48 protein-coding genes (2 of these 48 cut by a window edge) are annotated in these 57,017 nt (G+C 68.5%); 18 read left to right on the forward strand and 30 right to left on the reverse strand.

Annotated elements, in window-relative coordinates; translation table 11 throughout:
• From HCU76_RS15195 to HCU76_RS15220, 6 genes are all read right to left on the reverse strand, one after another.
• A protein-coding gene (locus tag HCU76_RS15195; protein ID WP_218509842.1) for an ABC transporter ATP-binding protein crosses the window boundary here: on the reverse strand, positions 1–478 show its 5' portion. 371 nt of this gene lie to the left of the window's left edge; the window shows 478 of its 849 coding nt (coding positions 1–478); it begins with the start codon at positions 476–478; its stop codon lies beyond the left edge, outside the window.
• Positions 475–1,488 (reverse strand): ABC transporter substrate-binding protein, encoded by a 1,014-nt coding sequence (locus tag HCU76_RS15200; RefSeq protein WP_218509843.1) that lies wholly within the window; start codon positions 1,486–1,488, stop codon positions 475–477. The genes HCU76_RS15195 and HCU76_RS15200 overlap by 4 nt, the downstream gene beginning before the upstream one ends.
• Positions 1,489–1,548: 60 nt before the next feature.
• Positions 1,549–2,721: a nitrilase-related carbon-nitrogen hydrolase gene (locus HCU76_RS15205; RefSeq protein WP_218509844.1), complete on the reverse strand. Its 1,173-nt coding sequence runs from the start codon at positions 2,719–2,721 to the stop codon at positions 1,549–1,551.
• A gap of 28 nt (positions 2,722–2,749) precedes the next feature.
• A complete protein-coding gene (locus HCU76_RS15210; RefSeq protein ID WP_213954392.1) occupies positions 2,750–3,241 on the reverse strand; it encodes an aconitase X swivel domain-containing protein in 492 nt (163 codons plus the stop codon).
• Positions 3,238–4,467 carry an aconitase X catalytic domain-containing protein gene (locus tag HCU76_RS15215; protein WP_213954393.1) on the reverse strand — a complete coding sequence of 410 codons (1,230 nt, stop codon included), beginning with the start codon at positions 4,465–4,467 and terminating at the stop codon, positions 3,238–3,240. The genes HCU76_RS15210 and HCU76_RS15215 overlap by 4 nt, the downstream gene beginning before the upstream one ends.
• 82 nt (positions 4,468–4,549) lie before the next feature.
• Complete coding sequence (locus HCU76_RS15220; protein WP_218509845.1) at positions 4,550–5,371, reverse strand: GntR family transcriptional regulator; 822 nt, start codon at positions 5,369–5,371, stop codon at positions 4,550–4,552.
• A 253-nt stretch (positions 5,372–5,624) separates the two neighbouring features.
• Here HCU76_RS15220 and HCU76_RS15225 point away from each other — a divergent pair, with 253 nt between their 5' ends.
• The 4 genes from HCU76_RS15225 to HCU76_RS15240 all read left to right on the forward strand — a co-directional run bounded on the left by HCU76_RS15225 (position 5,625) and on the right by HCU76_RS15240 (position 12,926).
• On the forward strand, positions 5,625–5,792 hold the full coding sequence (locus HCU76_RS15225) for a hypothetical protein (protein WP_218509846.1): 168 nt from the start codon (positions 5,625–5,627) through the stop codon (positions 5,790–5,792).
• 667 nt (positions 5,793–6,459) lie between these two features.
• Positions 6,460–7,380, forward strand: coding sequence for a DUF6502 family protein (locus HCU76_RS15230; RefSeq protein WP_218509847.1), 921 nt, complete (start codon positions 6,460–6,462; stop codon positions 7,378–7,380).
• A gap of 8 nt (positions 7,381–7,388) precedes the next feature.
• Positions 7,389–8,921 (forward strand): DUF5666 domain-containing protein, encoded by a 1,533-nt coding sequence (locus tag HCU76_RS15235; protein WP_218509848.1) that lies wholly within the window; start codon positions 7,389–7,391, stop codon positions 8,919–8,921.
• Positions 8,922–9,191: 270 nt separating this feature from the next.
• The gene (locus HCU76_RS15240; RefSeq protein ID WP_218509849.1) at positions 9,192–12,926 is read left to right on the forward strand and encodes a Dyp-type peroxidase domain-containing protein; all 3,735 of its coding nucleotides are present in this window, start codon (positions 9,192–9,194) and stop codon (positions 12,924–12,926) included.
• Here the strand turns inward: HCU76_RS15240 and HCU76_RS15245 are convergent, their stop codons facing one another.
• The 14 genes from HCU76_RS15245 to atzF all read right to left on the reverse strand — a co-directional run bounded on the left by HCU76_RS15245 (position 12,927) and on the right by atzF (position 30,410).
• The gene (locus HCU76_RS15245) at positions 12,927–15,902 is read right to left on the reverse strand and encodes an AAA family ATPase (RefSeq protein WP_213954398.1); all 2,976 of its coding nucleotides are present in this window, start codon (positions 15,900–15,902) and stop codon (positions 12,927–12,929) included. It lies immediately after the preceding gene.
• Between the two features lie 233 nt (positions 15,903–16,135).
• On the reverse strand, positions 16,136–16,852 hold the full coding sequence (locus HCU76_RS15250) for a GntR family transcriptional regulator (protein ID WP_213954399.1): 717 nt from the start codon (positions 16,850–16,852) through the stop codon (positions 16,136–16,138).
• A gap of 9 nt (positions 16,853–16,861) precedes the next feature.
• Positions 16,862–17,530, reverse strand: coding sequence for a cysteine hydrolase (locus tag HCU76_RS15255; protein ID WP_218509850.1), 669 nt, complete (start codon positions 17,528–17,530; stop codon positions 16,862–16,864).
• Between the two features lie 268 nt (positions 17,531–17,798).
• The gene (locus tag HCU76_RS15260) at positions 17,799–19,595 is read right to left on the reverse strand and encodes an ABC transporter ATP-binding protein (protein ID WP_218509851.1); all 1,797 of its coding nucleotides are present in this window, start codon (positions 19,593–19,595) and stop codon (positions 17,799–17,801) included.
• Positions 19,596–19,613: 18 nt separating this feature from the next.
• The gene (locus tag HCU76_RS15265) at positions 19,614–20,327 is read right to left on the reverse strand and encodes a cysteine hydrolase family protein (protein WP_218509852.1); all 714 of its coding nucleotides are present in this window, start codon (positions 20,325–20,327) and stop codon (positions 19,614–19,616) included.
• A 468-nt stretch (positions 20,328–20,795) separates the two neighbouring features.
• Positions 20,796–21,716, reverse strand: a complete 921-nt coding sequence (locus HCU76_RS15270) for an ABC transporter permease (protein ID WP_213954403.1) — start codon at positions 21,714–21,716, stop codon at positions 20,796–20,798.
• Entirely contained in the window at positions 21,713–22,798 is a 1,086-nt protein-coding gene (locus HCU76_RS15275) for an ABC transporter permease (protein ID WP_218509853.1), read from the reverse strand. Before HCU76_RS15275 ends, HCU76_RS15270 begins: the two co-directional genes overlap by 4 nt.
• A 13-nt stretch (positions 22,799–22,811) precedes the next feature.
• The gene (locus tag HCU76_RS15280; protein WP_213954405.1) at positions 22,812–23,918 is read right to left on the reverse strand and encodes a BMP family ABC transporter substrate-binding protein; all 1,107 of its coding nucleotides are present in this window, start codon (positions 23,916–23,918) and stop codon (positions 22,812–22,814) included.
• An 80-nt stretch (positions 23,919–23,998) separates the two neighbouring features.
• Positions 23,999–25,462, reverse strand: a complete 1,464-nt coding sequence (locus tag HCU76_RS15285) for an AtzE family amidohydrolase (RefSeq protein ID WP_218509854.1) — start codon at positions 25,460–25,462, stop codon at positions 23,999–24,001.
• Positions 25,459–25,665 (reverse strand): DUF4089 domain-containing protein, encoded by a 207-nt coding sequence (locus HCU76_RS15290; protein WP_213954407.1) that lies wholly within the window; start codon positions 25,663–25,665, stop codon positions 25,459–25,461. The genes HCU76_RS15285 and HCU76_RS15290 overlap by 4 nt, the downstream gene beginning before the upstream one ends.
• A 312-nt stretch (positions 25,666–25,977) precedes the next feature.
• The gene (locus HCU76_RS15295) at positions 25,978–26,811 is read right to left on the reverse strand and encodes an ABC transporter ATP-binding protein (protein ID WP_218509855.1); all 834 of its coding nucleotides are present in this window, start codon (positions 26,809–26,811) and stop codon (positions 25,978–25,980) included.
• Positions 26,808–27,641: an ABC transporter permease gene (locus tag HCU76_RS15300; protein WP_218509856.1), complete on the reverse strand. Its 834-nt coding sequence runs from the start codon at positions 27,639–27,641 to the stop codon at positions 26,808–26,810. Before HCU76_RS15300 ends, HCU76_RS15295 begins: the two co-directional genes overlap by 4 nt.
• A 2-nt stretch (positions 27,642–27,643) precedes the next feature.
• Positions 27,644–28,639 carry an ABC transporter substrate-binding protein gene (locus tag HCU76_RS15305; RefSeq protein ID WP_218509857.1) on the reverse strand — a complete coding sequence of 332 codons (996 nt, stop codon included), beginning with the start codon at positions 28,637–28,639 and terminating at the stop codon, positions 27,644–27,646.
• Positions 28,640–28,682: 43 nt separating this feature from the next.
• Entirely contained in the window at positions 28,683–30,410 is a 1,728-nt protein-coding gene (gene atzF / locus HCU76_RS15310) for an allophanate hydrolase (RefSeq protein WP_371319830.1), read from the reverse strand.
• A gap of 212 nt (positions 30,411–30,622) precedes the next feature.
• On the opposite strand from atzF, the gene HCU76_RS15315 reads away from it, so the two are divergent.
• Together HCU76_RS15315 and HCU76_RS15320 are read left to right on the forward strand one after the other, a co-directional pair.
• Positions 30,623–32,056 (forward strand): hypothetical protein, encoded by a 1,434-nt coding sequence (locus HCU76_RS15315; RefSeq protein ID WP_218509858.1) that lies wholly within the window; start codon positions 30,623–30,625, stop codon positions 32,054–32,056.
• 21 nt (positions 32,057–32,077) lie between these two features.
• Positions 32,078–32,716 carry an MBL fold metallo-hydrolase gene (locus HCU76_RS15320; protein WP_218509859.1) on the forward strand — a complete coding sequence of 213 codons (639 nt, stop codon included), beginning with the start codon at positions 32,078–32,080 and terminating at the stop codon, positions 32,714–32,716.
• 109 nt (positions 32,717–32,825) lie between these two features.
• Here the strand turns inward: HCU76_RS15320 and HCU76_RS15325 are convergent, their stop codons facing one another.
• Both HCU76_RS15325 and HCU76_RS15330 read right to left on the reverse strand, forming a co-directional pair.
• Entirely contained in the window at positions 32,826–33,992 is a 1,167-nt protein-coding gene (locus tag HCU76_RS15325; protein ID WP_218509860.1) for a DUF3089 domain-containing protein, read from the reverse strand.
• Positions 33,993–34,140: 148 nt separating this feature from the next.
• Positions 34,141–35,364 (reverse strand): DnaJ C-terminal domain-containing protein, encoded by a 1,224-nt coding sequence (locus HCU76_RS15330; RefSeq protein ID WP_371319831.1) that lies wholly within the window; start codon positions 35,362–35,364, stop codon positions 34,141–34,143.
• Positions 35,365–35,538: 174 nt separating this feature from the next.
• On the opposite strand from HCU76_RS15330, the gene HCU76_RS15335 reads away from it, so the two are divergent.
• Complete coding sequence (locus HCU76_RS15335; RefSeq protein ID WP_218509862.1) at positions 35,539–36,087, forward strand: SRPBCC family protein; 549 nt, start codon at positions 35,539–35,541, stop codon at positions 36,085–36,087.
• A 55-nt stretch (positions 36,088–36,142) separates the two neighbouring features.
• On the opposite strand, the gene HCU76_RS15340 is transcribed toward HCU76_RS15335, so the two are convergent.
• Genes HCU76_RS15340 through HCU76_RS15355 form a run of 4 tightly spaced genes read right to left on the reverse strand, consistent with a single transcriptional unit; the run spans position 36,143 to position 40,631 of the window.
• The gene (locus tag HCU76_RS15340; RefSeq protein ID WP_218509863.1) at positions 36,143–37,795 is read right to left on the reverse strand and encodes a rhodanese homology domain-containing protein; all 1,653 of its coding nucleotides are present in this window, start codon (positions 37,793–37,795) and stop codon (positions 36,143–36,145) included.
• A 24-nt stretch (positions 37,796–37,819) separates the two neighbouring features.
• Positions 37,820–38,428, reverse strand: coding sequence for a cysteine dioxygenase (locus HCU76_RS15345; RefSeq protein WP_218509864.1), 609 nt, complete (start codon positions 38,426–38,428; stop codon positions 37,820–37,822).
• Positions 38,425–39,414, reverse strand: coding sequence for an ABC transporter substrate-binding protein (locus HCU76_RS15350; RefSeq protein WP_218509865.1), 990 nt, complete (start codon positions 39,412–39,414; stop codon positions 38,425–38,427). The genes HCU76_RS15345 and HCU76_RS15350 overlap by 4 nt, the downstream gene beginning before the upstream one ends.
• The gene (locus tag HCU76_RS15355; protein ID WP_218509866.1) at positions 39,411–40,631 is read right to left on the reverse strand and encodes an acyl-CoA dehydrogenase family protein; all 1,221 of its coding nucleotides are present in this window, start codon (positions 40,629–40,631) and stop codon (positions 39,411–39,413) included. Before HCU76_RS15355 ends, HCU76_RS15350 begins: the two co-directional genes overlap by 4 nt.
• A 128-nt stretch (positions 40,632–40,759) precedes the next feature.
• On the opposite strand from HCU76_RS15355, the gene HCU76_RS15360 reads away from it, so the two are divergent.
• The 8 genes from HCU76_RS15360 to HCU76_RS15395 all read left to right on the forward strand — a co-directional run bounded on the left by HCU76_RS15360 (position 40,760) and on the right by HCU76_RS15395 (position 49,000).
• On the forward strand, positions 40,760–41,767 hold the full coding sequence (locus HCU76_RS15360) for an ABC transporter substrate-binding protein (RefSeq protein ID WP_218509867.1): 1,008 nt from the start codon (positions 40,760–40,762) through the stop codon (positions 41,765–41,767).
• 30 nt (positions 41,768–41,797) lie between these two features.
• Positions 41,798–42,919: an LLM class flavin-dependent oxidoreductase gene (locus HCU76_RS15365; RefSeq protein ID WP_218509868.1), complete on the forward strand. Its 1,122-nt coding sequence runs from the start codon at positions 41,798–41,800 to the stop codon at positions 42,917–42,919.
• 37 nt (positions 42,920–42,956) lie between these two features.
• Positions 42,957–43,781 (forward strand): class II aldolase/adducin family protein, encoded by an 825-nt coding sequence (locus tag HCU76_RS15370; RefSeq protein ID WP_218509869.1) that lies wholly within the window; start codon positions 42,957–42,959, stop codon positions 43,779–43,781.
• A gap of 13 nt (positions 43,782–43,794) precedes the next feature.
• Positions 43,795–44,796 (forward strand): ABC transporter substrate-binding protein, encoded by a 1,002-nt coding sequence (locus tag HCU76_RS15375; protein WP_213954423.1) that lies wholly within the window; start codon positions 43,795–43,797, stop codon positions 44,794–44,796.
• Between the two features lie 110 nt (positions 44,797–44,906).
• Complete coding sequence (locus HCU76_RS15380; RefSeq protein ID WP_256354217.1) at positions 44,907–45,896, forward strand: ABC transporter permease; 990 nt, start codon at positions 44,907–44,909, stop codon at positions 45,894–45,896.
• On the forward strand, positions 45,890–46,672 hold the full coding sequence (locus HCU76_RS15385; protein ID WP_371319832.1) for an ABC transporter ATP-binding protein: 783 nt from the start codon (positions 45,890–45,892) through the stop codon (positions 46,670–46,672). Before HCU76_RS15380 ends, HCU76_RS15385 begins: the two co-directional genes overlap by 7 nt.
• A 58-nt stretch (positions 46,673–46,730) precedes the next feature.
• The gene (locus HCU76_RS15390; protein ID WP_218509871.1) at positions 46,731–47,888 is read left to right on the forward strand and encodes a cytochrome c; all 1,158 of its coding nucleotides are present in this window, start codon (positions 46,731–46,733) and stop codon (positions 47,886–47,888) included.
• A gap of 158 nt (positions 47,889–48,046) precedes the next feature.
• Positions 48,047–49,000: an ABC transporter substrate-binding protein gene (locus tag HCU76_RS15395; protein ID WP_218509872.1), complete on the forward strand. Its 954-nt coding sequence runs from the start codon at positions 48,047–48,049 to the stop codon at positions 48,998–49,000.
• 164 nt (positions 49,001–49,164) lie between these two features.
• On the opposite strand, the gene katG is transcribed toward HCU76_RS15395, so the two are convergent.
• Positions 49,165–51,414 carry a catalase/peroxidase HPI gene (katG, locus tag HCU76_RS15400; protein ID WP_218509873.1) on the reverse strand — a complete coding sequence of 750 codons (2,250 nt, stop codon included), beginning with the start codon at positions 51,412–51,414 and terminating at the stop codon, positions 49,165–49,167.
• Positions 51,415–51,608: 194 nt separating this feature from the next.
• Here katG and HCU76_RS15405 point away from each other — a divergent pair, with 194 nt between their 5' ends.
• The gene (locus HCU76_RS15405; protein ID WP_218509874.1) at positions 51,609–52,541 is read left to right on the forward strand and encodes a CysB family HTH-type transcriptional regulator; all 933 of its coding nucleotides are present in this window, start codon (positions 51,609–51,611) and stop codon (positions 52,539–52,541) included.
• A 155-nt stretch (positions 52,542–52,696) separates the two neighbouring features.
• Positions 52,697–53,122: a DUF1801 domain-containing protein gene (locus HCU76_RS15410; protein WP_218509875.1), complete on the forward strand. Its 426-nt coding sequence runs from the start codon at positions 52,697–52,699 to the stop codon at positions 53,120–53,122.
• A 33-nt stretch (positions 53,123–53,155) separates the two neighbouring features.
• On the opposite strand, the gene HCU76_RS15415 is transcribed toward HCU76_RS15410, so the two are convergent.
• From HCU76_RS15415 to HCU76_RS15425, 3 genes are read right to left on the reverse strand one after another with little or no spacing between them, the layout of a single operon-like run.
• Positions 53,156–54,025 (reverse strand): ABC transporter permease, encoded by an 870-nt coding sequence (locus HCU76_RS15415; protein ID WP_213954431.1) that lies wholly within the window; start codon positions 54,023–54,025, stop codon positions 53,156–53,158.
• Entirely contained in the window at positions 54,022–54,918 is an 897-nt protein-coding gene (locus HCU76_RS15420) for an ABC transporter ATP-binding protein (RefSeq protein WP_218509876.1), read from the reverse strand. The genes HCU76_RS15415 and HCU76_RS15420 overlap by 4 nt, the downstream gene beginning before the upstream one ends.
• Positions 54,918–55,943 (reverse strand): ABC transporter substrate-binding protein, encoded by a 1,026-nt coding sequence (locus HCU76_RS15425; RefSeq protein WP_218509877.1) that lies wholly within the window; start codon positions 55,941–55,943, stop codon positions 54,918–54,920. Before HCU76_RS15425 ends, HCU76_RS15420 begins: the two co-directional genes overlap by 1 nt.
• Before the next feature lie 239 nt (positions 55,944–56,182).
• Here HCU76_RS15425 and HCU76_RS15430 point away from each other — a divergent pair, with 239 nt between their 5' ends.
• Positions 56,183–57,017: the 5' portion of a TauD/TfdA family dioxygenase gene (locus HCU76_RS15430; RefSeq protein ID WP_218509878.1), read on the forward strand. 122 nt of this gene lie beyond the right edge of the window; the window shows 835 of its 957 coding nt (coding positions 1–835); it begins with the start codon at positions 56,183–56,185; the stop codon falls past the right edge of the window.

Below are 57,017 nucleotides of genomic sequence, written 5' to 3' on the forward strand. Positions count from 1 at the left end.
ACAGCGCCTTGGGCAGCGCCTTCTCGAACGAGGCCAGGCCGACCTGCGCGAGCAGGTGCCTCGCCTTCTGCTCGGCCTGCGCGCGCGGCACGCCGCGGATTTCCATGCCGTAGCAGGTGTTGTCGAGCGCCGTGCGCCAGGGCAGCAGGCAGTCGCGCGCCAGCATGTACGACACGGCTGGATTGCCCAGCGCCGGCTTCTGCCCGAACAGGCTGATGCGGCCCTCGTAGGGCTTGTCGACCAGCCCCGCGAGCAGGTTGAGCAGCGTGGTCTTGCCGCAGCCGCTCGGCCCGATGACCGACACGAACTCCTGCTGGGCAACGTTCAACGAGGTATCGGCGAGCGCCTGCACGCCGTTGCCGAAATCGAGCGAGACGTGATCCACCTCGACGGCATGCGGGCCTGTCGCCGGCGCGCGGCCCGGCCTGGCATGCGCAGCGGAATCGATGGGTACCACCTTGAGGGCCGCCGTGTTCATCGCGGGTCGAGCAGGAGGGTGGTGGTGTCGAAGCGCTGCGGCAACTGCTTCTTGTTCAGCAGGTGATCGGCATTCGCCTGCAACGCGACCTTGTCGAGCTTGAACACGGCCGCCGGCACCGACGCCTTGATCGCGGCGGCCAGGATCTTGTCGCCCTGCGGCTGGTTGAGCTTGAAATACTGCTGGTGGATCTTCAGCACCTCGTCGAAATTGGCCGGGTCCTGGTAGAAGGTTTCGGCATCGGTGAAGGCGCGGCGCAGCGCCTCGATCACCTGCGGTTTCTCCTTGGCGTACTGGGCGCGGATCCACAGGGGCGCGGCGGCGCCGTTGAGCTTGCGCAGTTCGGCACTGCCCTCGCCGCGCCGCATGTCCACCACCATCCTGCACGTCTTGAGCACTTCGCAGAACGCGGCCAGCGGCTCGAAGCTCAGCACCGCGTCGACCTGGTTGTTGGTGAGCGCGGGGTAGGCGGTGTCGGGCGCGCCGACCGCGACGAAGGTGACATCGGTGTTCGCCATGCCCGCGCCGGCCAGCAGTTCGACGAATTGAAGTTCGGCGCCCGAGCCGCGCGCGGTCACGCCGATCTTCTTGCCCTTGAGGTCGGCCATCACGGCCGGGTAGCCTTTGGCCAGGTTCGGCAGGTTCACCGTGTTGTTGGCGACCAAGAAGAAGTTGGTGTCGCGCAAGGCATTGCCGAGCACCTTCAGGTCAGCACCCTTGGCCGCCGCCTGCATGCCGACCTCGGCCGCCGCGCCACCCACGTCGATGCTGCCGCCGATGAGCGCTTGCAGCACCAGCGGTGCACCGGGGATGGTTTGCAGCGTGCACTTGAGCCCGTACTTCTCGCAAAACTGCTTGGCCACCACGACGCGGGCCAGCGGATTGCCGACGCCCGGGTAGTCGTTGATGCGCACCGTTTCGCCGCCGCCCAGGTTGGCTTGCGCCATGCACGTGGCCGCTGCTGCGAACAGGCCGAAGCCGGCAAGGATCGAACGCGAATATTTCTTCATGACATGTCCCTCGGTTCAGTTGTGCGTGGCCCATCGCCCTCGGGCGCGGGCTTCGTCGAATCAGCTGGCGCGCGCCTTCGGCGAGCGCTTGGCGTGAGCTTTCGCCTTTGAAGGCGCCTTCGACGATGGCGATGGCTTCGCGGCAGGTGTCGGCGCCGGCTCTTGTGGCTCCAGCGCCGAGCGCGTGAACACGCCGCGCGCTTCCAGCTTGCGCACGGTCTGCGTCATCACTTCCTCGGCGGCTTCGCGCCGCATGTGCTTGGTCTTGAGCGTCATGTTGGCCGGCCACACGCTCTTCTCGTAGATCAGGCGGAACAGCTCCGAGCGGATGTGCGGGATCCAGTTGAAGTTCTTCGCGTTGCTGCGGTGGTAGCGCAGCGCCTCGATGTTCAGCGGCGCCGACACGAAGCAGTCGTCATGCGAGTCGTTGAGGTGCATCAGCGAGCCGCGGTAGTCGACGATCATCGACTTGCCGCCGCAGAAGAAGCCCTGGCTCTGCTTGTCGTCGATGAAGTGGCGGCCGGTGTTGGGCGCGAGCACGTAGCAGGCGTTGTCGAGCGCGCGCGAGCGGTTCTGGATCTCCCAGGCGCCCTGCGTCGTCTTGTTCTCCATCGAGCTGGGGCGGTAGATGATCTCGGCGCCGTTCATGGCCACGCCGCGCGCGGTCTCGGGCAGGTTGCCTTCCATGCAGATGCAGGCGCCGATGTTGCCGATGGGCGTACGCGCCACCGGGAAGAAGGCGTCGAGGTCGTCGCCGAACATCTCCACCCACTGGTCGTACACGTCGTGCGGCGTGGTGCTGTGCTCGATGGTGAAGATGATGTTCTTGCGATGCTGGTGAATGATCTTGCCGGCCGGGTCGATGATGAACATCGTGTTGAAGAAGCGGTCCGGAAACTCGGGCATGCGCGCCTTGGCCTGCGCAATGATGTAGATGCCCCACTTCACCGCGCGCTCGGCCAGCACGTCGGTCACCGGGCCGGGAATGTCGATGGCGCCGCGTGCGGCATAGGCGGCGGAATCCCAGTCGCGCAGTTCGTCCGGAAAGCCCTGGATCGCGCCTTCGGCCAGCGCCAGCAGCTTCACCGGGTTCTCGATCGACGACAGCACCGCCACGTCGATCATGTTGCAGATGTGGTCGAGATTGCGCTTGAAGTTGGGCGTGTCGCTCAGCGAGTACATGCAGTCGAAGGTGCGCGTCTGCAGGCCGATGGCGGTGTAGATGGGGATCATGTCGTGGGTCCTTGCGAATCGTTGTCTGTCAGGCGGAGGCGCTGCGGGCGGGGCCGTGCACGCGCTGCGTGCCGGGCGCGAGTTCGGCGGTACTTTCGATCTCGTCGGCATCGAGCAGGCGGATGGTCATGGCCTCGGGGTCGATCTCGACCATGGCGCCATGCGCGATCTGCGCGGTGATGTCGCCATCGAAGCCGGCCAGCATCGTCACGTCGCCGAGGGCCGCACCCTGCGCGAGGATGGTGTTGACGGTGTTGAAGACGATGGCCACCGGCGCCATGTGACGCGAGCGCATCTCGTGCAGCATCCACGCGGTGGCCACGCCGCCCTTGGCGGTGTCGAGCACCAGCACGCGGTTGACATAGGACTGCCCTACCAGCTTGTGCGCCGGCCGCGAGAACACGCCCTGCAGGCGGTTGAGGTCGTAGCGCGCGGAAAAGCCGTCATGCGCGACCAGGGCCTGGCCGACGACGCGGCGCCCCATCGCATGGCGCGCCTTGAACACGGTGTTGCTGCTCATCGGAGGACCCCTGTTTCTGCAGCCTCGACGCAGCTGCGCATGGAGGCGAGCATCGGCACGTAGCCATAGCCGCCGAGGATGTTGACCAGCTTCGCGCTGTTGGTGGCCAGCCGCTTCCATCCCTTGGCCTCGCTCATCTCGCGCGCATACGACTGATAGAAGCACATGCCCGACAGCACGCTGCCACCCGCGTCCTCGATCGCCTCGGTGTAGCCGAAGCGGTCGCAGTCGGGCTTGACCTGCGGGCTGGTGACGGCGAGCAGCGGTCGCTTGAAGCGCCGGCCTTTGCACATCGCGGCCAGTTCGCGCAATTCGTAGATGCTCAACTGCGGCGCGGAGAACACGACCACGTCGATGGCGTCGTCCACTGCATAGCTCTGGCGCAACGCAACGATGTCCGATTCACCGATGCGATGCGCAACGGGCAGTTTGTCGCCGCCGACATCCGACAGGCGCTGCGCCTCGGGCGTGATGCCGACCAAGTGGAACAGCGCGGTCGAGCCGAAGCTCGCCATGGCCGCGCCGAAGTGCTTCAGCTCGTCGGAGGTTGGCGCGCGATCCAGTCCTTCGACCACCGGCACGGCCCAGTAGTTGCCTGCCAACCGGCCAATGACGCCGCCGAGCGCGCCCCAGTCGTTCAGCTCGCGCGGCGTCCAGTCGAGCCGTATGCGCAGCGTGGCCTGCCGCTGTGCGTCCAGGTGATAGCCGTAGCGCGGCGTGCGGCCGGTGAGCCCGGCCGCCAGCGCCGACGGACCGCCTTCGAAGTTGGAGCGCGCACCACCGACGGAATTCGAATAGATGACCACGCCGGTGTCGCCGAAGGCCACGTGCTCTCCGCGCGTCGCGGCCAGCACGGTCTGGTAGTTGATGCAGGTGTCCGTCATGCTGACGCCGAGGCGCTTGAATGCGCCGATCGCGCGCTGTTCGAGTTCGAGCATCCAGTCGGCCTGGCCCAGCATCGAGGCCTTCGAGAAGTCGGTGCCGCGCGGATCGGTGATCGTCGGGATGCGCACGCCGCCTTCTCGCGCGTCGGCCAGCTTCTCGAGCCAGACCACGCCGGCCTGCCCCAGGCTTTCGGTGTCGGCCATGATGTGCGCCTGCGTCACCGGCACGAAGTCGCGCGCGCCGAAGAAGTTGCCGACCTTGATCTGGTGCTCGATGGCGGTCCGGGCCACGGTGCCGGCCTCGCCGGCGAGCATGGCCTTCTCTTCGTCGTTCAGGGTCATGGCGCCTGAACCGGGCGGGACGGCCCGGCGTGGCTGATCGGGCGGCGCGACGCCGCGCTGTAGGACTTGTGCATGCAAGGGCTTATCTCCTGGCGGTGCGCGGTGCGCGCGTGGGGTGGGAAGCTGCGACGGATGCGCCCGGCGCGGTGGGACGCAGTGCGCTGGTCAGTTCCATCGGGCCCGGCACACTGAGCTTGAAGGTGTAGCGCTCCGGCACGATGTGGATGCGCATGTGTTCGCACGCCGCGCCTGTCACCGAGTACGACGTCCTCTGCATCAGCATCACGTGGCTGCGGGCGTCGAGCCCCAATTCGGCCGCCACCCCGTTGCTGGCCCGCGCGCACTGGATCGACACATCCGCGCTGCCGATGCGCACGCCCAGGAACTGCTGCAGGATTTCGTAGACGGCCAGTTGCTTCGCGCGCTCCTCACCCAGCTGGGCCGCTTCGGCCGGCAGGTAGGCTTCGACGACGGCGAAGGGCTCGCCGTCGACACAGTAGCGGCGGCGCAGGCGCACCGGCAGATCGAGGCCTTGCGGCAGGTCGCGGTCGACACGCCCGCTGGAGGCGGAGAACTCGAGCAATTCGGTTTGCGGCTCGATGCCCTGGCTGCGCAGCGCATCCTGGAAGCCCTGCAGCGTGCTGAGGTCCTGCTGGATGGCGGCACGCGTCACGAAGGTGCCCTTGCCGCGATGGGACACCAGCTGGCCATTGCCGGTGAGCAGCTGGATGGCCTGCCGCACGGTGACGCGGCTGATGCCGTACGTGGCCATCAGTTCCGCCTCGGTCGGCACTTTCTGCCCGGGCGCAAGGCGCGCGCTCGAAATCTCGTCGGCCAGGCGGTTCGCCAACTGCACGTAGAGCGGCTCGTGGCTCGACGCCTCGAGGGGCCGCGTATCGGGCATGGAAGAGCGAAGGTTGGCGGCGGACACTGGTAAGTTGTATTAAATCGTCTTAATACATTGAAGCACAACAACATCCGATGAGCATCCGGGTTTCACCTGACGCGTCTTAGACCGTCGTCTCCGCCGTCTTATCTCGCCGTCTCTTGCTGCGCCGGGCGCTTCGCCTTGCGCCTGCCTCCATTCCGGATCAGAGGTGCCCGGGAGCGTCGTTGGCGTTGTGGCCAGGTGCGTCGTCCGCGGCATGGCCGACACCATGAGGCGCTGCGTTGGCGGCGTCGTGACCCGGCGCGTCGTCTGCGGCGTGACCCACGCCATGAGGTCCCGGGGCGTTGGCGTCATGGCCCGGTGCGTCGTCTGGCGCATGGCCTACGCCGTGGCCGGCCCCTTGGGCTGCGCCGTGGCCGCCGTGACCGCTTCCTGAATTGCTCGCGCTGGCGCTGCTGCTTGCGGCTGCGCCCGAAGCGCCGGAGCCGGAGCCGGAGCCGGAGCCGGAGCCGGAGCCGGAGCCGGAGCCGGAGCCGGAGCCGCCTGACCCTGACCCTGACCCTGACCCAGACCCTGACCCAGAGCCCCCCGACCCTGCCGAGCCACCGGATCCACCAGCCCCCGCGGATCCACTTGAACTACCCGATCCACTCGACCCGCCCGATCCGGCTGAACCACCCGAGGCGCTCCCGCCTGCAGAGCCACCCGATCCACCGGAGGAACCCGACCCGGCCGAACCGCCCGATCCACCCGAGCCTCCTCCGCCCCCGCTACCCCCGCTACCCCCGCTACCCCCGCTACCCCCGCTACCCCCGCTGCCTCCGCTACCTCCGCTACCGCTTCCACCGCCACCGCCCCCACCACCGCCGTGCGCCAATGCCGCACTCATGGTCATACCCAACGCCAATGCCACGATGCCGGCCGAGGCCGTCCTTCTGAATTTGTCCATGCTGCTCTCCATCAAAGTTGATGGCGTGTGAAATTTACCCACGCCTGAACTGGAGACTACGTGTGAAATTTACCCACGTCAATCTTTTGTGTGATTATTTCCCACGAGTTTCAACTAGACTCATTTGCCGGCCCTGCCTTGTTCTCCTGTGCCCATGCCCGAAGACACCCCTCCTTCCAACGTCACGCCACCGCGCGCATTCGTGCAGGCGCTGCGCCATGCGCTGCGGCCTCTGGTCAAGCTCATGCTGTCGCGCGGCGTGACGTTCACCTATGCGAGCGAACTGTTGAAGTCGCTGTTCGTCGAGGTGGCCGACCGCGATTTCCGGCTCGACGATAAGGTGCCGACGGACAGCCGCGTGAGCCTCGTATCCGGCGTGCATCGCAAGGAGGTGAGCCGCCTGCGTCTGGCGATGGAGTCCGGTGAGGAGACCATTCCCGAAGTGGTCTCGCTGGGTGCGCAGGTGGTCGCGCAGTGGATGGGCGCGCCGCCGTACATCGACGAGGCCGGCGCACCCCTGCCGCTGGCCCGGTTTGCTAGCGAAGGCGCCGAACTGTCGTTCGAGGCGCTGGTCGCGCGCGTGAACCGCGACATCCGCCCGCGCGTGGTGCTGGACGAGTGGCTGCGCCTGGGGGTCGTGCACATCGACGATGCGGGCCACGTGTGCCTGAACGCCGGCGCTTTCGTGCCGACCAAGGGCTTCGATGAAATGAGCTTCTACCTGGGACACAACCTGCACGACCACGCCGAGGCGGCAGCGCACAACCTGATGGGGGGCCAGCCGCCGTTCATGGAGCGCAGCGTTCATTACGACGGGCTCGGCAGCGAGGCTGTTTCGAAGTTGGCAGAGCAAGCAGGCACGCTGGGGATGCAGGCGCTGGTCGCGGTCAACAAGAGCGCGCTGGCATCGGCGAAGCGGGCCGGCGGCGGCGATGCTTCCACGCGGCAGCGCATGACTTTCGGGGTGTACTTCTATGCCGAGGATTCGGCGCCCGCGGTTGCACCGCCCGCAGCTGCTGCGCTGGCGGCATCGGCTGCATCGGCTGCGAAGAAAAAAGCAAAGGGTCCGAAATGACCGGGCGCATGCCTCGCTCGCTTGCAGCGGGTGCGCTGCTCGGCCTAGCGCTGCTGCTGCCGGTCGTGGGAGTGCATGCGCAATCCACCAACATCTGCGAGCGCGGTGCATCGTTGGTGAACCCGACCGCGCGCGCTTCGCTTGCGTCGGGCGGCGACAGCGGCGGCAGCGGCGGCATAGGCGGCATAGGCGGCACGGGCATCACGGCACGCGCCAGTGGCGAAGGTGCCACGGGTGGCATCGGCGGCACGGGCGTCACGGCCCGCGCGGGCGATCCGACCGGCGGCATCGGCGGCACTGGCATCGTCGGCGTGATCACGGGCTTCGCGAGCATCTGCGTCAACGGCGTCGAGGTGCAGTTCGACACGCGCACGCCGGTCTTTGACAACGGCCAGTCGACGAGTGCGCGCGAATTGGCCGTGGGCCAGGTGGTCGCGGTGCGCGCGACGGGCGCGGGCAACGACATGCGTGCCCAAGGCATTGCGGTGATGCACGCGCTGGTCGGGCCGATCGAAGCCATCGATGGCGGCGCGGGAACGGTGCGCGTGCTCGGGCAGACGGCAAGGGTGCGTCCGGCCGACGCGCTGAACGGCAAGCGCATCGGCGATTGGGTGCGGCTCAGCGGACACCGGCAGTCGGACGGCCTGCTCGTGGCTTCGCGCATCGAGGTGCGGCCCGCCAACGCCACCGCCACCACGACCCGACTGGCGCAGGTCGCGGGTCGTGTGGAGGCGGTCACGCCCGATGCCATGCAGGTCAGCGGCACGCGCGTGCGGCTGGATGCGCGCGCGGCACCACGCAATATCGAGCGCGGCGCCGAAGTGCTTGTCACCGGCCGCTGGATCGGCGACGCGCTGGTGGCGCAACACGTGACGGTCGACCCGACGGCCAACCAGTTGGGACAGGTGCGCGACGTCGTGCTCGAAGGCTATGTGCGGGAACTCGGCGGCGGGTCGATGAGCCTCGACAGGGGCGGCAGCCTGCAACTCGATGCACAGGCGCGTGTGGCGGGGGGTAGCCCGGCTGATCTCGTGGTGAATCAGTTCGTGCGCGTGACGGGCCGCATGGATGCGCAGCGGCGCATCGTGGTGGATCAGGTCTTGATCGAGGCGGGCGGGCCGGGCGGAGGGGCTGGCGGCGGCTCGGGTTCATCCAGCACTTCCGGTTCGTCGAGTTCGGGGCATGGGTCGAGTGGGTCGAGTGGGTCGGGTAGCTCGAGTGGTTCGGGTGGTTCGGGTGGTTCGGGCAGTGACTCCAGCGGCTCTGGCGGCTCTGGCGGCTCTGGCGGCTCTGGCGGCTCTGGCGGCTCTGGCGGTTCAGGAACCTCGGGCGGATCGGGAAGTTCCGGCGGTTCCAGCGGCGGCAGCGGCAGCGGCGGTGGCAGTGGTGGCAGTGGTGGCAGTGGTGGCAGTGGTGGCAGTGGTGGCAGTGGTGGCAGTGGTGGCAGTGGTGGCAGTGGTGGCAGCGGTGGCAGCGGTGGCGGCGGTGGTGGCGGCAGTGGTGGAAGCGGAGGCGGCGGAGGCGGCGGTAGCGGCAAGTAGCTGACCATCCCCACCCCGGCGCGACGATCCGGCGCACGCCGCACCTCCCCCGCATTGGGGGTGCCATCACCGATGCCTTGTCCCACCATGTCACCCCGCCGTCCGTCACCAACCGATCCGCACGCCCGCCTCCCGGGAGCCTCGTCATGGGCTTCCGCCATTGACGAGCGTCGGCTTTGTCACGACAACTGCGGGACACCACAGGGGGTCATGCGCGACCGTGCAACCCGTCAAGACGACGGCGCGGCGCGCACCACAAGGAGCGCGGAAATGGGGCCAACAACGATCAAGCGAAGCACCGTCCTTGGCGGCATCACCAACCTCTCGGTGCTGGCGCCGGTCAAGAAAGGCATGGTGATCGGCTTCGAGCCCATCAGCTATCTCGAACGTTTGCGCAAGGTGCTCGACGCGCTGTACTCGGCGCGCCAGAACGTGCGCGAATCGGAGCTGCTGCAGCCGGTGTTCCCTGATTCGGTCGGCCAGTTCGGCATCATCGACCACTTCCGCTATGCCCTGGTCCCGCCGGTGCCCGGCCTGCCGCTCGACGAGGCGCAGCCGGAAGACGGCACCTGGCGCCTGTCGCTCAACGTGACCTTCGACGGCGGCTGGGAGCCCTACATGCGGGTGATCTACCGAGACCTGGGCGAACTGCTCGACCTGCTGTTCTGCAACTGCGACGACTACCCCGGCTCCAAGACCTCGCGCTACGAGGACTATTGCGCCTGGGTGCGCCGCAACGAAGTCGCGGGCGGCACCTTCTATGCCGATTCGGTGATGCCGCTGGGCGACCACGAATACCTGGCGGAAGTGGAGAAGGCGCAGCGCGAAGGCGGCGGCGACGCGACCACCGACGCAGCCATCGCCAGGCTGGCCCTGGCCTCGGAGCCGAAGGCGCGCAAGGACGCGCAGGACCGCGCGCTGAGCGGCGGGCTGAAGACCGTCGTCAGCGCGCTGGTGCTGCCCTTGCGCACCCTCACCGGCCTGTACCGGCTGTCCGTCTACTTCCCGCCGGGCGACGCTGCCAACCACGATGGCGACCGGGGCACGCTGCGCCGTTTCGCCCAGTCGGTGCTGCGAGGCTCCATCGACCTGATGACCTTGCTGGACAAGCCCAGCACCCCGGGACATGCCGATTGGGTCGCTGCCCAGGCCAAGCTGGTGCCCTACGCCGACCAGCTGAAGTGGCTGCTGGGCGCGTCCCCCGCGACCTTGCCGGCGCCCGCCGACCCGCCCTTCGATCCGGCGCGGATCCAGAGCCACATCCTCACCAACAAGGAACCCGTCACGCATGCCTGCGTCGTGTTGCTGCGCGTGAAGGACCCCGCGCTGGCGCGCAGCTCGCTCTCGGCGCTCGCGCCCCGCTGCGGCGTGCTGGCCGGCACCGGCATCGCCTTCACCGTCGGCTTCACGCATGCGGGGCTGGCGGCACTCGGGATCGCGAAGTCCCGCCTCGCGGGCTTTCCGCAGGAATTCGCCGAGGGCATGGAGGCGCGCAGTTCGCTGCTCGGCGACGTGCGCGCCAACCATCCGGACCGCTGGAACCGGCCGCCGGCCTGGCGCCATGAAGACAGCGGGAACCGGGTCGACATGAAGGCCGTGCACGTGCTCGTGCACCTGCGGCTGCGGGACCCGAAGAATTCCTCGTTCGGGTTGCACCCGCTGCTGGCGGCCGAGGTGGATGCACTGGATGCGAAGTCCGGCCTGCGTGTGCTCGCCGTCCAGCCGACCTTCGCCGTGCGCAATGCGCAGGGCGAAATGGCGGGCCACCTGAACTTTGCCGATGGCATCAGTCAGCCGAGGATCGACCCCACCATGGCCCCTGCGGCGGACCCGCCCCCGCCATTCGACGATCGGGTCTGGCCCGGCGAAGTGCTGCTCGGCCATGCCAACAACCGCAAGGACCCGGCGAACCCGGGCATCGACCCGTTGCGGCTGGACGGCACCTTCGTGGCGGTGCGCAAGCTGCGCCAGAACATGGACACGCTGGACGCCGCCATGTCCGGGCACACGCAGCCCGAGCGCGACGACCTGCTGAGCCGCATGATGGGTCGGCAACGCGACGGCACGCCGCTGGTGCCGCTGCCGCCCGGGGCCGGCCAAAACGACTTCAACTACGACAAGGCCAGCGACGCCTGCCCCTATCACTCGCACATCCGTCGCGCCAACCCGCGCGACCGCCGGCAATACACGCCACGCATCATCCGCCGGGGCATGTCCTATGGCCCGCCGGTGGCCACCGACCCGTCCGCGGAGCGCGGCCTGGTGTTCATGGCCTATTGCGCCAGCCTGTCGGAGCAGTACGAGACGCTGCAGCGCTGGATCACCGGCGGCAACAGCAGCGGCGTGGGCTCTGCGCAGGGGGACGCCTTCCTGCGCGTGCCGCAGATCGGCGAGAAGTACACCTTCCGCTACCTCGACAAGAACGGCAACGTGGCCCGCTTCGTCCTCGATGACAAGCCGCTGGTGCACCTGGAGTGGGGCCTGTATGCGTTCGTGCCGTCGCTGGCCGCACTGTCGACGCTCGATGCCTGGCAGGCAGAACTGCCGAAGGCCTGCAAGCCCGCCGATCCGCCCCCGCCGACCGCGGAGCAGCTCGAAGAGGCCGAGCGGGAGCAGGTGCGGCAGCGGCTGGACGACCCCGACAGGGCGCCGGCCGCCTGGAAGCTCGTGCGCGAGGGCGCCAAGGACGCCCCGGCCTGCACGGCCTACGGCCACCTGCTCGGCACCTACGCCGAGGTGCTGGACGTCATGAAGGACGATGGCATCCGCTACTCGGTCCAGGGCTACGGCGATCGCATGGATCAATCGATCGGCCTCAACCTGCTGGGCCTGGACGGCGCCAGGCACACGGCGCAACTGGCCCTCAACACGGCTGTCCTGAACATCGATGAAAAGACCGCCTACAACCGGACACTCGCCGTGGTGAAGGGCCTGCTCGCCGACGCCACGAAGTTCCCGGACCTGCCCTCGCCCCTCAAGGATGACGTGGTCCGGCGACCGGTCGACACGTTGACCCTCGCAGACTACGTGATGGCCGCGCTGTGCACCCACTGGATCGGGCTGCCGGAGGCGCACGGCACGTACATGGTCCCCGGCGGCCGCGTCGAGGAGAACCCTCCGACGCCGCGTTGCCCGGGCAACTTCGCCACCGCATCGCGCTACATCTTCTCGCCGCAGCCGCGCGACGGGGTGGAGAAAGAAGGCCGGGCCCAGGGCAAGGCGGTCCTGAAAGCCGTGCAGGACTGGCTCCGCGAAAACGGCGCCGCCGGATTGGGCTCGCTCGCCCAGGAGATCCTCGCCGGCCTGAACAAGACCTCCACCACGCCGGTTTCCGTCACCGATCCGATCTTCGCGCTCAACCTGGCCGGCGTGCTGCTCGGCTTCCCGCCCACGGTGGAAGGCAACTTCCTGCGCACCATGGAGACCTGGATCAAGGAAGAGACCCTGTGGGAATGCCAGCAGGCGCTGTTCGACGCCACCGGCGGTGCGGAACCCAGCTACGACCAGGCCAACGCGGCGCTGCGCAAGCCGCTGCTGGCCACCATGCGCAAGCGGCCCGTGCCGGAGATGCTGTGGCGCTGCCCGGTCGACGCCAAGGGGGCGGTCGACAAGCAGCCGAAGAACCACGTCGTGCTGGGCCTCACCTCGGCCTTGACGGACCCCGCGGCGCCCGACGCGCTGATGTTCGGCCGCAACCAGCCCGACGAGGCCGGCGGCAGCCCGTGCGCGCCCAACGAGACCGTGCATGGCTGCCCCGGCTACTACATGGCGATGGGCGTGATGCTGGCCATGTTCGCGGGCCTGCTGAACGCCGGCTCCCTGCGGCCGACCGGCTCGCCGGTGCTGCTGATCCTGACGCCGAAGCCGACGCCGACGCCGACCCCGCCGCCCGCCGGGTTGCCACCGACGACCGCACTGGTGGCCGAATTGGTATCGCTGGCCGCATCCGCACCCGCCATGGGCACGACTTCCGCCGCAGCCGATGAGACGCCTACCGACTGCTGATTAGCTGGCCGCGCTCAGGGCCGCCCCGGCGGGCGCCGTCTCGCGCTCGTCGCGCTTGCCCGCCTCCATCGCCGACTGCAGCCACAGCGCTTCCGCGAGGTGCCAGCGCATGCCCATGCGCTCGAATCCGGCGATGGCAGCGTCGAGCAGGGCGTTCTCGCGCTGGCCGCGATGCTGCCAGGCGATCTCGGCGGCGCACAGTTGCGTGACCGCGATCTCGTGCGCCGAATCGCGTGCCCGCCCCGCCTGCATCGCGCGGTCGAGGTAGTGCTGCACGCGCTCAGGGCGGTGCGCCGAGACGCCGCGGGCCAGCGCGCGGTAGCTCATGGCCGCGCCCAGCAGGTCGCGCTGGCGGCTGCGCCGCAATGCCAGCGCGGCATGGCGGCGGACCTCGGCATGGCGTCCCGCGTGGGTCAGGCCTGCGGCCAGCCAGCCGTGGTTGAGCGAACGGAACAGGCCGCTCTGGCGCGGCTGCAGCCACGCCGTCACGTCGATGATGGTCTGCAGGCATTCCGGCCGGCGCGTCAGCATCCAGCTGGCGAAGGCATCCATGGCGCGCGCCACCGACAGCTGCGTGAGGCTGCGCGTAGCCTCGGCGAAGCGCCCGGATTCCCTGGCAGCGGCGCTCGCTTCCTCCCAGCGTCCCTGCCACAGCAGGACGGCGGCGTGCAGGCCATGGACCGTGTTGCCGATCTCGTGGGTGATGCCGGTGATGGAGCCCAGCGCTTCGTCGAAGCATTCATGCGATTCGGCGAACTGCCCGCGATCGCCGAGCAGGAAGCCCCGGCAGGACAGCGAGAAGGCCAGCCCGACATTGACATGGCGGCTGCTGCGATGCTGCTTCTTCACGGCGATGGCCTCGTCCAGCAGCGCCAGCGCGCGGTCGTAGTTGGCGGCGGCGTGGTGCGCTTCGCCGAGCGCGGCCACCACCTGCACCACCAGCTTTTCGTCCTGCGTCGCCCGCGCCTCGACCAGCGCCCGCTCGCAGTGCGCGACTGCCGCGCGGCCATCGCCCAGCCCATAGCTGATGTAGCCCAGCCAGTAGTGCGCGTGCCCGATGATCGACGCGTTGCCATAACGCTCGGCCAGTTCCACCGCGCGCACGTAAAGGGCCAACTCGCTGCGCACCGGGTCGAACACGCAGACACGGCCCAGCCGGTGCGCGATGGAGACCCAGTGCAAGGCCACCGCCGGGCTCTCCGGCAGGCGGTCCAGTGCGGCCAGCGCCACCCGGTACAGCGCGCGGGCGCGGTCGAGCGCGGAGGCCGACAGCGCCTTGTCGCCCGCCAGCTCGGCATAGCGGGCCGCCTGCACCGCATCGCCGCCGGCATCGAAGTGCATGGCCAGCGCCTCCAGGGCCTCGTCCTGCGCTTCTGTGGCGCTGTGCGCCTGCATGGCCTCCGCGATGCGCAGGTGCAGCGACTGGCGCAGATGCAGGCCGACCGATTCGTAGATGATGTCGCGCGTGATGCCGTGCTTGAAGCGCAGCGTTCCGGCCCGCTCGCCGGGGAAGATGAAGTCCTGCTCGGCCAGACCCAGTTGCAGGGGGCCATCCGCGCGCTGCCCGGTGATGCTTTCAAGCAGCCAGGCGGGGATCACGTTGCCGATCACCGCGGCTGCGCGCACCAGCTCGATCTGCGGCGCCGACAAGTGCTGCACGCGCGATTCGACCAGCCGGTTCAGCCAGCCGGCGCCCTGCGCCCGTCCCAGGCGCCGCCCGCCATCGCCGCGCGCGGCGGAATGGCACAGCTCTTCGAGGAACAGCGGGTTGCCATTGGCATGCCGGCAGATCTCCTCGGCCACGAACGGGTCGAGCACGTGCAGGCGCGCCGCGATGGCGCGCCGGGCTTCATCGTCGGACAGCGGCGCCAGCTCGATGGTCTGGTCGGCCGCGACGGGCGCATTGGCAGCCGATGTGATGCGCGTGGACAGCACGACCAGCAAGCGGCTGTCAGTGCGCTTGCGCAGCGCGGCCAGCACCTGGTGCGAGGCATCGTCGGCCCACTGCCAGTCGTCGACGAACAGCAGCAGCGGCCGTTGCCCGGCCAGCCGGGCGAACAGGGCATCGAAGGCGTCCGGCGTGTGAGGCTGCGCCTCGTCGGCCACCGCCTGCAGCATGTGGTGGAAGGGCTGCAGCGGCTCGGCGCCGAGTGCGCTTTCGCAATAGCCGCGCAGCACGGTGCACCCGCGCTGCACCACCCGGCTCAGGAAGTGCTCGACCAGTCGCGTCTTGCCCATGCCCGGCGGCCCGGCCACGGCCACCGAACGGGTGCGCCCCTCCATGGCGTCGTCCATGGCGCGTTCCAGCAACGCGAGTTCCGCGCGGCGTCCGACAAAGGCGGTGGACCCGTGGCGCGACGAGGCGCTGAAGCTCTCCGCCAGGCTGGCGCGGGCGTCGACGCGGTACACCAGCAGGGGTGCGGCGCGGCCCTTGACCTGCAGCAGTTGCGGCGGCCCGGTCACGAAGAAGCGACTCGCCGGACCGAGCGTCTCCTCGCTGACCAGGATCTCGTGCGGACCCGCGGCATCGGACAGGCGCGAAGCGACGTTGGGCACCGGCCCCAGCAGTTCGAAGCGACCCAGCTCGACGTCGCCGGTGCTCATCAGCACCAGCCCGGAATGGATGCCGGTGTGCAGGCAAAGGTGCCGGCCGGCCGGCAGGTAGGGCCGCAGGTCGCGGATGCGCTGGTGCATCTCGAGCGCTGCCGCGACGGCGCCGCGCCCGTCGTCCTCGCGCGTGACCGGATAGCCGAACATGGCCAGCAGGCCGTCGCCCTGCACGCGCACGACGATGCCGCCATGGCGCGGGATGGCATCGTGGTAGACCTTGCGCACGGCGGCGAGCACAGTCGCGTAGTGCTCGGCCTCCATGATCTCGGCCAGTTCAGTCGACTGGGAGAGGTCGGCAAACAGCAGGGTCAGGTAGCGCCTGCCCAGGGCCATGCCGGCCTTCTCCCCATGCGCATCGTCTTTCATCGGAATCGGTATCCCACGGCTTCGGTGCAACGGTCGAATGGATCGACCGCCCGGCACGCTGTTGCTTGTTGCGCCAAGGGTCCGCCGGAATTTGCCACAAGTCAATCGGCTGTGCATCCGGCGTTTCGCGAGTCCGCGTCGGCGCAAGCCAGTTCGCGCGCGGCGCAGAAGGCGTGAAGATTCCGTAGCGAGGGCGCCGAGGTCGGCGTCCGCAGTAGGAATATTCACACCTTCTACAAGGCGGAGTGGCGGGCTAGGTGTACCTGATGCAAGGTGATCTTGCGCACCTCGGCCTGGCTGGTCTCGATGTGCGCGCGCAGCAGCATCGCGGCCTGGTCGCCGCGGTTGGCGCGAATGGCCTTGAGGATCTTGGCGTGTTCGTCGTAGGTGGCTTCGATGCGCGGCTGCATGGTGAAGTCGAGCCTGCGGATGATGCGGATGCGGTCGGTCAGGTCGCGGTGCACGCGGGTCATCTCGGCATTGCCGGCGGCCGCCACCAGCGCGCAGTGGAAGGCCTCGTCCCATTCCGCGACCTGGGCGTTGTCGGAACTGCGTTGCGCCTGCGGCACCAGCCAGATGGTGCCCAGCGCGCTGAGCATCTGGCGGTTGATGCGGCGATCGGTCTCGCAAAGGCGGTGCACGGCCGTGGTTTCGAGCACCATGCGCAGGTCGTAGAGCTGCTCGAACTGGTCGAAGTCGAAGGGCAGCACGCGCCAGCCGCTGCGAAACAGCACTTCCACGAATCCCTCTTGCTGCAGCCTGAACAAGGCCTGCCGCACAGGGGTGCGCGAAACGCCCAGGCGCTCGCTGATCTCGTTCTCGGTGAAGCGATCGCCGGGGACCATGCGGAACTCCGCGATGTCGCGCTTGAGTTGCGCATAGACCTCGTCGGCGCGTGTGCGGAACACGACGACGTCGGTGTCTGCGGTGGAGGCGTAGACGGCGGTCACCGAGGGATCTTAGGCGGGGTTCCGCAGGGCAGCCAGCAATGATTTGCTCGGCGCCGTCCAGCCGACGATGGCGCCTTGCGCGCGGATCATCTCGACGGCGGCGGCCTTGAATTCGGGGAAGTAGCTTTCGGTGCAATCCTCGAGCAGCAGGCTGTCGTAGCCGCGATCGTTGGCTTCGCGCATGGTGGTCTGCACGCACACTTCGGTGGTGACGCCGGCGAACAGCAGGTGTGTGATGCCGCGCGCCTGCAGGATCTCGTGCAGGCCGGTGGCGTAGAAGGCGCCCTTGCCGGGCTTGTCGATGACGAGCTCGCCGTCGATGGGCGCGAGCGCGTCGATGATCTGGTTGCCGGGTTCGCCCATGACGAGGATGCGGCCCATGGGCCCTTCGTCGCCGATGCGCAGCTTGGGATTGCCGCGACCGCGCTTGGCGGGCGGGCAGTCGGACAGGTCGGGCTTGTGCGCCTCGCGGGTGTGGACGACGAGGCCGCCGGCCTGGCGCCACGCTTGCAGCACGGCCTGCGTGGCAGGCACGATAGCTTCGAGGAGCTTGACGTCGTTGCCCAGGGTCTCGCCAAAGCCGCCGGGCTCGATGAAGTCGCGCTGCATGTCGATGATGACGAAGGCGGTCTTCTGGATGTCCAGGGGATACGGGAAGGGAGCGGCTTCGATTTGCACTTTCGTCCTTTGGAGGTGGTCAGGCGGGCTTGTCAGTGGCGCGGCGATGGGTCAAGGTGCGGTCGCTGTTTTCGAGGTTGGCAGGTGGCGGGTGGCAGGGACGTTCGGGTGGCAGGGACGCTCGGCGTGCGGGGACCGGGGGCGGTGACGTTCGGGGGTGCGGCAGCGGGCTGCATGCGAAGTGCTCCGGGGGCCTTCACTGTGCCGGCCGCTTCGCGGCTGCCCTGCAGTGCTCGCGTCCGGCGGGGTCCACATGAACTCGCTTCGCTCAGACAGCATGTGGCCCTGATCCGCCGAACGCTGCGCGCTTCGGCGGCACAGAGGCGGCGCCCGGAGCACTTCGCATGCCACCCGCCGCCGTGGGTACGCTCGTGGGTGTGACTCCCTCTCCCTCCGGGAGAGGGCTGGGGTGAGGGCCGGGGCCGTCGGCCACCACGGCGCCGTGATGTTGATGTTCCCCACCGCCCATGTGCGCGCCGAGGACATGCCGCTCGGCCGTGGCGGCATCGGTCTCGTACACGATGCGGCCCTCGCTCATCACCACGATGCGGTCGGCCAGCTCCAGCAGTTCGTCTATGTCCTCGCTGATCAGCAGCACGGCGCCACCCTTCTCGCGCACCTGCACGATGCGGGTGTGGATCTCGGCGACGGCGGCGAAGTCCAGGCCGAAGACCGGGTTCGCGGCGATCAGGACGTTGATGTCGCCGGCGAGTTCGCGCGCCAGCACGGCGCGCTGCACGTTGCCGCCGGAGAGGCTGCGGATCGGCGCGCCCTCGCCCTGCGTCTTGACGCCGTACTCCGCGATCCACTCGCGTGCGCGGCTGCGCCACTTCGGGAAGCGGAGCATGCCGCCGCTGGCCAAGGGGGGCTGGTCGAAGTCGCGCAACGCCATGTTCTCGGCCACGCTCAGGTCGCCGACGCAGGCGTTGCGCAGCGGTTCCTCGGGCAGGCTGCGGACCTTGAGCCTGCGGTTTTCCTCGCGCTTCGCGTCATAGCGCTGGCCGCGCACCGTCACCTTGCCGGAGAGGCGCGGGCGCTGGCCCACGAGCGCCTCGACCAGTTCGCGCTGGCCGTTGCCCGACACGCCGGCCACGCCGAGGATCTCGCCGGCGCGCACCTGCAGGCTCAGCTCATGCACCGCCAGCGTGCCGCGGTCGCCCTGCGCGACGAGCTTCTCGACGCTCAGGGAGATCGCTGCATCGGCGGCCACCGGTTTCACGCCGTGGATCGCGCGGCCGCTGAGCGCGGCCTTCTCGCCCTCGTCGCCGAGGGCCAGTTCGGGTGGCGGGGCATCGCTCTCGCCCATCATCGCGGCGGCCAGTTGCTTGGGGCTGGTCTCAGCCACGCTGCAATGCTTGACGGCCTTGCCACGGCGCAGCACGGTCACGTTGTCGGCATAGGCCATCACCTCGCGGAACTTGTGCGTGATGATCAGGACCGTGCACTGGCCGCTGCGCGCGAACTCGCGCACATGGCCCAGCACCTCGTCGGCTTCCTGCGGCGTCAGCACGGAGGTGGGCTCGTCGAGGATCAGCAGGCGCGGCTTCAGGTAGAGCTGCTTGAGCAGTTCCAGCTTCTGCTTCTCGCCGGCCGCGAGCGAGGACGGGGTCACGTCCAGGTCAAGGCTGAAGGGTGTGGTCGCGAGGAATGCCTTCAGCTCCGCGCGCTTGGTCTTCCAGTCGATCAGCGCGGGCGTCTTGCCACCGGCCAGCAGCAGGTTCTCGGCCACCGTCATGCCGGGCGCCAGCGTGAAGTGCTGGTAGACCATGCCGATGCCGAGCTCGCGCGCGATGATCGGGTTGTGGATGTGTTCCTCGCGGCCATCGATCAGCACCGCGCCCTCTTCGGCCACCTGGAAGCCGGCCACGCATTTCACGAGCGTGCTCTTTCCTGCCCCGTTCTCGCCGAGCAGCGCATGCACGGTGCCGGGCTCGACGCGCATGGTCACGCTGTCCATCGCGGTGAAGGCGCCGAAGCGCTTGGTGAGCTGGAAGGTGTCGAGCGCGAGCGCACCGGTGCCGCGGGGCAAGGCGCCGATGGGTTGGGTGGGGGTGTCGTCAGCCATGGTGTCCTTCAGTCTTGGTCACGCGACGACCGCCAGCAGCGCGGTGGATTCGGCATGTGCGCCGAAGACTCCGCCCTGCATGGTGATCATCTTCAGCGCGGCGAGGTGGTTGCCGTGGTCGGTCGCGGCCGTGCAGTCCGACAGCAGCAGGCATTCGAAGCCGCGGTCGTTGGCGTCGCGCATGGTGGTGTGCACGCAGACGTCGGTGGTGATGCCGGCGAGGATCAGATTCTCGGTGCCGCGCGTGCGCAGGATCAGCTCCAGGTCGGTCGCGTAGAACGATCCCTTGCCGGGCTTGTCGATGACGACCTCGCCGGGCAGCGGCGCGAGCGCGGGGATGATGTCCCAGCCCGGTTCGCCGCGCACGAGGATGCGGCCGCACGGCCCGTCGTCGCCGATGCCGACGCCGTTGGCGCCGATCTGCCGCGAGCGCCAGCGCTTGTTGGCGGGCAGGTCGGCCAGGTCGGGACGGTGGCCTTCGCGCGTGTGGATGATGGCGAAGCCCAGCGGCCGCAGCGCGGCGAGCGTGCGCGCGATGGGTTCGATGGGCGCCTGCACCAGGGACAAGTCATAGCCCATCACGTCGACGTAGCCGCCCTTGCCGCAGAAGTCGGTCTGCATGTCGATGACGATGAGCGCGGTGTTGTCGGGGCGCAGGTCGCCGTTGTACGGCCACGGGTAGGGTTGCGCGGCGACGTGCCGTTCGGTGTGGATCGCGGTGATGGCGTTCATGGCGTGTTCGTCACTTCATCGGGTTCGCGCGAGACCGTGGCCGAGGTCGTCGGTGCGAGAAAGGGAGCGAGTTGCGAGCGGGGCGAGTGCCGAGCGCACTGGGTATCCCCCTCCGCGAATGTCCCCCGCCTTCGGCTCCTCCTTTATTTCGCTGCGGGGGACACCCAGCACCCTCGGCACAGGACAGTGCACGTCATGCGGGCCGATCGACGACCGCGCGTCTGGATCACGTCGACGGTGTGCTCCCCGCAGCGAAATAAAGGAGGAGGCCGCAGGCCGGGGGACATTCGCGGAGGGGAGTACGCCGTCGGCGTGATCCCGCCCCCAGTCCGCAACCGAATCCGAATCCGAATCCGAATCCGAATCCGAATCCGAATCCGACAACATAGCCAAGCCGAGGGGCCGCCTCACGTCAAGGCCCCTTCGAAGGGAGTCCGGCCAATCGAAGCGAGCAAGCATCGCGCAGACCTATCGCGTCGACGACAACTCGCCCGGGCTGCCGATCGCCACGCTGCCCGGCTTGCAGGTCAGCACCAGGATCACCAGCGTCAGCACATAAGGCACGGTGTTGAACAGGTGATAGCCCCAGCCCACGCCCACCGATTGCAGGGCCGGCCCGAGCGCGCCCGCGCCGCCGAACAGCAGCGCCGCACCCACGCAGCGCAGCGGGCTCCAGCGCGCAAAGATCACCAGCGCCACGGCGATGAGGCCCTGGCCGCTGGAGATGCCTTCGTTCCAGCTGCCCGGATAGAACAGCGTGAGCGATGCGCCGCCGAGCCCGGCGATCGCGCCGCCGGCGGTCGTCGCCGCGATGCGGATGCCCGACACCGAATAGCCCAGCGCCCGCGTCGCATTGGCCGAATCACCCGCCATGCGCACCAGCAGCCCGGCACGCGTGCGCGCGAAGGCCCACCAGAGGAAGACCGCGAGCACGATGCCGATCGGCACCAGCGCATTCACCTGCAGCGCGGCGCGCACGGCCGAGTTGTCGCTCCAGTCGCCCAGCGGAATCGCCGGGATCTGCGGCGCCTGTGGCTGGATCAGCGGCTTGCCCAGGTAGAAGGCCAGGCCGGTGCCGAACAGCATCAGCGCGATGCCGGTGGCCACGTCGTTGACGCGGTCGAGCGAGCACAGCAGGCCGTGCAGCAATGCGAGCGCCGCCCCGGCCGCCGCGCCGATCAACACGCCGAGCCAGGGCGAGCCGGTGAGATAGGCCCCGCCGAAAGACGACATGGCCGACAGCACCAGCACGCCTTCGAGGCCGAGGTTGATGCGGCCCGACTTTTCCGTGAGGCATTCGCCCAGGCTCACGAACAGGAAGGGTGCGCCCACGCGCAATGCGCCGCCGACGATGCCCGCGACAAGCGCAATCCATTGATCGGCGGTCATGCGTGGCCCTTCAGTTTCAAGAGCTTCGGTTGCATCGGATGCGGCATCCGGTTCTTGATGAGGTTCTTCCAGTCCACCAGACGCAGCCCCTCGCTCGCGAGGATCAGCACGAAGGCGATGCCCTGCAGCACCTGCACCGACGCATCGGGCAATCCGAGGCGACGTTGCAGCAGGCTGCCGGCCGCGCCGAACCCGCCGAACAGGATGGCCACCGGGATGATCGCGATCGGGTTGTGCCGCGCGATGAAGGCGACCAGGATGCCGGCGTAGCCGTAGCCCGCGATGAGCGATGCGTTGGCATTGGTGTGAACCGCCGCCACTTCCACCGCGCCGGCCAGGCCCGCGCAGGCGCCGCCGACGGCGCACGCGCCGAGGATGAGTTGCGTCGCGGGCAGGCCGACCAGTTGCGCGGTGCGCGGGTTGCCGCCCACCACCCGCACCGAGAAGCCCGACGCCGTGACGCGCAGCCACAGCCCCAGCGCAACGCAGGCCACCACGCCGATGGCCAGGCCCCAGTGCACGTCCGAACCCATCATGCCGCCGATGAGCATGCCTTCGTTCAACGGGTAGGTGGAAGGCTTGTTCAGGCTGGACGGATCGCGCAGCGGCCCCTCGACGATGTGCTTGAAGATGCCGATCGCGATGTAGGCCAGCAGCAGGCTGCTGATGGTCTCGTTGATGCCGCGGTACTGGCGCAGCCAGCCGGCCAGCATGATCCACAGCGCGCCGGCAATGGCGCCTGCGATGCAGACCAGCAACGTGCCGATGATGTTGCCCGGCAGCGGCACCGCATGGGCCAGCGCCGCGCAAGCCAGCCCGCCCAGCACCAGCGCGCCTTCGCCACCGATGATGATGAGGCCGGCGCGCGCCGGTATCGCCACGCACAGCGCGGTGAGCATCAACGGCGCAGCGCGCTGCAGGGTGTTCTGCCAGGAGAACCAGTCACCGAACGCGCCCTTGAACAGCGTGACCCAGACGTCGACCGGGCTCACGCCGGCAAACCACACGAGGATGCCGAACAGCAGCAGCGCCGCCGAGATGGCGATCGCCGGCAGTGCGATTTCCTTCAACCAGTTGGGCATGGCTTCTCGTCGCTCAGAGGCTGCCCAGGACGCCGTCGACCAGGTAGTTCATCTTCTCGAGCTCGAGGTCGGTCTGCTTCAACGTCTTTGGCACCACGACCGTGCCCTTGCCGTCCTTGAGGCCGGCCGTGAAGATGTCGAAGTTGCCCGCGATCATCTTGGCCTTGATGTCGTCGGCCTGCTTCTTCGCGGCGTCGGTCACCATCGGGCCGTAGGCCGACATCTTCACGTAGCCTTCCTTCAGGCCGCCGCGCAGGAAGTTGGGATGCGGCTTGTCGTTCTGCGCCGCGTCGATGATGGTCTTGTAGGCGGTGAGCCAGTTCCATTCGGCGCCGGTGAGATACGCGTTCGGCGCCAGCTTGGCCTGGCTCGCGTGATAGCCGCAGACCATCTTGCCGCGCTTGGCTGCCGTCTCGACGATGACCTTGGGGCTGTCCACGTGCATCGTGAAGACGTCGCAGCCCTGGTCGGCCAGGCTGTTGGTGGCTTCGGCTTCCTTCACGGGCATCGACCAGTCGCCGGTGAAGATCACGTTGCAGGTGATGGCCGGGTTGACCGAGCGTGCACCGAGCGTGAAGGCGTTGATGTTGCGCAGCACCTGCGGGATCGGCTTGGCTGCGATGAAGGCGATCTTCTTGCTCTTCGTCATGTGGCCGGCGATCACGCCGTTGAGGTACTGGCACTCGTCGATGTAGCCGAAGTAGCTGCCGACGTTCTTCGGATGCTTGCCTTCGGTCCACATGCCGCCGCAATGCGAGAAGCGCACGTCGGGGTTCTTCGGCGCGAGCGCGAGGATGTGCGGGTCGAAGTAGCCGAAGGAGGTGGGGAACAGCACCTTGGCGCCGTCCTGCGAAATCATGCCGGTCATGGTCTTCTGCACGGCGGCGGTCTCGGGCACGTTCTCTTCCTCGACCACTTTCAGGCCGGGCATCTTCTTCACCTCCGCAGCCGCCTGCGCCTGGGCCTGGTTGTAGCCGTAGTCGTCACGCGGGCCGACGTAGATCACGCCGATGGTCAGCGGCTTCTGCGCGCCCGCCAGTGAGCTCAGGCCGCCGAGCGTGCCGGCGGCGCCGAGTGCGGCGAGGGTCTTGATCGATTCGCGACGGTTCAGTTGGGACATGTTGGGCTCCAGTAAGTGAAGGAGGTATCCGTTCTTGGATACAAGACGGTGTGCATAAACCGTACCAACCGGGGTTTGGACTACACCAGCGCGGCGACGGGCGCATGCACGACACCCGCTGCCTCCAATGAAGCGGCCACGCGCAGCACGTGGTCCTCGCGCCAGGGTGCACCGATCACCTGCACGCCGATCGGCAGGTGCGCATGTGCGCCCCACACCGGAACGGCGCAGACCGGCAGGCCGATGCACGAAATTGGTTGCGTCAGGAGCCCCATGTTGGGCCGCAGCGGCAGGCGCTGCCCATGCAGCTCGAACCACTCGGCGCCGATCGGCGTGGCGGCGCAGGGCGTCGCCGCGGCGAGCAGGATGTCGAAACGCTCGAACACGCGGGCCACGGCTTCGGCATAGGCGCGGCGCACGCGTTGCGCACGCGCGACCCAGGCGGCGGGCAGCAGCGCGCCGGCGAGGAAGCGGTCGCGCGAGAGCGGCTCGAAGTCCTGCGGACGCGTGCGCAGGTCGTGCAGGTGCAGCGCGGCGCCTTCGGAGTTGGTGATGAGGAAGGCAGCGGCGCGTCCGGCCTCGACCAGCGGCAGCTCGACCGCGCGGGTGGCGCCGAGGGCCTCGGCCACGCGGTCGACGGCCAGCAAGGCCTCGGGCTGCACATGCTCGCGGAAGTAGCCGGTGAGCACGCCGATGCGCAAGCCGCTCGTGCCGAGCGACAGCGAGGGCGTCACGGGTTCGATGGCGCGCTGCGCGCAGCCGGGATCATGCGGTCCCGTGTCTTCCGGGCCTTGCATCGCGTCATAGCAAAGCGCGAGGTCACGCGCCGATCGCGCGAAGGGGCCGAGATGGTCCAGGCTCGACACGAAGGGATAGCTGCCGGTGCGAGGCAGTCTTCCGAAGGTCGGCTTGAGCCCGAACACGCCGCACAGCGAGGACGGCACGCGGATCGAGCCATTGGTGTCGGAGCCAAGCGTGATCGGCACCTGCCCCGCTGCCACCGCCGCGCCGGAGCCGCCCGAGGAGCCGCCCGCGATGCGCGTCAGGTCGTGCGGGTTGTGGGCCGGGCCGACGTGGCTGTTCTCCGTCGTGAAGCCGTAGGCGTACTCGTCCATGTTGAGTGCGCCGACCAGCACCGCGCCCGCGGCTTCGAGCCGGTGCACAAGAAGTCCATCGCGCACCGCCGGGGCCGCGCCGCGCTCGATCTTGGAGCCGGCCAGGGTCGGCAGGCCGGCCACGTCGAACAGGTTCTTGACGGCGAACGGCACGCCGAGCAACGGCAGCGCGCGCGTTCGATCGCCGGAAGACGAAGCGAGCGACGCATCGGCCTGCGCCGCACGCCGCAGCGCCCGCTCTCGCACCACGTCGGTGAAGGCGTTGACGCGCTTGTCGGTAGCGGCTATCCGGTCGAGGCTCGCTTGCACCAGCGCGGTAGCGGTGGTCGCGCCACTGCGCACCGCGTCTGCCATGGAGGCAGCGTCCTGGGCCAGCAAAGTGTCAGCCAGCGTGCCCGGTGGGCGTGTGCGATCCGGCACTGCGCTCATTGCTCCGGCTCCTGCGCTTCGACCGGCACAAAGGTCGTCGCCGCCTCGTGATGCGGCTGCAGCGGCACCGCGTCGACGATGTCCGCGAACTCCGACGCGAGCGTGAAGTAACGCAGCACGCCGGGTCGATGGTCGTTGCGCAACCGCAGGCCGAGCGCGGCGGCGGCGGCGTCGACGTACGCTGAGACTTGTGCAGGGGTCATGTCAGTTGCTCCGGGGCGTGGGCCGAGGACATCGGGTATCCCCTTCCGCGAATGTCCTCCGGCCTTCGGCCTCCCCCTTTATTTCGCTGCAGGGGACACCCGCTGCCCACGGCCCCGGACACGCCGCGTCGTGCCGGCCGATCGACCACTGCGCGTCAGGATCACGTCGATGGTGTGCTCTGCGCAGCGAAATAAAGGGGGAGGCCGAAGGCCGGAGGACATTCGCGGAGCAGAGTACGCCGTCGACGTGATCCCGCCCACCGCCCATGGACCGCAGGCGCATTCGGAGGTGGGCTTGATCCAAGGAAGGATTCACCGCCGTACCTCGCGTTGAAAGATGTCGAGACTGAGCTTCTTCATCGCCACGAAGCTTTGCGAACTCAGCGTGTCGAGCGTCCGCGGGCGCGCATCGCCGTAGCGCAGGATCTCGGCCACCCTGGTCGGCCGCTTGGTCAGCAGCAGCACCTGGTCGGCCAGGTACACCGCCTCCTCCAGGTCATGCGACACCAGCAGCATCGTGGTGCCGGTCTGGATGAAGACTTCCTGCAGCTTCTCGCGGATGAACAGCGTCATCTCGAAGTCGAGCGCGGAGAAGGGTTCGTCGAGGAACAGCACCTCCGGGTTCGGCGCGAGCGCCCGCATGATCGACGCGGTCTGCTGCTGCCCGCCGGAGAGTTCGTACGGATAGCGGTTCAGGTCGAACTTCACGTCGAAGGACGCGACCAGCTCCGCCATGCGGCGATCCACCTCGGCCTTGCTGCGGCCTTCCAGCTTCAGCGGATAGGCGATGTTGTCGATGGTGCGCATCCACGGGAACATCGCCTCGCGGTAGTTCTGGAACACGTAGCCGATCTTGGTGTCCTTCAGCGACTTGCCGTCGAACAGGATCTCGCCCGCATCGATCGGGACCAGCCCCGCGATCATGTTGATCAAGGTGCTCTTGCCGCAGCCGTTGGGACCGAACACCGAGACGATGGCGTTCTTGGGGATGTCGAGGTCGAAGTTCTCGTAGAGCGGCCAGCCCGCGAAGTATTTGGTCAAGCCGCGGATCGTGATGTGCGTGCCCGAGGGACCGGGAACGAACGGCGGCCGAGGCACATCGGCATAGACCGGGCCGTTGAGGACCACTTCGGAAGTTGCTCTCATCTTCCACTCCAGTGCACGATGCGGCGCTCGGCGACGAGAAACAGGATGTTGAGTGCGTACCCCAGCGCACCGGCCGCCAGGATCGCCGCATACATGCTCTTCACGTTGAGCACCTGTTGCGCATCGATGATGCGATGGCCGAGGCCGGCATCGGAGCCGATGAACATCTCGGCCACGATCACGATCACCAGCGCCATCGACACCGCGGAACGCAGGCCCACGAAGGATGGCTGCAGGCTCTCCCAGATCAGCACGTCCTTGAACACCTGCCAGCGCGAGGCGCCCATCACCTTCGCCGCCATCACGCGCTGCTTGCGCGCATTGATCACGCCATAGGCACTGTTGAACACCACGATGAGGAAGGCGCCGAAGGCCGCGATCGCGATCTTGTTGATGTCCGACACGCCGAAGATCAACAGGAACAGCGGGATCAGGGCCGACGACGGCGTGGAGCGGAAGAAGTCGATCAGGAACTCGACGCTGCGGTAGAGCCGCTCGTTGCTGCCGAGCAGCACGCCGAGCGGCACGCCGATCACGGCAGCGATCAGGAACGCCTGCACCGTGCGCCACACCGTCACCGCGAAGTCGGTGAGCAGCGGCCCGCCAGCGAGGCCGGTGATGAGCGTCGACACCGTGTCGGCCGGCGCCGGCAGCAGGATCGGCTTGATGAAGCCCAGCCGTACCACCAAGTCCCAGAGGATGAACAGCACGATGGGGCCGATGGCGGGAATCCAGCGCTCCCATTGCGGCTTCTTCGGCACGGCGCTGGTGGCACCGGTGGCAGCGGGCGGCGCCCAAGGCGAGGCGGCGGTGGCGGCGGGCTCGGCCATGGCTATGCCTTGTAGAGCAACGGATCGACAGCGACCTTCTTCTCGAAGATGCCCTTGTCCGTGAACAGGTCGTAGAACTTCTGGAAGTAGGCCACGTCGCTCGGCTTGAACTCGTGGTGCAGCATGTACGAGGCCAGCGGCACTTCGGCGGTGAGCGGGCCTTCGATGGCGGTGTAGCCCTTCATGTACTGCCGCGCCTCGTCGGGCTTGGTGCGCACCAGCTCGACGCCGCGCGCATAGGCGGCGATGTACTTCTTCGCCGCGTCGGGGTTCTTCTTGATGAACTCGCTCGTGAGGCTGGCGGCGCCGCCATGCCAAGGGGCCATCGGGTCGCCGAGGATGTACTTCGCGACCACGCCCGCCTCGATGACGCGCGTGGTGCCGTTCATGCGGCCGATGGTGCCGGTCGGTTCCAGCGTGTAGCAGGCATCGACCTGGCCCGCGACCAGCGCGGCCACGTGCTGGCCGATCGGCAGTTCGCTCACCACCGCGCCCTTGGCGCCGGCGCGCTCCAGCATGGTCTTGGCCAGCGTGACGTTCTGGATGCCGGGGCCGGAGGCGACCTTCTTGCCGGCGAGGTCGGCCGTCGCCTTGACCGAGCTGTCCTTGGCGACGATGAATTCGTCGAGCACGAACTTGGCGTTGCTCGGGTTGGTGCAGAAGATCTTGAACAGCCCCGGCTGCGCGATCTCGCCGATCGCGAGGTTGGCCGAGCCGGTGCCGTTGGAACTGCCGTCGCCGCGGCCCGAGAGCATCGCTTCCATGACCTGCTGCGCGCCGGCGAACTTCAGCGGCTCGACGTCGACGCCGGCCTCCTTGAAGTAGCCGCGCTCGATGGCCGCGAAGAAGGGCAGGCCCGCGGCCACGGGCCAGTAGCCGATGCGGATCTTCGTCGCGGCCTGCGCGCGCACGATCGCGGGCGCGGCGAGCACGCCGAGTCCGGCGGCGCCGGCCTGCAGCAGCTTGCGTCGCGAGGTGGAAGGAGAGGGGTTGCGCATTGAAAGCTCCTGCAAATGGAATGAACGAGGGACGTTGCGGGCATCACCCCGCAGGGGCTTGTCTCGATGCGATGTACCGGCGCCAGCCGCCGTGATGGGTGATGTCTTCCGCGCCCTCGAGCGCCAGCGGCTCGCAGACGAAGCCCTGCACGCTGCTGCCGTCGGCCAGCGTCACGGTGCCGATGCCCAGCGGCGCGGGAATGAGCGCGACGAAGCTGCCGTAGTGGCTGCTTGGCATCTCCCACACTTCCAGCCGGATCGCGGCGCCCGCGCCCGGTGCGACGCGCAGCATGCCGGGCTTGGGCGGAACCGCGCCGGCCAGGGCGTAGAGGCGGTAGTCGGGCGCGGTCTCGGTCTCGACCAGAAAGCGTGCACCGCGCTCGCGCAGCTGGCCATTGAGCGGCATGCCCGACAAATGGGCGCCGACAACGGCGACGCGCACCATGTCGGCCCCGAGCGGCAGCGCCACCGGCGGCGGCAGCGCGCGGCCCGTGGCGCCGAGCGTGAGGCCGGTCGCATGGTGGAAGCGCTGACCCAGCTCGGCCAGTTGCAGGTCGCTGCCGCAGGGCGCGATCAGGGTGATGCCGAAGGGCAGGCCGTCGGGCCGGATCGAGCTGGGCACCGACAGCGCCGCATGGTCGAGCAGGTTGACGAAGTTGGTGTACGCACCGAGTTCGCGATTGCGCACCACGGGGTCCGCACGCATCTCGTCGATGGTGCAGTGGCAGGGCGCGGTCGGCAGCAGCAGCACGTCGATGGTGCGCCACATCGGCGCCACGCGCTGCGCGATCTCCCGCAGGCGCAGTTGCGCGTCGAACAGGTCGGCGGCGCTGTACTGGCGGCCGCTCGCAAGGATGCCGCGCACCGGCTCCATCACTTCGTCCTGGTGCGCGTCGAAGAACTCGCGCACCGCGGCGTAGCGTTCCGCCACCAGCGCGCTTTCGTAGAGCAGCGAGGCGGCTTCGGCCAGCGGCGCGTAATCGATGGTCACGCGCTGGCCGCCGAACGATTCCAGGCGCTCGATGGCCTCGTCGAAGGCCTCGGCCGCGAGCGCGTCGCCGAAGAATTCGAGCGTAGCCGGCACGCCGAAGTTGAAGCGCGCGGGAAAGGGCATGCGCCGCAGCTGCAGGTTGCGCGAGAAGGCGTCCTGTGCATCGAAGCCCATCGCCGCGTGCAGCACCTTCACCGCCATCGCGACCGTGGGCGCGAAGATCGACACGCAATCCACGCTCTGCGCCGCCGGCACCACGCCGTGCGTGCTCAGCAGGCCCTTGCTCGGCTTCAGCCCGACGATGTTGTTGAGGCCCGCCGGCACGCGGCCGGAGCCGGCGGTGTCGGTGCCGAGCGCGAAGTCGACCTGCCCCGTGGCGACCACGTAGGCCGAGCCCGAACTGGAGCCGCCCGACACATAGCGCGAGTCGAAGCTGTTGGGCACCGCGCCGTAGGGCGAGCGCGTGCCGTTGAGGCCGCAGGCGAACTGGTCGAGGTTGGTCTTGCCGAGCAGCGCCGCACCGGCATCGAGCAGGCGGCCCACGACGTGTGCGTGCTGCGCAGCGGTGCGCGCGAAAGCGGGGCACGCGGCCGTCGTCTCGACGCCGGCCACGTCGATGTTGTCCTTGGCGGCAAAGCGCAATCCCGCCAGCGGCCCGCCGGTGGCCGCACCCTTCATCGGCGCATCGAAGCGCGTGATCCAGGCAGCGGCGGGCGTGGCGTCGGTCGCCTTCGTCGTCGAATCGGGCTCGGCCAGCGAGACCTTGTCGTGCACCATCATCAAGCATCCTGTCTTGTGTACAAGGTGTGATGCAAACGGCGTGCCAGAGCAGCAATGCAACGCATTCAGGCGTGCGGCTGCTTTTTCCGGGATGATGCGAACCGTCGGTCCCAAGGACGGAGAACGCATGACCCAACGCCGGTGGTGTCTCGCTGCGCCCAAGCTGGCCCGCGCTGCCAGCGGGTTCCAGTTCCAATGGCGTGGAGCGGTCCATGGATGAGGCCGTGCGGGCGCGCCAACGCTGGACCTTCACGGTGCAAACGCCGCTCGGCGAGACGCATTCGACCTACGCCATCACGGACGTCGCGCTGATCTACGAATCCGACGATCCGCTCGCGGGCGACGGCGCCGCCGTGCGCTGGAGCACCATCCGGGAGGGCAGCACCGCCGCCATGGAAGGCATGGGCGGCGGCGGCGGGCCGGACCTGCCGACCTGGGTGCCGGCACAGATGGAATGGCTGGTGCTCACCCGCATCGACGAGGTGGAAAGCAGCTTCATGCGCCGCCTGCCGCCGCCCGGCGCCGACCGCGAGGCCCTGCTGGCCGCCGTGCGCGAACGCCTGGGCACGCGCTGGCTCGGCGAGGGCCTGCCGCTGAAGGAGGCGCAGCAGCGCATGGGCACGCATTCGCAGGAATGGAGCGGGCTCAAGGTGGCCGGCATCGTCGTCGCGGTGCTCGGCATGCTGGTGCTGGCGATCCTGCTGCTGGCCCTGCTGCTCACGCCCTTCGTGCTGGTTCCCGCGGGGCTGGTGGCCGGCGGCTGGCTGCTGCGCCGCGGGCTTCGCATGCTGCGCGATGGCAAGGCGGCAGCGGGCATGGCGGTGGCGCAGGTCGGCCGGGCCAGGATCGGCCTGGTGCACATCGAGGCGCCCGCCGAAGCGGCCACGCCGACCCGCGCCGCCATCACCGGACGCGCGTGCGCCTGGTGGGACGTGGCGGTGTGGGTCTGGTACGAGAGCGACAGCGAGGACAGCGGCGGCTGGCGACGCGTGGCCTCGCGCCATGGCGGCAGCGCCGAGTCGATCGACATCGGCGACGAGACCGGCAGCGCGACGGTGTGGCTCAACGGCGCGGAACTGCTGCTGGAGTTGCGCAGCTGGGAATCTGACACGGGCGACAAGGACGACAAGGACGCGCTGCCACCGCGCGGCGTCGCGCTGCTCGACACGCTGGGCTTCCCCTGGCGGGGCGGGCAACGGCTGCGCGTGACCGAGGAGTGCGTGGAGGTCGGCGCCACGCTCTACGTGATCGGCACGCTCGACCTGCGCCGCAACGTGCCCGAGTCGCAGGCGCCCGGCTGGCTGGAGCGCACCGTCGACGCGATCCGCACCGGCGCATGGCGGCGCAACGTGGTCGCTGCCGCGCCTGCGCCCATGCGCGTGGTGCTGGCGGTGTTCATCGGCTTCATCGACATGTTCACCGGCATCGGCGCGGCGCGCATGCGACCGCGCACCTCCCGCGACGGCCCGCCACCCGCGCTTTCGCCCAATGCGCGCATGGTGTGGAAGGGCCACGGCGACCGGCCCTTCATCGTGTCGGACCGTCCGGAGCGAGGCGCGCTCGCGGCCTTGCGCAAGCGCGCGTGGATCACGGGCGGCATCGGCGCGGCGATCCTCTGCTTCGTGCTCTATGAGCTGGTGTCCTGACCGTGCATTTACGATCGAAGGATGCTCCGTTACCAGACCGTCCCCGTCACCCCTTTCCAGCAGAACTGTTCCATCGTGTGGTGCGACGCCACGAAGAAGGCCGCGATCATCGACCCCGGCGGCGACCTCGACCGGCTGCTGGCCGCCATCGACAGGCTCGGCGTGACGCTCGAGCAGATCTGGCTCACCCATGCGCACATCGACCATGCCGGCGGCACCGGCGAACTCGCGAGAAAGCGTGCGCTGCCCATCGTCGGCCCGCACCCGGGCGACCAGTTCTGGATCGATGGCCTTGCGCAGCAGAGCCGCATGTTCGGCTTCCCGCCGGCCGAGCCCTTCGTGCCGACGCGCTGGCTGGCCGATGGCGACACGGTGTCGATCGGCGAGGAGACGCTGTCGGTGCGCCATTGCCCGGGCCACACGCCGGGCCATGTGGTGTTCCATTCGGCGAGCGCGCAGCGCGCCTTCGTCGGCGACGTGCTGTTCGCCGGCAGCATCGGCCGAACCGACTTTCCGCAGGGCAACCACCAGCAGCTGATCGACAGCATCACGCAGCGGCTATGGCCGATGGGTGATGAGACGGTGTTCATTCCGGGGCATGGCCCGGAGAGCAGCTTCGGGCGCGAGCGGCGCAGCAATCCTTACGTGGCCGGGACCTGAAATACGACTTTGCAATCAGGCGCAGAACAAGGCGGAGCGCCGCAGACAGTGCTGTAGCACGGCAAGGCGATCCAACGCAGTCATGCGTTTGATTGCGAAGTCGTATGAATCACTGGCGCGCGAGGTAGGCCGCCGTCTGCCGCTCCAGCAAAGCCAGCAGGTTGCCCAGCGTGAGGTTCACGTCGACCAGGTGCAGGCCCCAGCCCTTGAGCACGACCCCCGCAACGGTGACGTCGCCGGGGATATGGTCGATGCGCTGGTCGGCCGGGTCGGCGTGAGTGGTGACGGCCAGGTAGTCGCCCTGCGCGTTCGAGACGCATTCGGCGCTCAGCAGGCCGGGCGTGGTGACGAAGGGCGTGCCCAGCTTGTCGCCGTTCTTCAGCCATGAGGAGACGCGCGACGGCACGCCCGTGATGTCGACGTTGCCGCTCGAGAAGTACGGCATCAATGCGCCCTCCCCTCCGGCAAGCGCCGCGGGGTTCACGCAGGCCGCGACCTGCCCCGATGCAGCGACCTTGCCGAACAGCGTGCGGTCCGGCGGCGGCGATTCGGCCCTGAAGCTCGCATAGGCCACGACGCAGCCGGTCTGCGTCAGCTTGCGGCACAGCGGCACGTGCTGGAACGCACCACCCACGTCAGCGCCCTTGGGCACCGCGAGGTTCGTGCCCATCAGCAGCGCCGACACCATGCGCGACTGCACCGGCTGGCCGTCGATCTCCTCCCGGATCAGGCGCGTGAGCCAGCGCGCGCCCTGGCTGTGGCCGATGAGGACGAAGCCGCGTCCCTGGTTGTCGCGGGACAGGTAGTCCTGCCAGGCGGCCTTCACGTCGGCGTAGGCCAGGTCGCCCTCCTCCTCGAGCCGCTCGCCGAACACGGTGGTGACGAGGGCATGCAGCGTCAGCTGTCGATACAGCGGCGCGTAGAGCCTGCAGCGCGAGGCGAAGCGGGCGAACTGCTGGTTGGCGACTTCGCGTTCCGCCTGGGTCGCGGCCAGCGCGCTGTTCATCGTGCGCTCGCGGCTCACTGTCGGATAGACGTAGAAGCAATCGATGGCCGGCGCCTCGGCGGGTTGGAAGGGCTCGATCGTGCGCTGGCCGTCCGCTTCGACGCGCGTGGCGGTCTGGTCGCGGCTGCAGGCATCCATGCGGCCGGGGCGGCAGAGCCAGGATGCGTCGGCCTTGTAGTCGACCCCGGCGGCGACGGCCGGCTGGGCGCTGGCACCATCCGCACCGAAAAGCACAACCCACAGCGATATGAAGAGGAAGCGCTTCGTCATTCGCGCACTGTAGTGCGCAAGCAGAACGCGGCCAATCGGTCTGACCTCGCGCGCGCAATGCCGATTTGCTCGAACTCGTCCGTGGCAAAGATTCGCGAAGACCTACGCCGAAGATGCGCAGTCCGCGGCAGACCTGTTCAGGCTCGCGTCAAGGCGCGCGCTTGGACATCCCGCGCTCCCACGCGCGCAATTCGCTGTTCCATGCACGCAGGCGCTTGTCCGATGCGGGGCCGCCGTCGCCCGACGTGGTCGCCAGCAGCTGGTCGAGCAGGATCTCCTGGTCGGCCGTGAGATGGTCCGGGAAGATCGGCTGCACGGTCACCTGCTGGTCGCCGCGGGGGCCGCCGCGCGACACGGGAAACCCGTGGCCCTTGAGGCGGTAGGACACCTGGTCGCGCTTCAGCTTCAGCGACTGAAGGCCGGCCACGGTCGGCACCTGGATCGGGCGGTTGGCGATCCATGCGAAGCCGTCTACCGGGATCTCGCAGTGGATGGTGCCGTCGTCCTCGAGCCTGAAGAATTCGTGCTCCGCGAACTCGACGCGGATCTCGAGGTCCGCCGGCGCACTGCCCTTGCTCGCGCGCCGTGCATCGACATGCAGGAGGTCGCCCGACCGCACGCCCGCCGGAATGCGCACGCCCACCTTGTAGGGCTGCGGCGTCGCCTTGCCGGCGCCGGCGCAGGCCTTGCAGGGCCGCCGCGCGATACCGCCGCCCAGGCAGTCCGTGCATTCGTAGTAGCCGGTGGGCCAGCCGAAGAAGGAGCGCTTGGGCATGGCGCCCGAGCCGCCGCACTGGGCGCAGTTGCCGCCCAGCACCTGGTGCCCGGCGCCGGCGCAGACGGCGCAGGTCTCGGTGATCTTGCCCTGCATGACCTTGATGCAGCCGACCGCGGCTTCTTCCAGCGTCAGCTTGACCTTGCGGAAGATGGGGCGGCGATTCGGGCCTGCATCGGCTGTGCTGTCGGATGTATGGCTGGATGTATTGCCGGACGTGTGGCCCGACGCATTGCCGGATGCGTTGCCGGAAGTAGCGCCGGATGCGTTGCCCGACGCGGCATGGCCATTCGCACGCTGGCCCGTCTTCCTGTTGTCGTCCGCGGCAGATGCGCGGGTGGACTCTTGCGCGGGCTTCCTGGGCTTGGCGCTCTCGGCTGCCGTCGAAGCGGGGCGGGTGGCGTGCGCCGGGCGCGGGCCGGCATTGCGGATCTCCTCGAAAGCCCGGTTGATGCGCTGCATCCGGGCCACCGCGTCGGCGCTGCTGTTGCGGTCCGGATGCCACTGCGAGACCAGCCGGCGCCAGGCAGCCTTGACCTCCGTGTCGGTCGCGTCAGGTGCCAAACCCAGTTCGGCGAATGCGTTGTCGGTGCCCACAGTATCCAAATCCTCGTCCAGGCCAGCCATTCGGGGCGGAATCCCGACACGGGCGACGGCCTCAGGTGTGAATGTTAGCTGCTGCCCGCGCAAGAAATACGCCAACGGAAGCCGTTTTCTGCCAAGAATGCGAAGGGCCGCGGGCCGTGGGCCGCGCCCGCATGGAGGTCGATGATGGAACGCTCGACGTCTCGCGCCTGGAAACGATGGGTCGGCGCCGCCCTCGTGGTGGCGGTGCTGGTGGGGGCGCTGTTCGTGCCGATGCCTGCGGGCGTCACCCGCATCGTGTCCGTCGTCGACATCGCGCGGCCTCCGGCGGAGGTCTACGCCTATGTGACGACGCCCGCCAAGTGGCCGCTGTGGCATCCGTCCTCGCTGGCGGTCAGCGGCGACGCGGGCCATTCGCTGAATGTCGGCGAGACCGTGGGCGAAGACTTCCTGGTCGCCGGACGGCGCGGACGCGCGACATGGCGCGTCACCGCGCGCGAGCCCGACCGCCTCTGGCGCATCGCTGGCCAGATCAACGGGCGCGACGCCGGCATCGTGAGCTATTCGGTCGCACCCATTGCCGGCGGTGGCACGCATTTCGTGCGGGAGTTCGAGTACGAGGCGCACAGCCTGCTGTTCGCGTTTCTCAATGCCGTGACGCTGCGCCGCCAGATCGAGGAAGAGTCGGCGCAGGCCGTACGGCAACTCAAGGCGAATCTGGAACGCGAAGGCTGATGCCCGCTACGCGCCACCCGCGCCGCCGCAGGCGCATTCGGGGGTGGGCTTCACTTCACAGCACGTTGAAATGGTGCGTGCCGTCGCGCGCCAGTTGCGCCACCAGGCCGAACTCCCAGTCCAGGTAGGCCTGCATCGCCTCGGCCGGCGCGTCGGTGCCTTCGTAGGGACGGCGATAGCGATCCGTGCGCGGCGTGGCGAGGCGCGTGTCGCCGGTCTCGGTTGGCAGGCCGGCAGCGAACCATGCGGCATTGCCGCCGGCGAGCACGCGCACGTCGGCATCGGGCTGGCCACGGGCGTCCAGCGCGGCGCGCAGGTCCGCCGCGGCATAGCGCGCAAGCAGGCTGCTGCCGCAGGTCAGGACGTAGCGCGACGCGGGCGGGATGCGGTCGAGCGCCTGCGCGAACTGCGCACGGATCGCGAACCAGGCGCCGGCGATGTGGCGCTTCGCGTAGTTGACGCCGGTCGTGACGTCGATGACGGCGGTGCGTTGCAGGCTGTCGGCCAGTTCGGCGACGCTGATGGTTTCGTGCGGCGGCGCGGGCGGATACGCGGCGGCGGGCTGGCCCTTCTCGACGAAGTCCCGGCGCGCGCTGTCTTCGTCGACCACTTGCACGTCCCAACCCATCTGCGCGAGCCACGAGGCGGTCATCGGCGCGCGCACGCCGTCGTCGTCGACCAGCACGATGCGGGCGCCGCGCACGGGCACCTGGTGATCGGTCTCCTGCACCAGCTGGCCGCCGGGTGCATTGGCGAAGCCGGGCAAGTGCGCTGCCTCGTATTCCTCGGGCGTGCGCACGTCGAAGCGGTACAGCGTGCGGCTCGGGTCGCGCAAGGACGGCAAGGCGTCGAGCGCGATCCATCGAACGCCGGCGCGCTGCGCCACGCTGCGTGCGTCGGCCTTCGCGCGCGCGAGGTGGGCTTCATCGACCAGCCCAGGCGCGCGGCGTACGGCGCCGTGGTCCAGCACCTGCCCCGCGAGCTTCCAGCCGATGGTGCCGTTGCGCAGCGCCGCGACCGGGTTGGGAATGCCCGCGTTCACCAGCGACTGCGTGCCGATGATGCTGCGCGTGCGGCCCGCGCAGTTGACGACGACCTGCGTTGTCGGGTCGGGCGCCAGTTCGCGCACGCGCAACACAAGTTCGGCGCCGGGCACGCTGGTGGCCGACGGGATGCTCATGGTCTGGTACTCGTCGAAGCGGCGTGCATCGACGACCACCACGTCAGCCTTCGCATCGATCAGCGCCTTCACCTCCTGCGCCGACAGCGAGGGCGTATGCCGCTCATGCTCGACCAGTTCCCCGAAGGACTTGCTCGGCACGTTCACGTCACGGAACAATTCGCCGCCGGCAGCGCGCCAGCCGTCGAGGCCGCCTTCGAGGCGGCGCAGCTGGGTGTAGCCCAATGCCGAGAGCGTGGCTGCGGCGCGCGGCACCAGGTCTTCGCCGTCGAGCTCGCCGTAGAGCACGACGAGCGCGTCGCGCCGCGGGATGCGGCGCCACGCGTCGAGCTCGATGCGCGAGAGCGGCAGGTTGGCGGCCCACAACGGATGCGACTGCGCGAACGGGTCTTCCTCGCGCAGGTCGATGAAGGCGGTTTCCTCGCGTGCCAGCAGGCGGGCGCGCACGGCGGCGGCGGAGATGCCTGGCAAAGGCGGCGCGGCGCGGGCAGGGACGGGCCGGTCGGTCAGGAGTGCAGAGTCGGTCATGTGGAGGCGGTTACGTGAAAGCAGTCATGCGGGGCTTCGGAGTTCGGCGGAACGGTCCCAGAGATTGGGCAGCACGGTGTTGGAGTAACCGGAGATGAAGGGCTTGCGGCCGCCTTCGTCGGGATAAGTATGGCGCCGCACCGCGCCGATGTCGGCGCCGTACACGTGGATGCTGATCGACACGCGGTCGTCGAAGGCATTGCGCACGCGGTGCACGTCGCCGATGGTGGGCGACACGGCCTCGACCTCGCCGGGATCGAGCCGCACTTCCTCCGCGTGCGGATACAAGAGGCCACCATGCGCCGAATAGCCCCGGCTGAACTCCGCGCCGCGGAGCATGCCGATCAGGCCCCACACCGTGTGGTCATGCACCGGCGTGGCCTGCCCCGGGCCCCAGACGAAGCTCACGACCGAGAAGCGCTCGGTGGAGTGGGCATGCAGCAGGTACTGCTGGTAGCGCAGCGGGTCGGGCTGCGCGAAGGCCTCGGGCAGCCAGTCGTCGCGGGCGACCAGCCAGCGCAGCATGGCGCCGCCGTCGCGCAGCACGCGGCCTTCGTCGGGGCGGTTGTCGAGCAGGCGGCCGAAGGCGGTGACGAACTCGCGCAAGGGTGCGATGCCGGGCGCGGCGCTCATGCGGGACGCCGCCACAGTTCGGCATCCGTGATGGCGCGCACGTCCACCCGCACCGGCAGGATGCCGTCGCGCGCCGAGCGGTCGGCCACGTTCTGCAGCGCGGCGATGTCGGCCTCGCTCACCGGGCGGCCGGCCACGGTCGAGCGCGCCGTGATGATTCGCGACGCTTCGATCGGCAGGCGCGTGAGTTGCGTGTAGGCCTGTGCATAGGCCTCGGGGTTGGCGAGGGCCCAGTCGCCGGCGCGGGCGAGGCGGTCGAGGAACTGCACGATGGCAATGCGCTTGGCCGGATCGGCGAGCGCGGCCTCGCTGGCGGTGATGAAGCCGAGCCCCGTGTTGATGCCGCGACCATCCCGCAGGATGCGCCCGCCCTGCTGCGTCGCGATCGTGTAGTACGGGTCGAAGACGGCCCAGGCCTCGATCTGCTTCGAGGCGAATGCCGCCGCCGCATCGGTCGGCAGCACGAACTTGATCGTCAGGTCTTCGCGCTTGACGCCGGCCTCCTCCAGCGCGCCGTAGAGCTGGTATTGCGAGATGCTGCCGCGCGCCGACGAGACGATCACCGTCTGCCCGCGCAAGTCTGCGACGCTGCGGATCTTCGATTCCGCCTGCACCACGATGCCGAGCGACTCGGGCTTGCCGACGCGCGTGGCGACGATCTTCAGCGGCGTCTTGCCGACAGCTGCGGCCAGCACCGGCAGGTCGCCGGCCATGGCCGTGTCGACCGCGCCGCTGCGGTGCGCCTCGAACAGCGGCGCCGCACCCTGGAAATTGGCCCAGCGCCAGGCGAAAGGCGCGCCTTCGAGCGTGCGCGAGGCTTCGAACAGGGCGCGCAGGCCGCCGGCCTGGTCGCCGAGGACGAGCGAGGTTTGCTGCAACTGCGGCTGCGCGAAAGCGGGCCGCGAGACGAGGCTCGCCGTGCCGATGGCCGCAGTGGCCTGGAGCAGCGTGCGGCGGGAGAGTTTGCCGGTGTCGTATGGCGTCATGCGGTGGCTTTCTGCAAGGCCCGCTTGCCGGCCGCGACCAGAACCGCATCGTTCTGCGGCGTGTGGATGCGGCCGCACAGCACGTCGCGCAGATGGCGCTCCAGCGGGTTGTGGCGTGTGAGGCCGTGATTACCGCTGAGTTGCAGCGCGAGTTCGACCGCGCGGATCGCGTTGTTCGTCACGGTGTACTTGAGCAGGCCGCTATCGACGGCCGATGGCGTGCGGCCCTGGTCGACGGCAGTGGTCGCGTGATCGAGCAGCACGTGGTTGACGTGCAGCAGCGCATCGATCTCGCCGACATGTTCCTGCACGCGCGGCAGGCTCGCGAGCGGCGCGCCGAGGCCGCTGGGCGCGCGCTGGTTCAGGAAGCCGATGAGCCAGTCGCGCGCCGCGTGCGCGACCGCGTCGTAGAGGCTGCCGAGCAGCACCACCATCCAGGCCTGCTGCGTGGCGTGGGCATCGATGTCGGTCTGGCTGCCGGCATCGGGCGCCCATTCGGCGGGTGCGCGCAGGTCCACGGCATGGGCCAGCGGGATCGCCACATCCTCGAAGATGACTTCATGGCTGCCCGAGGCACGCAGGCCCAGGTGGTCCCAGCTTGCGATGATGCGCACACCCGGTGCATCGCGCGGCACGAGGAAGGTGCCGACGCGTGGCTCGGGTTCGTCGGTGCGGCCCCAGACCGCAAGCCAGTGCAGGCCCTCGATGCCGGTGGTGTAGAGCTTGTGGCCATCGATGCGCCACCCGTCGCCTTCGCGCCGCGCCACTGTCGCCGGCAGGCCGCCGCGGGCGGGCGAGCCGAGCAGCGGCTCGACGCGCAGCGCGTTGATGAGCGCGCCATGCTCCACCGCATCGCGCGCCACGCGTTCTCGCAGCGCGATCGGCCAGCGGTTGTCGCTGCGGCCGAGCGCATGGTGCTGCAGGTAGGTCATCGTCAGGATCAGCGCGGTCGCAGGCTCGCCGCGCGCGACGGCGGCGATCACGCTGCGTGCGGCTTCAAGGCTCGCACCGCCACCGCCGAATTCGCGCGGCGCGACGAGTGCAACCAGTCCATGTGACTGCAGCACTTCGAAGTTGGCATGCGGGAACGCTCCGCCGCGGTCGAGGTCTTCCGCGGTGCTCGCGAACTGCTGCGTGAGCTTTTCAAGCAGCGCCGCATCGGGTGCGATGGACGCGGGGAGATCGGGCGCCGAGCGGCGCAGGGGTAGTGCACTCATGCAGCGAAGTTAAGCGGGCATGGCGCGCAGGCGAACGACCGATCCCGCATATCCAAACTCGTTTTTCTGCGTTCGCTTCCGGCGTGCTGCCCGGTACGGTTCACCCTCCTCAACGTCCGGCAGACCGCATGAACATTGCATCCTTCAATCGCCGCGAGTGGCTGCAGGCCGCAGCCGCCTTCGGTGCCGCGGGCCTCGGCGCGAGCGCATCACGCGCAGCGCCGTCGCAACAACCGCAAGACCTCGGCGGCGTCACCCTGCGCGTCGGCACGTACAAGGGCCTGTGGCGCCCGCTGCTCACGGCATCGGGGCAAGCCGACACGCCCTACAAAATCGATTGGCGCGAACTCAACAACGGCGTGCTGCACATCGAGGCGATCAACGGCGATGCGCTCGACCTCGGTTCCGGCAGCGAGATCCCGGCGGTGTTCGCGGCGCGGCAGAAGGCGCATGTGCGCTTCGTCGCGGTCACGCACGAAGACCTCAACAACCAGGCCACACTGGCGCGCAAGGACGCGCCGATCAAGTCCATCGCCGACTTCAAGGGCAAGCGCATCGGCTACGTGCGCGCCACCACCTCGCACTACTACCTGGCCAAGCAACTCGCGGAAGTCGGGCTTTCGTTCAACGACATCACGCCGGTGAGCCTGACGCCAGCCGATGGCCTCTCGGCCTTCGCGCGCGGCGACCTGGATGCCTGGGCCATCTATGGCTACAACGGCCAACTGGCGCGCACGCAGTACGGCGCGCGCACCATCAAGACGGGCGTGGGCTATCTCTCCGGCAACTTCCCGATCTATGCCAACCCGCGCACGCTGGAAGACGCGCCACGCCGCGCCGCCATTGCGGACCTGCTGCAGCGCCTGCAGCGCTCCTTCGCGTGGATCAACGGCAACTACCTGGCGTATGCGCGTGCGCAGTCGGCCGAGACGCGCGTGCCGGTCGGCGACATCGTCGAACTCTTCAACGGCCGCAGCGGCGACTACAGCCTGGCCGCGGTCGACGACAGCGTGATCCGCAGCCACCAGGACGTGGCCGACACCTTCCAGAAGCTCGGCGTGCTCGACGGCCCCGCCAACGTGCGGCCGCTGTGGGACCGCAGCTTCGAGACCCTTCTTCGCGCGCACGGCGCCTGAGCCTTTACTTCTTCACCAAAGGAACTTCACATGAGCCAGCCACAACACCACAACGACGTCGAATTCATCGGAATGATCCAGGGCCAGAAGGTCTCGGAGATCCACGCTGCCAAGGGCCCCGCGATCGATCGCTACTACGTGCGCGCCTTCGCGCAGGCGCACGAGCAGGCCGGATTCGACCGCGTGCTGGTGCCGCATCATTCGACCGGCCCCGACGCCACGCTCACCGTGGCCTATGCCGCCTCGGTGACCGAGCGCATCCACTTCATGCTGGCACACCGGCCCGGTTTCGTGGCGCCGACTTTGGCCGCGCGCCAGGTCGCCTCGCTGGACCAGTTCAGCGGCGGTCGGCTCGGCGTGCACTACATCTCGGGCGGCTCGGATGAAGAGCAGCGCCGCGATGGCGACTGGCTCGACCACGACCAGCGCTATGCGCGCACCGACGAATACATCGACGTGCTGCGCAAGGTGTGGACCAGCGACAAGCCTTTTGACCACGAAGGCGCGCACTACCGCTACCAGGGCGCTTTCTCCGAAGTGAAGCCGGTGCAGACGCTGAACGGCAAGCCGCACGTGCCGGTGTATTTCGGCGGCGCATCGGAGGCCGCGATCCCGGTGGCCGGCAAGCATGCCGATGTGTATGCGCTGTGGGGCGAGTCGCTCGACCAGGCGCGCGAACTGACCTCGCGCGTGCGCGCCGAGGCGGCGAAGCACGGGCGGCAGGTGCGCTTCTCCGTCTCGTTCCGGCCGATCCTGGCGGAGACGGAAGAACTCGCATGGGAACGTGCGGATCGCATCCTGGCCGAGACGAAGCGACTGCGTGTCGTGCAGGGCTTTGGCCGGGGCGGGCCGCAGCAGAGCGAGGGCGCGAAGCGCTTGCTCGCGGCGGCGGAGAAGGGCACGCGGCTCGACAAGCGCCTGTGGACTGCGGTCGCGCAGGAGATCGGCGGCCGCTCCAACAGCACCGCCCTGGTCGGCACGCCGGAGCAGGTGGCCGATGCGCTGCTCGACTACTACGACCTCGGCGTGACCACCTTCCTGATCCGCGGCTTCGATCCGCTGGAGGACGCCATCGACTACGGCCGCGTGCTGATCCCGCGCACGCGCGAACTCGTCGCGCAGCGCGTCGCCTCACAGCGCAAGGCGGCTTGAGCCGTTCATGCACCCACTCGCCATCAAGAGAGACCGAATGAGCGCTGTCCTTTCCATCGGCCGCGGCGCGAGCACGCGCCTGCAACTCAACCCGAACCCGCAGCAGAAGTACTGGTTCGATCCGCCCGAGGAACGCACCAGCGTCGAGGCGGAACGCCGCCACCGTCAGGAGCGCCTCGCGGGCGCCTTCCGGCTGTTCGCACGCTTCGGTTTCGCGCAGGGCCTCGCCGGCCACATCACCGCGCGCGATCCCGAGCTGACCGACCACTTCTGGGTCAACCCGCTCGGCATCCACTTCTCGCGCATCAGGGTGTCGGACCTGTTGCTCGTCAATGCGAAGGGCGAGACCGTGATCGGCGACAAGCCGCTCAACAAGGCCGCCTTCGCAATCCATGCCGCCATCCACGAGCACAACCCGAAGATCATCGCCGCCGCGCACACCCATTCGACGTATGGCAAGGCCTGGTCGACGCTGGGCCGCAAACTCGACACGATCACGCAAGACAGCTGCGCGTTCCACGGCGAGGTGACGCTGTTCGACGACTTCACCGGCATGGTGGTCGACGAGAGCGAGGGGCTGCGCATCGCGAAAGCGCTCGGCGACGGCAAGGGCGCGATCCTCAAGAACCACGGCATCCTGACCGCCGGCCCGACGGTCGAGGCCGCGGCGTGGTGGTACATCGCGCTCGACAACGCTTGCCATACGCAACTGTTGGCAGAGGGGGCCGGCAAGCCGCTACCGATCGACGAGGACGTCGCGCGGCACACGCACAGCCAGATCGGCGGACCCGACGGCGCGCGCCATGCTTTCGAGAGCCTCTACGAAGGCATGGTCGAAGCCGAGCCCGAACTCCTGCAGTAAAGCGAGCACCGTCATGAACACTTCACTTTCACGCCGTGGCGTGCTGGCGCGCGGCGCCGGCGCTGCGGCCGTCCTCGCCTCGAGCGGCCTGCTCGCCTCGCGCGCCTGGTCGCAGCCGCGCAAGCTCACCTTCGCCTGGAACGCGACGGCCTTCTGCCTCTCCCCCGTCGTCGTCGCGCAGGAGCGCGGCATCTTCGAGAAGAACGGGTTGAACGTCGAACTCATCAACTACACCGGCTCGACCGACCAACTGCTGGAGTCCCTGGCCACGGCCAAGGCAGATGCGGCGGTGGGCATGATCCACCGCTGGCTGAAGCCACTGGAGTCGGGCTTCGATGTGAAGATCGTCGGAAGCTCGCACGGCGGCTGCGTGCGCATGGTGGGCGTGAAGGAAGCGGGCGTGACCGACCTGAAGAAGCTCAAGGGCAAGACCATCGGCGTGTCGGACATCGCGAGCCCGGGCAAGAACTTCTTCTCGATCCTGCTGAAGAAGAACGGCATCGATGCCGACACCGACGTGACCTGGCGCCAGTACCCGGCCGACCTGCTCGACATCGCGGTGAACAAGGGCGAGATCCAGGCCATTGCCGATGGCGACCCGACGCTCTACCTGATCGAGAAGCGCAACAAGGGCCGCTATGTGGAGCTGGCCTCGAACCTGTCGGGCGAATACAAGGACAAGGTCTGCTGCATCGTCGGCGCACGCGGCGAACTGGTGCGCAACGACAAGCCGACCGTGGCCGCGCTGGTGCGCTCGATCGTGCAGGCCTCGGACTATGTGGCCGAGAACCCCAACGAATCGGCCAAGCTGTTCGCGAAGTATTCGCCGAAGGTGCCGGTGGAGGACCTGCAGGCGCTGCTCGGCACCTTGACGCATGCGCACCACCCGACCGGCAAGAGCCTGCGCGACGAGGTCGAGTTCTATGCGCGCGACTTCAAGTCGGTCGGCGTGCTGAAGAGCACGACCGACCCGGTGCGGCTGGCCAACCATGTGTCGGTGGATGTGCTCGCATGACGACGGTTGACGACGTCCTGGGCGCGCCGTTGCAGCGTTCATCCGCGGCTGTTGCGACGCGGCCCGCCGCGGCGCCAGCGCCGCGCTCGCAGCGAGCAACGATTGCCAGCATGGTGCCTGCCTCGCTGCAGGAAGCGCCCTTCACTGGCATCTGGCGCACAGGCATGATCGCCTCCGTGGCGTGGGCTGGGCTCGGCGTGCTGACGCTGGCATGGCCCAACAAGGAGGTCGGCTTCAGCGACTGGAATTTCACACGCGAGTTCGGCATCTCGGCGCTCGTCGTGGCGGCGCTGGTGCTCGCCATTGCGTTGCTCGGCGGACGCGCGGGCCGCGTGGGCCGGACGCTGCGGCCTGCGGGGCAATGGCTGGTGGCCGCACCGTTGCTGCTCGCGCTGTGGGAGCTGGCCACCGCCAAGCTCGGCCTGCTGCCGCCGCCCTTCTTCGCGCCGCCGCAAAGCCTGGTGGACGTGGCCGTGGAAGACTGGCAAAGGCTGGGCCTGTCGACCGCGCATTCGCTGCGCTTGCTGGCCCATGGCTTCGTGCTCGGCACGCTTGTCGGCTTCGGCACGGGCGTGTGGATCGGCTGGTCGCGCATCGCGGGCTACTGGGTGCATCCGCTGCTGCGCTTCCTCGGGCCAGTGCCTGCTTCAGCGCTGCTGCCGCTGGCATTCTTCTTCGCGCCGTCGAGCTATGCGGCGGCCGTGTTCCTCATCGGCCTGGCCACCTTCTTCCCGGTCGCGGTGCTGACCTGGTCGGGCGTGGCGTCCGTCAACAAGAGCTACTACGACGTGGCGCGCACGCTGGGCGCGAGCGAATGGTTCCTGGTGCTGCGCGTGGCCATACCCGCCGCGTTGCCGCAGGTGTTCGTCGGGCTCTTCATGGGATTGGGCGCATCGTTCTCGGTGCTGGTCACGGCCGAGATGATGGGCGTGAAAGCGGGCCTGGGCTGGTACCTGCAATGGGCGCAAGGCTGGGCCGCCTACGCCAACATGTACGCGGCGCTGCTGGTGATGGCTGTGTTGTGCTCCAGCCTGATCACACTGCTGTTCACGGTGCGCGACCGCGCGCTGTCGTGGCAGAAGGGGACGGTCAAGTGGTAGCCCTTGCAAACCCCGTCGAGACAGGCGCGCGCATCGGCGTGCACAACGTCAGCCACTGGTTCAGGCAGCGGCAAGGCGTGCTGCAGGTGCTCGACGACATCAACATCGATGTGCAGCCCGGCGAGTTCGTTGCGCTGCTGGGGCCGAGCGGTTGCGGCAAGTCGACGCTGCTGCGCCTGGTCGCCGGCCTGGAGCCCGCGACCGCCGGCAGCATCACGCAGGACGGCACACCGATCACGCGGCCCGACCCGTCCCGCATCGTCGTGTTCCAGGACCCGACGCTGTTCCCCTGGCGCAGCGTGTGGGACAACGTGGCGCTCGGCCTGCAGGCGCGCGGGCTGTTGAAGTCGCAGCGCTCGCGTGTCGACGATGCGCTCAGGCTGGTCGGTCTCACCGAGTTCGCGAAAAGCTTTCCGCACCAGTTGTCGGGCGGCATGGCGCAGCGCGTGGCATTGGCGCGCGCGCTGGTGAACGACCCGCAACTGCTGGTGCTCGACGAGCCGCTCGGCAAGCTCGATTCGCTCACGCGCATCGCGATGCAGAGCGAGCTGGTCAACCTGTGGCAGCGCGCGGGCTTCTCGGCCCTGCTGGTCACGCATGACGTGGAAGAGGCGCTGTTCCTCGCCAACCGCGTGATCGTGCTGAGCGACCGGCCGGCGCGCATCACCGCGGAGCTGGTGGTCGACCTGCCCTATCCGCGACACCGCGGGCATCCGCGACTGGCGGAGTTGCGGCATGAGGCGCTGCGGCACCTCGGGCTCGACGCGACCTGGTGACGAGCACTCGGCCCAAGGCCGTTGCGGGCGGCCTTGCGCAGCGGCCCTGGCCTGAACCATGAACATCCCGAGCGCCGATTGGGTCAACCCGCTGATCCAGCTGCTGGAGGCCGTGCAACTCGCCGTGCTGCGGCTGTTGTCGTGGGCGGGTCTGGCGGGCACCAGCGAGGGCCAGCCGGCATGGCCGTGGACGGTGCGGCTGACGGGCGAGAACCTGCTGATCGACCTGGGACAGGCGCGGCGCCTTGCATGGACGCTCGGGCTGCTGGCGCTTGCTTTCATCGTGCTGCTGCTCGCGCTGCTGTGGCGGCGGCGTCGGTGGTGGCTCATCGCCACGGTGCCCCTGCTGCTGCTGATCGCGCCCCGGCCCGACGCCGGCGTGCTGCTGGCGCCCGCGCAACCGACGAGCTTTCATCGCTCGCCCACCGGCTTCAGCGCGGCGTCGATTTCACAAGGCCGCGCGCTCTATGCGCAGCACTGCGTGGCATGCCACGGCGCAGACGGCCGCGGCGGACCGCTCGCGTCGGCGCAACCCGTGTGGCCGCCGAATCTTTCCGGTCCGCTGCTGTGGCGGCGCGCCGATGGCGATGTGCTCTGGCGCATCCTGCACGGCACGCACGACCGGCGCGGCCACGCGACCATGCCGGCCTTCGCCGACAGCCTCGATGCGCAGGACGCGTGGGCGCTGATCGATTTCATGAAAGCCAATGCCGCCGGCCAGAGCCTGCGCGCGACCGGCGCATGGGCACAGCCCGTCGCCCTGCCCGGCACGACGGTGCGCTGCGACGGCCGTGCGCCGAGGGCGCTTTCCAGCTGGCGCGGCCAGCGCGTTCGCATCGTGCTGGCCGATGCATCGAGCGCACTGCCGGTCGAAGACCCGCGCCTCGCAACCGTGGTCGTCCGCACCGCGCCGCGCTTGCCGTCGACGCCGGCAGCCGACTGCGAAGTCGACGATGCCGAGCTACGCGACGCCCTCGCGCTGATCGCCGGCAGCGACGCGCTCCCCGGCCTGCAACTGATTGCCGACCGCGATGGATGGCTGCGCGCACGCAGCGGGCCGGGCCAGGCCGCATGGTCCGAAGACGACTTGATCTGCCGCACCGATCTCGCACCCCGGGCCGCCGAACGCGCACCCGCCAGCGATGGCCTGGGCGCGCTCATCGCACGAATCGATGCCGAGCCGGTGCGTTTCGTCAAGGGCGGGTTCGCTCACTAGAAGTCATGAATCTTTCTACTGCGGCCACCGATCTCGGGCCCGCGGTCCTCACCGCGCGAGAGTGCGGTTCCGGTCCGCAGACCCGACCTCGGCGCCCTCGCTACGAAATCTTCACGACTTCTGCCGCTTCAACTTTCACTCAACCAAGGACTTCGCACATGACTTCATCCAGCCACACCTCGCGCCGCCGCTTCATCGCCGGCACCGCCGCCACGTTCATCGCGTTGCCCACGCTGCATGCCCAAACCCGCCCCGTGCTCAAGGCCGGCGACCAGAAGGGCGGCCTGCGCGCGTTGCTCGAAGCGGCCGGCGGCCTCGAAGGCGTGGGCTATGACATCCAGTGGTCGGAGTTCCCGGCCGCCGCGCCGCTGGCCGAGGCGCTGAACGCCCAGGCCGTCGACTCCGGCCCCATCGGCGATGCGCCCTTGATCTTCGCGCTGGCGGCCGGCACGCGCGTGAAGGCCATCGGCGCGAACCGTTCGGACTCCTACGGCACGGCCGTGCTGGTGCGGCCCGATTCGACGCTCAAGACCGCCGCCGATCTCAAGGGCAAGAGCATCGCCACCAACCGCGGCTCCATCGGCCATTACGTCACGCTGAAGGCCATCACCTCGGCGGGCCTGAAGCCGGAGGACGTGAACATCCGCTTCCTCGCACCCGCGGATGCCAAGCTGGCGCTGACCCAGGGTTCAGTGGATGCATGGGCAACGTGGGAGCCCTACACCGCGCTGGCCGAAACCAGCCAGCATGCGCGCGTGCTGGTGAGCGGTCGTGGCCTGCTGCCAGGCCTGAGCTACCTGGCCGCGACCGATGCGGCCATCGCGTCCAAGCGTCCGGTGCTGCAGGACTTCCTGCAGCGCGTGGTGAAGGCGCAAGTCTGGTCCTACCGCAACGTCGATGCCTACTCCAGCACGCTGGCCCGCATCATCGGCATCCCGCCCGAGGCGGCCAAGCTCCAATTCGAGCGGCGCCAGCAGCAGTGGATCGCGATCGACGCCAAGGTGATCGCGGACCAGCAGGCCACCGCGGACTTCTACGAGCAGGTAGGGCTGATCAAGCAGCACCTCGACGTGCGCGGGACCTTTGATACGGGCTTCGGGACCAGCGCATAAGCGACAAGTCGAGATGGCTCTGCCTTTCCGACCAGATCTCGCGCCGGCCCCGAGGGTAGGAAGATTTCGTAGCGAGGGCGCCGAGGTCGGGCTGCGGAGCGGAACCGTACTCCAGTACGGTGAGCACCACAGGCCCGAGATCGGTGGCCGCAGTAGAAATATTCCTACCCTCGAAGGTCGAAGCGGTCCAGGTTCATTACTTTGGTCCAGGCCGCCACGAAGTCATCGACAAACTTCTCCTTGGCGTCCGCACCGGCATAGACCTCGGCAACAGCGCGCAGCACCGAGTTCGAGCCGAACACCAGGTCCGCGCGCGTCGCGGTCCACCGGGTCTGGCCTGATTTGCGGTCACGCCCTTCGAACTCGTCCTGGCCGCCAGCGACCGCTTTCCACTCCGTCGCCATGTCGAGCAGGTTGACGAAGAAATCGTTGGTCAGCGTGCCCGCCTTCTGCGTCAGGACGCCGGCCTTGGAGTTCCCGGTATTCGCGCCGATCGCACGCAGCCCGCCGACCAGCACGGTCATCTCGGGGGCCGTCAGCGTGAGCAGCTGCGCCCGGTCGACCAGGAACACTTCCGCCGGCACGCCGTAGCGCACGCTCGTGTAGTTGCGGAAGCCATCCGCCACCGGTTCCAGCGGCGCGAAGGACTCCACATGGGTCTGCTCCTGCGACGCATCGGTGCGTCCCGGCGTGAACGGCACCTTCACTTCGCGGCCCGCGGCCCGCGCCGCCTGCTCCACACCCGCGCCGCCGGCCAGCACGATCAGGTCGGCCAGCGAGATCTTCTTGCCGCCCGCGCCGTTGAACCCGCTGCGGATGCCTTCCAGCGTCTGCAGCACCTTGGCCAGTTGCGCCGGATCATTCACGGCCCAGTCCTTCTGCGGCGCCAGCGCGATGCGTGCGCCGTTCGCGCCGCCACGCTTGTCGGAGCCGCGGAAGGTCGAGGCCGACGCCCATGCCGTCGACACCAGCTGCGCAGGCGTGAGGCCCGAGTCCAGCACCTTCTTCGTCAGCGCCGCGACATCCTGCGCGTCGACCAGCGGATGGTCGACCGCGGGCACCGGGTCCTGCCAGATCAATTCTTCCGCCGGCACTTCCGGGCCGAGGTAGCGCGCACGCGGCCCCATGTCTCGGTGCGTGAGCTTGAACCAGGCCCGCGCGAAGGCATCGGCGAACTGGTCGGGGTGCTCCATGAAGCGGCGCGAAATCTTCTCGTAGGCCGGGTCCATGCGCAGCGACAGGTCGGTGGTCAGCATGGTCGGCACCAGCTTCTTCGATGGATCGTGCGCGTGCGGGATGGTCGCGCCTGCGCCCTTGGCCACCCATTGCTGCGCGCCGGCGGGGCTCTTGCTCAGTTCCCATTCGTAGCCGAACAGGTTCCAGAAGAAGTTGGTGCTCCACTTCGTCGGCGTGGTGGTCCAGGTGACTTCCAGGCCGCTGGTGATGGTGTCGCCGCCCTTGCCGGCGCCGAAGCTGTTGTGCCAGCCCAGCCCTTGCGCCTCGATGCCGGCCGCCTCGGGCTCCAGCGCCACGTTCGATGCCGGTGCCGCGCCGTGGGTCTTGCCGAAGGTGTGGCCGCCGGCGATCAGCGCCACGGTCTCCTCGTCGTCCATCGCCATGCGGCCGAAGGTGTCGCGGATGTCGAAGGCCGCGGCGATCGGGTCGGGGTTGCCGTCCGGGCCTTCGGGGTTCACGTAGATCAGGCCCATCTGCACGGCGCCCAGCGGGTTCTCCAGGTCGCGCGAATGCTTCACCTCGCTGTCGTCGTCCTTCACGAGCACGCCGTGGGCCTCGTCGACGCCCGGCGAGCCCCTGGAATAACGCACGTCACCGCCCAGCCACTTTTCCTCGCGGCCCCAGTAAACGTCCTGGTCGGGCTCCCACACGTCGGGTCGGCCGCCGCCGAAGCCGAAGGTCTTGAAGCCCATGGTTTCCAGCCCGACGTTGCCGGCGAGGATCATCAGGTCGGCCCAGGAGATCTTCTTGCCGTACTTCTGCTTGACCGGCCAGAGCAGGCGCCGGGCCTTGTCCAGGCTCACGTTGTCGGGCCAGCTGTTGAGTGGCGCAAAGCGCTGCTGGCCGCGGCCACCGCCCCCCCGTCCGTCGCCGATGCGATAGGTGCCGGCGCTGTGCCAGGCCATGCGTACGAACAGCGGGCCGTAGTGGCCGAAGTCCGCCGGCCACCAGTCCTGCGAGTCGGTCATCACGTCGGCGAGGTCCTTTTTCAGCGCCGCGTAGTCCAGGCTCTCGAACTCCTTCGCATAGTCGAAACCATCGCCCATCGGGTCCGACTTGGCGGAGTGCTGGTGCAGCAGGTCGACGCGCAACTGCCGGGGCCACCAGTCGCTGTTCGTCGTGCCGCCACCGGCTGCCTGGCTGAAGGGACACTTTGCCTCGGTCTTCTCATTGGCCATGGAATCTCCTGTTGTTGCATGAGGGGGGATTGATTCTGTGGCAGACGCCGCGCGAGGGGAATAGAGCAATTCAATGCCTTCCATAGCGTGCCGACCAAGGGTTTGTCATCTCCGTGCCAAAGACATTTCGCTCATTTGGAATCAACGAATCGTTCGTTCCTGAAATGAAGCGCGCCCGCCAGAATCGCCCCATCATGAATTTCCAACAACTTCGCTCGGTGCGAGAAGCCGTGCGAAGCGGCTTCAACCTGACAGAGGCCGCGCAGACACTGCACACCTCGCAACCCGGCGTGAGCCGCCAGATCCGCGAACTCGAGGACGAGCTTGGCATCGAGCTGTTCGTGCGCGCCGGCAAGCGGCTGACCGGACTCACCGAGCCCGGCGGCCATGTGCTGCCGATCATCGAGCGCGTGCTGATGGAGAGCACCAACCTGCGCCACGCAGGCCAGGAGTTCGTCGCACAGCAGAGCGGCGTGCTCTCGGTCGCGGCGACGCATTCGCAGGCGCGCTATGCGCTGCCCGTGGCGGTGCAGGAGTTTCGCGCGCATTACCCCAACGTTCGGCTGCACCTGCACCAGGGCTCGCCCAAGCAGATCGTGCAGATGCTGCTGGAAGGCGAGGTGGACGTGGGCATCGCCACCGAGGCGCTCGCGGACTATCCGCAACTGCTCGCCCTGCCTTGCTACCGCTGGACCCATTCGGTGATCGTGCCGCCCGGTCATGCGCTGCTCGATGCGCCGCTGACGCTCGACGCGCTGGCGCAGCATCCGCTGATCACCTACGACACCGGCTTCACCGGCCGCACGCGCATCGACGATGCGTTCGCGCAGCAGGGCCTCACGCCCAACATCGCGCTGGCCGCGATGGATGCGGACGTGATCAAGACCTATGTGGGGCTGGGCATGGGCGTGGGTATCGTGGCCAACATCGCTTACGAGGCGGAGCGCGACACGCAGTTGCGGGCGATCGACGCGGGGCACCTGTTTGGCATCAACCTGACCAAGCTGGCGGTGCGGCGCGGGAGCTACCTGCGCGGGTATGTCTATGCCTTCATCGAGTCGTTTGCGCCGACCTTGACGCGGGCAGTGGTGGACCAGGCATTGAGCGACGAGGCCACGCTGGCATAGGGCGCTCAGTCGATACGACTCCTCGCCTGCGCGCGGAGAGCCCTGGCGCTTCCAGCGTGGTCGGACCGGCCTTAACATCGCGCCTCCAAACTCTTACAGCACCATCCGCGATCGTCTTCCAGACGCGTTGCGGGTGGGCGTTCCAGGATGCGCGCATGACGAAAAAGCCCGCCGCGAGTGAAGGCGCCTCGGCACCCGAACTCATCTCCAAGCGAATCGCCGAACTCGGTGACTGGCGCGGTGAAACGCTCGCGCGGATGCGCAAGCTCGTTCACCAGGCCGACCCGGACGTGGTCGAGGAATGGAAGTGGATGGGCACGCCGGTCTGGGAGCACGACGGCATCATCTGCACCGGCGAGTCGTACAAGGACAAGGTCAAGCTGACCTTCGCCAAGGGCGCGCACCTGAAGGACCCGGCCAAGCTGTTCAACGCCAGCCTCGACGGCAACCTGCGGCGCGCGATCGACATCGCGGAGGGTGAGGAAGTGGATGCAACTGCCTTCAAGGCGCTCGTGCACGAGGCGATCGCGCTGAACAAGCTGAAGCCGGCGAAGAAGACGAAGGCCAAGGCAAAAGCCTGAGCCATCGGCGGGCTCGATATGGCCCGCCCACCCTCAGCGCTGCTGCCCCCACTTGCGCACGGTCAGCCGCTCCAGCGTCGCGAAGCCGAGACTCTCCACCAGCAGCCCGATCAGCACCACCATCGCCAGCCCGGCGAACACGCGGTCGGTATACAGCTCATTGCGGTTCTGGAAGATGTACCAGCCCAGCCCGCCCTTGCCCGACGACGCGCCGAACACCAGTTCCGCCGCGATCAGCGTGCGCCAGGCAAAGGCCCAGCCGATCTTCAACCCCGACAGGATGGCAGGCAACGCAGCAGGCACCAGGATCTGCAGCACGTAGCGCAGTCCCTTGAGCCCGTAGTTGCGCCCGGCCATGCGCAGCGTCTCGGGGACGCCCTGGAAACCGGCGTAGGTGTTGAGCGCCAGCGGCCACAGGACAGAATGGATCAGCACGAAGACCAGGCTGCCGCGCCCCAGCCCGAACCACAGCAGCGCCAGCGGCAGCAGCGCAATCGCGGGCAGCGGGTTGAACATCGAGGTCAGCGTGCCCAGCAGGTCGCGGCCGATCTGCGTCGACACGGCCAGCGTGGTCAGCGCGAAGGCGAGCAGCACGCCGGCGACGTAGCCCTGCAGCAGCACCGCCATCGAGATGCCGACCTTCTCCACCAGCTCGCCGCTCGCCAGCCCTTCGACCAGCGCCTTCGCGGTGGCCGTGAAGGTGGGCAGCAGCAGGTCGTTGTCCTGCCAGCGCGCGGCCAGTTCCCACAGCACGGCCAGCACGACGAGGATCAGGCCCTTGCGCAGCCAGCCCTGCGCCCACAGCCGCGTCGCGAAGGGCAATGCACGCTCGACCGGCAGCTCGGTGAACGGCGCGAGCTTCAGTTCGTATTCCGGCCGCACGGGCGGGATCAATGCGCTCATGACGCAGCGCCCTCTTCCTCGAACAGCATGCGATGGATGCGCTGCGCGGTCTGCTGGAAATCGGCGCCGCCCAGGCTGTCGAGCGAGAAGCCGTGGCTGTTGATCTCGGCGCGCATGCGGCCCGGATGCGGAGACAGCAGCGCGATGCGGTTGCCCACCACCAGCGCCTCCTCGATCGAGTGCGTGACGAACAGCAGCGTGAAGCGCACCTCGTCCCACAGCGCCAGCAGTTCCTCCTGCATCTTGCGCCGCGTTAGCGCATCGAGCGCGGCAAAGGGCTCGTCCATCAGCAACACGCGCGGCTGCATCGCCAGCGCACGCGCGATCGCCACGCGCTGCTTCATGCCGCCCGACAGCTGGTGCGGATGCACGTCGGCGAACTTCGACAAGCCCACCTTGTCGAGGTAATGCAGCGCGCGTTCGCCGGCCTCCTTGCGGCCCAGCGTGCGCGAGGCCAGGAGCGGGAACATCACGTTCTGCTTCACCGTCTTCCATGGCGGCAACTGGTCGAACTCCTGGAACACGACGATGCGGTCCGGCCCCGGCGCGGTGACGGCGCAGCCATCGAGCCGGATCTGGCCTTCGACCGGCGCGATGAAGCCGGCGATGGCCTTGAGCAGCGTTGACTTGCCACAGCCGGATGGCCCGAGCAGCACGAAGCGATCGGCGGCATGAAGGTCGAAGCTCACGCGATGCGTGGCGCGCACCACGCGTTCCGGCGTGCGGTATTCGAGGCTGACGCCGTCGACCTGCAGCAATGCGCCTTCGCTGGTTGCCAATGTGCCAGATGCCGATTCGCCATCGGAAGCATCGAGAGACCGAGCCGGCCGCACCGGCGGCGCAACAGCTTGCGGCGCAAACGGCGCGCCGACCCGCAATGCGCTTTCCGCCATCAATTGCCCGCCGCGTTCTGCGCGTCGTCGAAGAAGTAGTCCTTCACCGAGGCGGGCTTGTTCTTGATCGCGCCGACACGATGCATGAACTCGGCCAGCTGGAAGGTGTTCTGCGGCGTGGTCTTGAACTGGACCTCGGGGCTCTTGATGATCTTCAGCAGCAGGTCGCGGTCGATCTTCGCATTGCTCACGCGGATGTAGATGTCGGCGGCCTTGTCGGGGTTGGCGGTGACGAACTGCGCCGCGTCGTTCAGGCCGTCGATGAAGGCCTGGTAGGTCTTCGGGTTCTCGTTGCGGAATTTCTCGGTGGCGTAGAGCACCGTGGCGGACGCCGGCCCGCCGAGCACCTCGTAGGAGTTGAGCACGATGTGCGCGTTCGGGTTGCCGGCCAGCTCCTGCTCCTGGAACGGCGGGTTGCCGAAGTGGCCCGTGATCTCGGTGCCGCCCTTGATGATGGCGGCGGCCGCGTCGGGGTGCGGCAGCGCGACGCTGATCTTGTCGAGCTTCGCGAACTCCTTGTCGCCCCACAGCTTGGCCGATGCGAGCTGCAGCACGCGCGACTGCACCGACACGCCGACGGCCGGCAGCGCGATGCGGTCCTTGTCGGTGAAGTCCGCGATGGTCTTCACGTTGGGGTTGTTGCTGACCAGGTAGTACGGGAAGTTGCCGAGCGAGGCCACGCCCTTCACGTTCTGCTTGCCCTTGGTGCGATCCCACAGCGTGAGCAGCGGGCCGACGCCGGCGCCGGCGATCTCGATGTTGCCGGACAGCAGCGCGTCGTTGACGGCCGGGCCGCCCGAGAGCTTGACCCATTCGACCTTGGCGTCGACACCGGCCGCCTTGGCCCGCTTCTCGATGAGCTTCTGGTCCTGCGCCACGTTGAGCAGCAGGTAGACGATGCCGAACTGCTCGGCGATGCGCAGCTGCCCTTCGGCGTGTGCGGCCAGGCTGCTGCCCAACAAGCCGATGGCGGTGACGAATGCGGCGGCCTGGCGGCTCCACGGGCGGGTATCCAAACGGGGCATGGTGTTGTGTCGACTCAAGGACGAAACGATCGACTCTAGGGCGACGGCAGCGCGAACGGAACGAATGATTCGTGGGTTGCTTACTACTCAAACATCTGAGCTTCGATGGTGCGTTCGCATGCGCGAAAAGCGAATTTGGTTATCTGGATTGCTTCGTAGCAAAGCGCGTTCTTCAGCGACTCGCGCCCATAGCATTCGTGCCCCATACCGATCCCACGCATCCGCAGGAGCACAAGACCATGAGCACGCAGACCCCGTCCGCCATCGATGACACCTTCAACGCCTTCAAGGTCCGCCGCGTGGCCGGCAACATCGGCGGCGAGGTGCTCGACCTCAAGCTCTCGTCCACCTTGCCCGAGGCCACGCAGGACGAGATCACGGCTGCGCTGGTCAAGCACAAGGTGCTGTTCTTCCGCGGGCAAAGCCAGCTCGACGACAGCGAGCACCAGGCTTTCGGCGCGCGCTTCGGCAAGACCGTCGCGCATCCGACGGTGCCCTCGCCGCAGGGCACCAAGCTGTTCGAGCTCGACGCGTCGAAGGGCGGAGGACGCGCCGATTCGTGGCACACCGACGTGACCTTCGTCGATGCCTTCCCGAAGATCTCGATCCTGCGCGGCGTGACGATCCCGGCCTATGGCGGCGACACCGTCTGGGCCAACACTGCCATCGCCTACGAGCGCCTGCCAGACAACCTGAAGCGCCTGGCCGATTCGCTCTGGGCCGTGCACAGCAACGACTACGACTACGGCGCCGACCGCGTGCAGGTCGAGGAAGAACGGCTGCGCCATCACCGCAACGTGTTCGTGTCGGCCGTGTACGAGGCCGAGCATCCGGTGGTGCACGTGCACCCGGTGTCGGGCGAGCGCGCGCTGCTGCTGGGCCACTTCGTGAAGAAGCTGGTCGGGCTGTCGAGCACCGAGTCGGCGCGCATCTTCGAGCTGCTGCAGAACCGCGTCACGCGGCTGGAGAACACGGTGCGCTGGAACTGGCGGCAGGACGACGTGGCGATCTGGGACAACCGCGCCACGCAGCACTTCGCGATCAACGACTACGGCAAGCAGCCGCGCCTGGTGC

This window comes from Variovorax sp. dw_308 (assembly GCF_019207085.1).
GTDB lineage: Bacteria > Pseudomonadota > Gammaproteobacteria > Burkholderiales > Burkholderiaceae_C > Variovorax.

Bases quoted from the DNA above. Each gene is read 5' to 3' on its own strand.
- HCU76_RS15365 (WP_218509868.1), top strand. From the start codon at position 41,798: ATGAGCCAGCCACAACACCACAACGACGTCGAATTCATCGGAATGATC.
- HCU76_RS15335 (WP_218509862.1), top strand. From the start codon at position 35,539: ATGGAACGCTCGACGTCTCGCGCCTGGAAACGATGGGTCGGCGCCGCC.
- HCU76_RS15260 (WP_218509851.1), bottom strand. From the start codon at position 19,595: ATGGCTGACGACACCCCCACCCAACCCATCGGCGCCTTGCCCCGCGGC.
- HCU76_RS15215 (WP_213954393.1), bottom strand. From the start codon at position 4,467: ATGACCCTGAACGACGAAGAGAAGGCCATGCTCGCCGGCGAGGCCGGC.
- HCU76_RS15410 (WP_218509875.1), top strand. From the start codon at position 52,697: ATGACGAAAAAGCCCGCCGCGAGTGAAGGCGCCTCGGCACCCGAACTC.
- HCU76_RS15275 (WP_218509853.1), bottom strand. From the start codon at position 22,798: ATGCCCAACTGGTTGAAGGAAATCGCACTGCCGGCGATCGCCATCTCG.
- HCU76_RS15370 (WP_218509869.1), top strand. From the start codon at position 42,957: ATGAGCGCTGTCCTTTCCATCGGCCGCGGCGCGAGCACGCGCCTGCAA.
- HCU76_RS15360 (WP_218509867.1), top strand. From the start codon at position 40,760: ATGAACATTGCATCCTTCAATCGCCGCGAGTGGCTGCAGGCCGCAGCC.
- HCU76_RS15245 (WP_213954398.1), bottom strand. From the start codon at position 15,902: ATGAAAGACGATGCGCATGGGGAGAAGGCCGGCATGGCCCTGGGCAGG.
- HCU76_RS15420 (WP_218509876.1), bottom strand. From the start codon at position 54,918: ATGGCGGAAAGCGCATTGCGGGTCGGCGCGCCGTTTGCGCCGCAAGCT.
- HCU76_RS15300 (WP_218509856.1), bottom strand. From the start codon at position 27,641: ATGGCCGAGCCCGCCGCCACCGCCGCCTCGCCTTGGGCGCCGCCCGCT.
- HCU76_RS15295 (WP_218509855.1), bottom strand. From the start codon at position 26,811: ATGAGAGCAACTTCCGAAGTGGTCCTCAACGGCCCGGTCTATGCCGAT.
- HCU76_RS15320 (WP_218509859.1), top strand. From the start codon at position 32,078: ATGCTCCGTTACCAGACCGTCCCCGTCACCCCTTTCCAGCAGAACTGT.
- HCU76_RS15405 (WP_218509874.1), top strand. From the start codon at position 51,609: ATGAATTTCCAACAACTTCGCTCGGTGCGAGAAGCCGTGCGAAGCGGC.
- HCU76_RS15270 (WP_213954403.1), bottom strand. From the start codon at position 21,716: ATGACCGCCGATCAATGGATTGCGCTTGTCGCGGGCATCGTCGGCGGC.
- HCU76_RS15325 (WP_218509860.1), bottom strand. From the start codon at position 33,992: ATGACGAAGCGCTTCCTCTTCATATCGCTGTGGGTTGTGCTTTTCGGT.
- HCU76_RS15415 (WP_213954431.1), bottom strand. From the start codon at position 54,025: ATGAGCGCATTGATCCCGCCCGTGCGGCCGGAATACGAACTGAAGCTC.
- HCU76_RS15350 (WP_218509865.1), bottom strand. From the start codon at position 39,414: ATGACGCCATACGACACCGGCAAACTCTCCCGCCGCACGCTGCTCCAG.
- HCU76_RS15265 (WP_218509852.1), bottom strand. From the start codon at position 20,327: ATGAACGCCATCACCGCGATCCACACCGAACGGCACGTCGCCGCGCAA.
- HCU76_RS15225 (WP_218509846.1), top strand. From the start codon at position 5,625: ATGAGGCGCTGCGTTGGCGGCGTCGTGACCCGGCGCGTCGTCTGCGGC.
- HCU76_RS15375 (WP_213954423.1), top strand. From the start codon at position 43,795: ATGAACACTTCACTTTCACGCCGTGGCGTGCTGGCGCGCGGCGCCGGC.
- HCU76_RS15345 (WP_218509864.1), bottom strand. From the start codon at position 38,428: ATGAGCGCCGCGCCCGGCATCGCACCCTTGCGCGAGTTCGTCACCGCC.
- HCU76_RS15210 (WP_213954392.1), bottom strand. From the start codon at position 3,241: ATGAGCAGCAACACCGTGTTCAAGGCGCGCCATGCGATGGGGCGCCGC.
- atzF (WP_371319830.1), bottom strand. From the start codon at position 30,410: ATGATGGTGCACGACAAGGTCTCGCTGGCCGAGCCCGATTCGACGACG.
- HCU76_RS15220 (WP_218509845.1), bottom strand. From the start codon at position 5,371: ATGCCCGATACGCGGCCCCTCGAGGCGTCGAGCCACGAGCCGCTCTAC.
- HCU76_RS15390 (WP_218509871.1), top strand. From the start codon at position 46,731: ATGAACATCCCGAGCGCCGATTGGGTCAACCCGCTGATCCAGCTGCTG.
- HCU76_RS15380 (WP_256354217.1), top strand. From the start codon at position 44,907: ATGGTGCCTGCCTCGCTGCAGGAAGCGCCCTTCACTGGCATCTGGCGC.
- HCU76_RS15280 (WP_213954405.1), bottom strand. From the start codon at position 23,918: ATGTCCCAACTGAACCGTCGCGAATCGATCAAGACCCTCGCCGCACTC.
- HCU76_RS15285 (WP_218509854.1), bottom strand. From the start codon at position 25,462: ATGAGCGCAGTGCCGGATCGCACACGCCCACCGGGCACGCTGGCTGAC.
- HCU76_RS15425 (WP_218509877.1), bottom strand. From the start codon at position 55,943: ATGCCCCGTTTGGATACCCGCCCGTGGAGCCGCCAGGCCGCCGCATTC.
- HCU76_RS15240 (WP_218509849.1), top strand. From the start codon at position 9,192: ATGGGGCCAACAACGATCAAGCGAAGCACCGTCCTTGGCGGCATCACC.
- HCU76_RS15290 (WP_213954407.1), bottom strand. From the start codon at position 25,665: ATGACCCCTGCACAAGTCTCAGCGTACGTCGACGCCGCCGCCGCCGCG.
- HCU76_RS15340 (WP_218509863.1), bottom strand. From the start codon at position 37,795: ATGACCGACTCTGCACTCCTGACCGACCGGCCCGTCCCTGCCCGCGCC.
- HCU76_RS15230 (WP_218509847.1), top strand. From the start codon at position 6,460: ATGCCCGAAGACACCCCTCCTTCCAACGTCACGCCACCGCGCGCATTC.
- HCU76_RS15235 (WP_218509848.1), top strand. From the start codon at position 7,389: ATGCCTCGCTCGCTTGCAGCGGGTGCGCTGCTCGGCCTAGCGCTGCTG.
- HCU76_RS15355 (WP_218509866.1), bottom strand. From the start codon at position 40,631: ATGAGTGCACTACCCCTGCGCCGCTCGGCGCCCGATCTCCCCGCGTCC.
- HCU76_RS15395 (WP_218509872.1), top strand. From the start codon at position 48,047: ATGACTTCATCCAGCCACACCTCGCGCCGCCGCTTCATCGCCGGCACC.
- HCU76_RS15315 (WP_218509858.1), top strand. From the start codon at position 30,623: ATGGATGAGGCCGTGCGGGCGCGCCAACGCTGGACCTTCACGGTGCAA.
- katG (WP_218509873.1), bottom strand. From the start codon at position 51,414: ATGGCCAATGAGAAGACCGAGGCAAAGTGTCCCTTCAGCCAGGCAGCC.
- HCU76_RS15200 (WP_218509843.1), bottom strand. From the start codon at position 1,488: ATGAAGAAATATTCGCGTTCGATCCTTGCCGGCTTCGGCCTGTTCGCA.
- HCU76_RS15305 (WP_218509857.1), bottom strand. From the start codon at position 28,639: ATGCGCAACCCCTCTCCTTCCACCTCGCGACGCAAGCTGCTGCAGGCC.
- HCU76_RS15205 (WP_218509844.1), bottom strand. From the start codon at position 2,721: ATGATCCCCATCTACACCGCCATCGGCCTGCAGACGCGCACCTTCGAC.